This window comes from Rhodococcus sp. SORGH_AS_0303 (assembly GCF_030819335.1).
Taxonomy (GTDB): Bacteria; Actinomycetota; Actinomycetes; order Mycobacteriales; family Mycobacteriaceae; genus Rhodococcoides.
Window position 1 is genome coordinate 972,672 of sequence record NZ_JAUTBO010000001.1, and the last position, 57,671, is coordinate 1,030,342.

Genomic DNA, 57,671 nt, shown 5'->3' on the forward strand with positions numbered 1-57,671 from the left:
GAGGTCGAGTGCAGGCACCGAGGAGGAGAGTGTCACCACGGTGGCTGCGCCGACACGGCACACGGTGGCGGTGACGGAACGCGCGTCCTCCGCGATGTGCGGTCCGAAGGACAGAAGGTCGGGCGTGTCGACCCCGGACGGCGGGACCGGCATGTCCGCGACGAGCAGAGCGGTGACGGGTGATGTCCCGGCCGGAACCGCGCGCCGCACGGCGGTGGAGACGACCGTCGACACCACGTCCGCGATCGTGGTCTGACCGAGTCCCGCGGAGATCTGCTCGAGTCGGACGGTGGGGAACTGCGCGACGAGTGAACGGGCGTCACCCCGTGGTGCCGGGTACGCCGGCGCGTCGGCACCGTCGAACGGTCGGTACGCGTGGCGTGCCACGGGCCCACCCGGACGAGCGGGACGGCCGGGAGCGAGGACGGTCTCGACGATGCGGGTGATCGTGCGCGACTCGACGGGCCCGACTGCGGAGCGGAACACGGCGACTGCCGATCCGCTCGGCACCGCATCGAAGCCCGAGACCTCGGTGAAGACGTCGAGGCACCACGGTGCGTCGGTCGACGGGTGCGCGGCGTCGAGAAGCGCGACGACGGGGCCGGCCGCGACGCCCGGCGCGTGGACGGTCACCCGCGCGTGCTCGTCGGTTCCGAGCAGACCTGCCTCTGCGGCGAGGTCGGTCAAGTGCCTCGACATGCGATCCGGCGTGGAGCTCTCGGATCCCGGACGCACGACGAACACGTGACGGCGGAGAGACGTGGGTGCATGCGTCCAGACGCCGACGGATGCGCGAGGGGTGTCCGTCGTGGTGACGGGAGTGCGGCTGTGTCGGGGCGCCATGGCGTGTCCTTCGGTGTGCGGGTTTGGGCTGCGGAACGAGTGAGAGGACGTCACGGCGAGACCGTGATCGTCGTGGGGGTGACGGCGGCCTGCGCCGCCGGAGGATCGGCGTCGCGCGGAGCGACCGCCGCCTCCAGACGGTCGAATGCGGTGCGGATGTGGCGTATGTATCGAGCGGTGTCCGGCATCGCGTCGTCCACGGACGTGACCGACACGAACATCGACGCGCCGAAGGTGGCGACGGCGTGCGCCAGAGCCACTCCGGTGACGGTGGGGAGGGGCCCGAAGACGCCCACCATGGGTGATCCGGCGATCGTGACTCCGCCCACGCCGTACGGCACGTTGGTGATCATCGTGTTGGTGGCGACCCGTGCCGGTGCGGCCGGTGACCTCATGGTCTTGCCCAGCAACGCCATCAGCGGCGCCGGCATCACGGTGAGCGGATGCGTCGGCAGCCGGGTGGCGACAGCGGTGGCGTGGTCCTTGGCCCGCGACGCCGACGCGTGCACGGCCCGCAGGCGCACCACCGGGTCGATCACATCGGTGTGCAGCGACAACGTCGCGACCGCGATCCGGTTGGCGTTGGTGCTCTCCCCCATGGCGCGCGTGCTCACCGGGATGGTGGTGCCCAACGAGTCGGTGGGCAGCTCACCGTCCTCCGCGAGATACGCGGACAGCGCGAGCGAGACGACCGTGACCATGACGTCGTTGAGAGTGACGCCTCCGGCCCTGTTCTTCAGTGCGCGGACACGGCTCATCTCGAAGAACGTCATGTCGAAGACCATCGACGGGCGTACTCGACGGTTGAAGCGCGTGGCGGGGAAGGATTCGTGCGCTGCGGTGCCGGAGTCGGACGAGGCCTTCAGTGCGCGGGCCGCCGTTCGCCGCCGCAGCGCCGCTCCCGTGAGGGTCACGATGTCGCGCGGAAGTGCGCGTGCCGCTCGGACGGGACCCGGGACGTCCACCGCAGTGTCCGGGTCCACGCGCGGTGTCGGGTTCGGGCCGAAGACGCGGTTCACCAGTTCGACGGACCCCATGCCGTCGATCGCGCTGTGGTGGCTCCGGAAGATCACCACGGTGGCGCCCTCGGCCACCCCGTCGATGCCGGTGACGTCGAGGACGAAGTGGAACTGCCACGGCGGGCGTTCACGCGGCAGCCGTGTGGTCGTGAAGTCGGTGATCATCGACACGAGCAGGTCGCGGCTCTGTCCCGCCGGCGGCGTGTGCACGTAGACGTGCTCGGTGACGTCGACCTCGGTCGGTACCCAGTGAGGGAACGCCAGGTTCGCGGGGACCGACACCAGCCGCCGGGTGAAGAGCGGGTCGAGCGCGAGGATGCCGCGCCCGAACTCGGCGGCATCGGCGACGGAGCGCACGGACGCGCCGTCGGCCAGGACGTAGCAGTGCACCACGGCGGCGGACGTCAGCGGCGACTCGAAGAAGAAATTGAGGGCGTCGCGTGCGTGCATGGCGGTACCACGTTCGGCCGTGCCCCGACGTGCCATGGTCATGTTCCGGCCCTTCAGCGATGTGATGAAGGGGAAAGCTACTCCGACCGAACGTTCTGTACAAGCTTTATGCCCGTTTTTACGCTGTAACAAAACTGTAGGCATGCTAAGCAACGGTGGCGACGGACGCGCGCTCGCTGGTGTCGGTCGCGACCGCGAGCGTGTCCACCGCCGAGGCGAGCAGTGCCGTGTAGTGGTCGACGTCCGGCATCAGGGCGCGGTGGGACACCGCGGTCAGGCACATCCGACCGCCGGCCGACACGACGACGTGCGCGAGTTGGACCCCCTCCACCACGGGGAGGGGTGCGAACACGCCCGTCACGGGCGCGCCCGCCAACTCCATCCGGTCGTTGCCGTAGGCGATGTTGGAGATCAACGTGTTCGTGCCGGTCGTCGTGGGGGCAGCGGGGCGGCGGGGCATCAGTCGAGCGATCGCCGCAAGCAGTGGGGCCGGTGCCGAGTTCATGGGATGGGAGGGGAGGCTGCGGAGCCGCGTCGCGAGGTCGGACTTGCGGTCGCGTGCTGCCGCGGAGACCGCGCGCAGACGGTCGACCGGATCTGCGACGTCCGTGAACAGATCGACCACGGCGATCGCGAGCTGGTTCGCGGTCTCGCCCGTCGTGTCGACGGTGCGCACGTTGACGGGGAACGACGCCCCGAGGCTCGTGGCCGGGAGCTCGCCGCCCAGGTAGTCCGACAGCGCGATCGACACCACTGTCATGACGACGTCGTTCACGGTCGCGCCAGGCACGGCGGACTTGATCGCGCGAACACGATCGAGGTCGAACCACGCCATTCCGAACGTCATGTCCGGAGCGAGATTTCGATTGAAACGCGTGGCCGGGTAGTGATGGGCGGTGGGTCGCTGTATAGGGTCGAGCTGCCGGACCGTACGCCATCGGCGGACACCGCGGCCGGCGAAACCGGCGAACTCGCGGGGAAGCGAACGAAGAGCAGCGAACGGGGTCGGCACGGCGATGCTCTCGCGGTCGAAGACGTCGTTGCGGTGCGCCGAGACATCGGCGGACGGCGGGGCCAGCATCCGGTGGACGAGCGACGTGGTGCCCATCCCGTCGATGGCGCTGTGGTGCACCTTGAGGAGGAGCACGCTGCCGCCCTCGGGAACGCCCGGTACTCCGCGCAGACCTCTCACGAGGTGGATCTGCCACGCGGGGACGTCGAAGTCGAACGGCGTGCTCGAGGCGTCCATCACTCGTCGACGCAGGAAGTGGTCCGGATGTTCGTCGGCCGCGGAAGCATCGTGGACGAACACGTGCGCGCGGACGTCGACGTCGCACTCGACCCACACGGGAAAGGCAAGGTCGGCGATCGTCGTCCGCAGGCGACGCCGGAACAGAGGGTGGAGGTCGAGCACGCTTCGCGCGAAGCGCTCGACGTCCGCAAGCGTGCGGAGCGATCCGTCCGAGCGGGCGGCGTCCACGACGATGCCGTGCACGATGGTGCCCGGCGTGCGCTCGCTCTCGAAGTAGTAGTTCAGCGCGTCCCGCGGTGCCATCGGCTCACCCACCGCGGAGGTATGTCGTCGTGTCGCCATCGGAAGTACCGCCTTCGTCTCGGTCGGGGCCGGAACGCTGTCACCGGGCCGCAGCCTCGTTCGGCCGCCTGTACCCGATGATCGTCCTGTTTCAGGCCCGTGTTACCGGAATGACGAATCTTCTTGCTCGTGCATGGCCGCACGCCCGTCTGTGGCGTCGCCTAGAGTGCGAGGCGATGGGGCGCATGACACTGCTGTGACGGCAGTGCACTGTCGCCGGGAGTGCAGTGCGAGAGGGATACGACGATGACGTGGACACGACGGCCGATCACCGCTCTGGTCGCCGCTGCGGTGGTCGGTGCGCTCATGACTGCCACCCCCACCGTCGCCCGAGCGGACGATGCACCGATCGCCGCGGTCGAGACCGGCTCGGGTGCGCGGGTGGAGAGCGTGGAGTTCGTCGGCGGTCAGCAGTACCTCGTCACCGTGTACTCGCCGTCGATGGATCGGTCGGTTCCGCTGCAGGTGTTCCGGCCGGCCGACACCTCGGCCCCGCGCCCCACGTACTACCTGCTCAACGGGGCGAGTGGCGGCGAGGATCCGTCGAGCAACTGGCCCGATCAGGCCGATGTGTCCACTTTCTTCGCGGACAAGAACGTCAACGTGGTCGTGCCCAAGGCCGGCGCCTTCAGCTACTACACCGACTGGGTCGCGGACGACCCGGAGCTCGGCCGCAACAAGTGGGAGACCTTCCTGCTGGACGAGCTGCCCCCTCTCATGAACCGCTCGCTCGGAACGACGGGTACCCAGGCCGTCGGCGGCATCTCGATGGCGGCGAGCGCGGTCCTGATGCTGGCCGCCGATCGACCCGGCTTCTACTCGGCGGTCGCGTCCTTCAGCGGCTGTGCCGGCACGTCGGACGACCTGGGCCGCGCCTTCGTCAAGCTCGTGGTCGAGGCGCGCGGCGGGGGCGACACGGAGAACATGTGGGGACCCGACGACGGTCCGGAGTGGGCGGCCAACGACGCGTTGCTCAACGCGGACAAGCTGCGCGGCACTCCTCTCTACGTCACCACGGGAAGTGGGCTGCCCGGCTTCGACGAGACTCTCCAGAGTGCCCGCATCGCAGGGGACGTCCCCGCACTGATCAACCGGGTCGTCGTGGGCGGCGGCATCGAGTCGATCACCAACACGTGCACGCGGACGTTCGCGGAGCGACTGGCGCAACTCGGCATTCCGGCCACGGTGAAGTTCCGAGACAACGGAACGCATTCCTGGGCCTACTGGCAGGAGGACCTGCACGAATCCTGGCCCATGGTGGCGGCGTCCCTCGGAGTCTGATTCTCCGGCTGTGCGCCACGGCCGCGAGCGTGTCGAACTTTGCGGCGCGTCCCCTTATTGTCGACGGTGGAAAGGGGGTCGCCGATCATGACATTGCAGGGAACGGTCACCAGTCTCGTCATTCCTGTCCTCGACGAGGAGGACTACATCGCAGCGTGTCTCGATCACGTGTTGCCGCAGATCGACGAGTTGTCCGAGGTCATCGTCGTGGACAACGGGTCGATGGACGACACGGTGCAGATCGTGAAGGAGTACGCGGCGCGCGAGCCGAAGATTCGTCTCGTGCACGAACCGCGAAAAGGATTGTTCTTCTCCCGTAATACAGGTTTCCGGGAAGCGACATCGGACATCATCGGGCGTATCGACGCGGACACCCGAATCGGCGCCGGATGGGTGTCCGCCGTGAAGCAGACATTCCGGGACGCGGATTCCGATCTCAATCTCGGTGGTATTACGGGATTGAGCGCGCCCTACGACTCACCGTTCACCAGGTCGAAGAAATGGCTCGTCGACGCGCTCGTCCGGGCGAAGGTCCTGGGCAACGGCATGAAGATCGACAACATGCACGGCGCCAACATGGCGGTGCGGCTGGAGGCCTGGGACGCGGTCCAGGACAAGCTGACGTCCCGTTCCGACGTGCACGAGGACATCGACTTCGCGCTGTGTCTCATCGAGGCCGGCTACTCCATCGTCCAGCCCACCGAGATGTGGGCCGACATCTCGCCGCGGCGCGCGTTGACACCGCCGCTGCAGTACACGTCGTTCGTCAAGGCCGGCATCACCAGTTTCGAGATCCACGGTCGCTCCAACTGGTCGTTGCGGTGGCTCGTCGCACCGGTCACCTGGCTCTCGCATGCGGTGTTCTGGTTCCCGTACCGCGCCTACGACCCTGTTCGCCGGTCCTTCTCGCCGAGACGTCTGCTCACCGAGCGCACCTTCCGGCCGGCAGCGCTGTCGGAAGCACCTCCCGGGAGCTGACCGACAGCAGAGCACCGGAAGTCACCGCGGGCAGGCCGGAGGCCGGTCGGACGTCACCGCGGGCAGGCCGGAGGCCGGTCGGATGTCACCGCGGGCAGGCCGGAGGCCGGTCGGAAGTCACCGTGGGCTGACCCACACGGTGATGTCGGCGTGGACGACCTCGGTGCCGCCGGCGTCGCGCAGGCTGACCGGGATGACGAGTTCCACGCCGCTGGTCACCGATTCCCAGTCCGGCCGATCGTCGACCAGCGCGGTGGCGGTGAGCCCGGATCTGCCGGGGGCCAGGTACTGGACGTTCATGCCCTTGGGGATCCACCGGTGGGTCGTGGGGATCGTCGCCTCGGCGAGCATCCCCATCGCCACCTCGGCCAGATTGCAGGCCGCGATGGCGTGGAAGGTGCCCAGGTGGTTGTGCACTCCGAACCACGTGGGCCCGGAGACCACGCACCGCCCGGGGGCGAGCTCCCGTACGCGGGGGAGGACCGTGGCGAAGAAGGGCACGCGGACACACATTCCCGCGGAGAACGCCAGGGAGCGGGTGATCCCGCCGGGGAGTCGCTGCCAGAGCGCGTACGTGCTGGTGACCGTTGCCATGGCTGCACCTTACTCGGCGGTAAGTTGGTCGGGCGCGGTAAATCCGCGCGCTGACCGGTCGTCCGCGCTGGTTGCAACACGTGCCGATGGGTACCACCTGCGCGGATCGCTGCGATCGACCGTGCGTTCCGGCCGCGGTACCGCCTCGATTTGAACTCGACCCCCGGCGTGGGTCATACTGTTCGGGTTGCCTTGACCGAGGTGATCTCTGTCGTGCGTGTTGCGACGTGATCTCGCGGTCGAGGTATGCGACGAGAACGACATGCAGTGATTGCGCCGGCACGATGGGCGCATCCGGTCCGCGTTCTCCCGCCGGTCGAGTTCGGGCCGAGGGAGAATCATGTGCGGGAATGCGACACGCCCGACCGCGTGGACCGGAGAACCATGACAGATGAACAGCGGCAACGGATTCCTCCTGGCCACGCGTGTGCGTGGATGCGAGAGTCCGCCACGTTCGTCCTCATGGATGCGCCTCGCGCTCGGCTTCATGCCGGCGTCGGGTCAGCACACTGCCGGGTTCTCCGGATCGACATCCGGAGACGAGAGACCTGACCAACGGTTAACCAGGGCAAGGAAGAGGACATAAGCGTGGCGGGACAAAAGATCCGCATCAGGCTCAAGGCCTACGACCACGAGGCGATCGACGCGTCCGCGCGCAAGATCGTCGAGACCGTGACCCGCACCGGGGCACGCGTGGTCGGACCTGTGCCGTTGCCCACCGAGAAGAACGTGTACTGCGTCATCCGTTCGCCGCACAAGTACAAGGACTCTCGCGAGCACTTCGAGATGCGCACGCACAAGCGACTCATCGACATTCTCGACCCGACGCCGAAGACGGTCGACGCGCTCATGCGCATCGACCTGCCGGCAAGCGTCGACGTCAACATTCAGTGAGCGCGGAGACAACCATGACTGACAACATCAAGCGTCCGGCCAAGGGCATTCTGGGCACCAAGCTCGGCATGACCCAGGTCTTCGACGAGAACAACCGCGTCGTCCCGGTCACCGTCGTGAAGGCTGACCCGAACGTCGTGACCGCGATCCGTACCGAGGAGCGCGACGGCTACAGCGCCGTCCAGGTCGCCTTCGGTGCCATCGATCCCCGCAAGGTGAACAAGCCGGTCACCGGCCAGTTCGCCAAGGCAGGCGTCACGCCTCGCCGCCATCTCGCGGAGCTGCGCGTCGCCGACGCCGCAGGCTACGAGATCGGCCAGGAGCTCACCGCAGCCGAGTTCGAGGACGGCGCTTTCGTCGACGTCACCGGAGTCAGCAAGGGCAAGGGCTTCGCGGGAACGATGAAGCGCCACGGCTTCAAGGGCCAGGGCGCGAGCCACGGTGCGCAGGCTGTCCACCGCCGCCCCGGTTCCATCGGTGGCTGCGCGACCCCCGGCCGTGTCTTCAAGGGCATGCGCATGTCGGGCCGCATGGGTAGCGACCGCATCACCACGCAGAACCTCTCGGTGCACAAGGTCGATGCCGAGAACGGTCTGCTGCTGATCAAGGGTGCGATCCCGGGCCGCAAGGGCGGCGTCGTGATCGTCAAGAGCGCAGTGAAGGGTGGTGCGCGAGCATGACCAGTCTCGAGAAGAAGACCGAAGCCAACCTGACGCTCGACGTCAAGGAGCTCGGTGGCAAGACCAACGGCACCGTCGATCTCCCCGCCGAGATCTTCGATCGCACCGCGAACATCGCGCTGATGCACCAGGTCGTCGTCGCGCAGCTCGCTGCCGCACGTCAGGGAACGCACTCGACGAAGACGCGTGGCGAGGTCCGCGGTGGCGGCAAGAAGCCGTACCGCCAGAAGGGCACCGGCCGTGCACGACAGGGCTCGACCCGCGCACCGCAGTTCGTCGGCGGTGGCACCGTCCACGGCCCGCAGCCGCGCGACTACAGCCAGCGCACCCCCAAGAAGATGATCGCTGCAGCTCTCCGCGGTGCTCTCTCCGACCGGGCGCGCAGCGAGCGCATCCACGTGATCACCGAGCTCGTCGCGGGACAGGTGCCCTCCACCAAGGGTGCTCGCACGTTCCTCGCGGAGCTCACCGATCGCAAGAAGGTCCTGCTGGTCATCGGCCGCGCAGACCTGGCCGCATGGAAGTCCGTCCAGAACCTCGACGGCGTTCACCCCATCGCGCCCGATCAGCTCAACACCTACGACGTCCTCGAGGCAGACGACGTGATCTTCAGTGTCGAGGCACTGAACACGTTCATCGCAGGACCGGCCAAGGCAGCAACGGATTCACAGGAGGAGGACAAGTGAGCACCATTGCCGATCCCCGCGACATCCTGCTGGCCCCGGTCATCTCGGAGAAGTCGTACGGGCTCATCGAGCAGGGGACCTACACGTTCATCGTGCACCCCGACTCGAACAAGACGCAGATCAAGATCGCTGTCGAGAAGGTCTTCGGCGTGACTGTGACCAGCGTGAACACCGCCAACCGGCAGGGCAAGCGCAAGCGGACCCGATTCGGCTACGGCACGCGTAAGAGCACCAAGCGCGCGCTCGTGACCCTCTCGGCCGACAGCAAGCCCATCGAGATCTTCGGAGGCCCGGTCGCGTAAGCGGCCGGAGCTCAGAGGGTCCTCGAGGATCAAGGGACGAGACAAACATGGCAATTCGTAAGTACAAGCCGACCACTCCCGGTCGTCGTGGCGCGAGTGTCTCCGATTTCGCGGAGATCACGCGCTCGACACCGGAGAAGTCGCTCATCCGCCCGCTGCACGGCCGCGGTGGCCGCAACGCACACGGCCGCATCACCACCCGTCACAAGGGTGGCGGTCACAAGCGCGCCTACCGGCTCATCGACTTCCGCCGCAACGACAAGGACGGCGTGCCGGCCAAGGTCGCTCACATCGAGTACGACCCCAACCGCACCGCCAACATCGCGCTGCTGCACTTCGCAGACGGTGAGAAGCGCTACATCATCGCGCCGAAGGGCATCTCGCAGGGTTCGCCCATCGAGTCGGGTGCCACGGCCGACATCAAGCCCGGCAACAACCTCCCGCTCCGCAACATCCCGACGGGTACCACCATCCACGCGGTGGAGCTTCGTCCGGGTGGCGGCGCCAAGATGGTTCGCTCCGCCGGTGCCGGTGCTCAGCTCCTCGGTAAGGAAGGCGCCTACGCCACGCTGCGTATGCCGTCCGGTGAGATCCGTCGAGTCGACGTGCGCTGCCGCGCCACCGTCGGCGAGGTGGGCAACGCCGAACAGTCCAACATCAACTGGGGCAAGGCCGGCCGTATGCGCTGGAAGGGTAAGCGCCCGACCGTCCGTGGTGTCGTCATGAACCCGGTCGACCACCCGCACGGTGGTGGCGAGGGCAAGACCTCCGGTGGTCGCCACCCGGTCAGCCCGTGGGGACAGCCGGAAGGCCGTACCCGCAAGAACAAGCCGAGCGATCAGCTCATCGTCCGCCGCCGCCGCACCGGCAAGAACAAGCGATAATCAGGAGGGAGTAGCAGATGCCACGCAGTCTGAAGAAAGGCCCGTTCGTCGACGACCACCTCCTGAAAAAGGTGGACGTTCAGAACGACAAGGGCACGAAGCAGGTCATCAAGACCTGGTCACGCCGCTCGACCATCACCCCCGACTTCATCGGTCACACCTTCGCCGTCCACGACGGTCGCAAGCACGTCCCGGTGTTCGTCTCGGATGCGATGGTCGGACACAAGCTCGGTGAATTCGCGCCGACGAGGACCTTCAAGGGTCACATCAAGGACGACCGGAAGGCGAAGCGGCGATGACCAACTTCACCCCCACCGACAACCCGATCGCCCGGGCCACGGCCAAGCACGTTCGCGTGACGCCGATGAAGGCCCGTCGCGTCGTGGACCTGGTCCGCGGAAAGAGCGTCGAGGATGCCCTGAACATCCTCAAGTTCGCACCGCAGGCTGCCAGCGAGCCCGTCGCCAAGGTCGTTGCCTCGGCAGCGGCCAACGCGGAGAACAACCTGGATCTCGATCCGAGCACGTTGATCGTCTCGGCTGCATTCGTCGACGAGGGCGCGACCCTCAAGCGTTTCCAGCCTCGTGCCCAGGGTCGTGCGTTCCGCATTCGTAAGCGCACATCTCACATCACGGTCATCGTGGAGAGCCTGCCCAAGACCGGCGGCTCGACACGTGGTCGCCGGAAGGGAGCTCAGTAGTGGGCCAGAAGATCAACCCGCACGGCTTCCGCCTCGGCATCACGACCGACTGGAAGTCCCGCTGGTACGCAGACAAGCAGTACGCGGAGTACGTCAAGGAAGACGTGCAGATCCGCAAGCTCCTCGCCACGGGCATGGAGCGCGCCGGCATCGCCAAGGTGGAGATCGAGCGCACCCGTGATCGGGTTCGCGTCGACATCCACACCGCGCGTCCGGGCATCGTCATCGGTCGCCGCGGCGCCGAGGCGGATCGCATCCGTTCCGAGCTCGAGAAGCTGACCGGCAAGCAGGTCCAGCTGAACATCCTCGAGGTCAAGAACGCCGAGTCCGAGGCACAGCTCGTCGCACAGGGTGTGGCCGAGCAGCTCTCGAACCGTGTCGCTTTCCGTCGTGCGATGCGCAAGGCCATTCAGTCGGCCATGCGTCAGCCGAACGTCAAGGGCATCCGCGTTCAGTGCTCCGGTCGCCTCGGCGGCGCGGAGATGAGCCGTTCCGAGTTCTACCGCGAAGGTCGCGTTCCGCTGCACACGCTGCGTGCGGACATCGACTACGGCCTCTACGAGGCGAAGACCACCTTCGGTCGCATCGGCGTGAAGGTCTGGATCTACAAGGGCGACATCGTCGGTGGCAAGCGTGAAGCTGTCGCCGCCGCTGCTCCGGCAGGCGATCGTCCCCGTCGTGAGCGTCCGTCTCGTCCGCGTCGCAGCGGTGCCTCGGGCACCACGGCGACCAGCACCGAGGCCGGCCGCGCAGCGACCGCAACCGCTGATGCACCCGCTACGACCGAGCAGAAGGAGGGCTGACGCATGTTGATCCCCCGTCGGGTCAAGCACCGCAAGCAGCACCACCCCAAGCGTTCGGGTGCCGCCAAGGGCGGAACTCAGGTGACCTTCGGTGAATACGGCATCCAGGCTCTCGAGCCCGCCTACATCACCAACCGTCAGATCGAGGCAGCCCGTATCGCCGTCACCCGCCACATCAAGCGTGGTGGCAAGGTCTGGATCAACATCTACCCGGACCGTCCGCTCACGAAGAAGCCTGCCGAGACTCGCATGGGTTCCGGTAAGGGTTCGCCGGAGTGGTGGGTCGCCAACGTCAAGCCCGGCCGCGTGCTCTTCGAGCTCAGCTACCCGGACGAGCAGATCGCTCGTGAAGCACTGACGCGCGCGATTCACAAGCTGCCGATCAAGGCACGCATCATCACGAGGGAGGTTCAGTTCTGATGGCTACCGGTACCCCGGCTGCCGAGCTCCGCGAGCTCGGCGACGAAGAACTGATCACCCGCCTTCGTGAGTCGAAGGAGGAGCTGTTCAACCTCCGCTTCCAGATGGCCACCGGCCAGCTGGACAACAACCGTCGGCTGCGCGTCGTCCGCCACGAGATCGCGCGCATCTACACCGTGATGCGCGAGCGTGAGCTCGGGCTCGCCGCAGGTCCTTCCGAGGACACGGCAGGTGACGCAGCATGAGCGAGGAAACAGTGACCACTGAAGAAGCACGCAACAGCCGGAAGACGCGTATCGGTTACGTCGTCTCCGACAAGATGCAGAAGACGATCGTCGTCGAGCTGGAGGACCGTGTGAAGCACGCCCTCTACGGCAAGATCATCCGACGCACCACCAAGGTCAAGGCCCATGACGAGAACGGAGTCGCCGGCGTCGGCGATCGCGTTCAGCTCATGGAGACCCGCCCCCTGTCCGCCACGAAGCACTGGCGACTGGTCGAGGTCCTCGAGAAGGCCAAGTAAGACCTGCAGCACCCATGGACGACCCCGCACTCCTCGTGAGTGCGGGGTCGTTCTGCGTTCTCAGGTCCTCGCTACGATGGCCGGACGAGAGGGGATCGGCATGGACAGTGTGATGCAGTTCGCCGGCCAGTACTGGTGGCTGTGGTTCGTCTTCGGCGGGTCCATCGCGGGTGCGGCCAAGGCGGTCAGCGCCGCCAACGAGCGACGTGCGGATCGTCGCCTCGAGCGGTACCGCATCAAGCAGCAGGCCAAGGTCGCAGCGCTCGAACTCTCGAAGTCCACGAAGCAGGACGCGGAGACACAACGTCGATCCGTCGAGAAGGCGCTCGCCGAGCACGACGACGTGAACGCTCGGTGGTTCGCCTACGAGACCGACGTCATCAACCTGCTTGAGTTCCCCATGATGACGAACATGCGCGACCCGATGACGGTGGCCTTCCACCGCGCCAAGCTCGAAGCCGACTCGCTCCGGCCGTCGGCGGCGGACGAACTGGTCGGCGATCCGGAGGCGCAGCGGCTCTACCGCTCGGCCGTGCACGACTACGCCGTGGCGTTCACCGCCGCCGAGTCCGAGGCGAAGCGTCGTCGCCGCGGAAACTTCAGCGAGGCGGAGCAGAACCGACTCACTCGCGCGCAGTCGCTGCTGCGCATGGCCTTGGACGGCGCCTCGACCCCCGCCGAGCGACAGGCGGCGTACCGCAAGGCGCGCACCGAGCTCGAGGGCCTGGTGACGCTGCCGACGACGGCGTACGCACAGATCGAACAGCGGATCGCGGGGGCATTGGAGGCGTAGGCGCGGTCAGCCCGTGACGTCCACGTCGTCGACCGCCACCGTCTCGCCCCGGCGATGCGCCATGTAGTCGCGCAGCTCCCGCCTCACGACGGGAAGCAGCAGGTAGAGGCCGATGATGTTGACGAAGGCCAGGGCGAACAGCGCCGCATCCGCGAAGTCCAGTACGGATCCGAGCGACAGCACCGTGCCGACGACGGTGAAGAGGCAGAAGATGACGTTGAAGCTGTGCTTGGCGAGGGCGCTGCGGCCGAAGAGGGACGTCCACGCCTGCGACCCGTAGTAGGCCCACGTGATGGCGGTGGACAGCGCGAAGAGAGCGACCGCCACGGTCAGGATGTACGGGAACCAGGGGAGCACCGTCTCGAACGCGTCCGAGGTCAGCGTGACGCCGCCGGCTGGGAGTGCACCGGTCTCCGCGACGATGGCGCGCTGGTCCTGCCAGGACTGCGTGTTGGCGATGACGATGGTCAGAGCGGTGGCCGTGCAGATCACGACCGTGTCGATGAACGGTTCGAGCATGGCGACGAACCCCTCGGTGACCGGATGGCGCGTCTTGACTGCCGAGTGCGCGATGGAGGCCGATCCCAGTCCCGCCTCGTTGGAGAACGCGGCGCGCTGGATGCCGATGATCATCACCCCGAGTACGCCACCCGCTACCCCGGTGGGAGAGAAGGCACCCGTCACGATCGCGTTCATGGCGCCGGGGACCTGCTCGATGTTGACGGCGATCACCACGGCGCATCCCAGCACGTAGACGATGGCCATGGCGGGAACCAGCTTGGCCGTAACGGCGGAGATGGACTTCATCCCGCCGATGATGACCAGCCCGATCACCACGGCGACGACGAGCCCGAAACCGAACTTCGCGCCGTCCGAGCCGAGGAAACCCTCGTCGCCACCGGTGACACTGCGCACCTGAGCGTAGGTCTGGTTCGCCTGGAACATGTTTCCGCCGGAGATGCCGAAGAAGATGATGATCACGGCGTAGACGGTGGCCATGATCTTCCCGACTCGGCTCATCCCGCGCTCCGCGAGCCCCTTGGTGAGGTACTTCATGGGACCACCGGAGACGGTGCCGTCCTCGTGGACGTCGCGGTACTTCACACCCAGCGTGCACTCGACAAACTTGGTGGCCATACCGAGGAAGCCGGCGAGGATCATCCACAGCGTGGCACCGGGTCCGCCCAGGGTGACCGCGACCGCGACACCGGCGATGTTGCCGGGCCCGACGGTGCCGGACACGACGGCGGTCAGGGCGCGGAAGTGGCTCACCTCGCCGGGTGCTGTGGGGTCGTCGTGTTTCCCGCGGACCAGTTCCACCGCGTGTGTGGCGCCGCGTACCTGCAGGAACTTGAAGGTGACCGTGAAGATGATCGCGGCGGCCAGGAGCCAGATCACGACCAGAGGGACCGACGCGCCGCCGATGTCGACGGAGAAGAAGACGACGGTGGTGACCGCCTCGGTGACGGGTTCGAAGGTGGAATTGATGGCATTCTCGATGGTGGTGAGGGTGCCACCGTCGGCCGCAAGGATCCGGGGTACGGAAGTCCTGTCTCATTCGACCCCGGCATCCCGGATCCTGCACGCCTTCAGACGTATCTGACCGATCCTTTACCTGATCTTGACCTCAGACCAGACGCTTCTCGGGACTCACCGTCTTCGACGGATCCTTCTCGACGATGTCGCCCAGCGCCTCGTCGATCTTGGCGAGCACGTCGGCGTCGAGGGTGACGTCCTGCGCCTTGACGTTGTCGGCGATCTGCTCGGGACGAGACGCGCCGACGAGAGCGGCCGCGATGTTGTCGTTGGCCAGCACCCAGGCGATGGCGAGCTGGGACATCGTGATGCCCAGGTCGTCGGCGATCGGCTTCAGCTTCTGCACGCGCGTCAGCGTCTCGTCGTTCATGTAGCGCGAGATCATGTCCGCGCCGCCCTTGTCGTCGGTCGCGCGCGAGCCCTCGGGAAGCGGCTGTCCGGGAACGTACTTGCCCGTGAGGACGCCCTGAGCCAGCGGTGACCAGACGACCTGCGAGATACCGAGTTCCTTGGACGCCGGGACCACGTCGGACTCGATGACGCGCCAGAGTGCGGAGTACTGAGGCTGATTGGAGACGATGGAGAAACCGCGCTGCCGGGCCAGTGTCTGCGCTTCGCGGAGCTGGTCCGCGGTCCACTCGGACACACCGATGTACAACGCCTTGCCCTGCTGGACGACGTCACCGAAGGCGGCGATGGTCTCCTCGAGCGGCGTCTCGTGGTCGTATCGGTGCGCCTGGTAGAGGTCGACGTAGTCGGTGCCCAGGCGTCGCAGCGAGTTCTCGATGCCCTCGAAGATGTGTTTGCGCGAGAGCCCCGTGTCGTTCGGGCCCTTCTCGCCGACCGGGAAATACACCTTGGTGAAGATCTCGAGACCTTCACGACGCTCGCCCGCCACCGCCTTGCCCAGCACGGTCTCGGCCGCGCCGTTGGCGTAGACGTCCGCGGTGTCGAACGTCGTGATGCCGGCGTCGAGAGCCGCCTTCACGCAGGCGGTCGCGACGTCGTTCTCCACCTGCGACCCGTGGGTGAGCCAGTTGCCGTAGGTGATCTCGGAAACCTTGAGTCCGCTGTTGCCCAGAAATCTGTAAGCCATGCGAACAACGCTACTCGCGCGCCGGCGCCAGGACTTCTCCTCTCACTCGCGCGCCAGCGCGAGGACCTCCTCTTCGGTGGGGGGACTCTTCGGGTGGAAGGTGAGGCACAGGGGAGTGGCCGTACGCCGGAACTCCGAACCCTCGACGGCCGCGTAGAACTGACCTGCGGGGAGACGTCCGACGTCGGGTACGGAACCGCCCTTGGCGCGCGCCATCTCCTGCGCCGCCTGGATCTGGGCGGGGCTGTTCAGCAGGCCGTAGAACTGGGTGGCCGCGTTCCCGGCGATGCGGTTGTGCAGCCCCTTGGGGGCCTGTGTCGCAAAGACGAGGCCCAGGCCGTACTTCCGGGCCTGCGACGCGAGTGCGAGCGTGCTGTGCGTGGCCGGTGTCGCTTTGTCCGAGGGCGCGTAGTTCTGCGCCTCGTCCATGACGAAGAGTCCGCCGAGCGGTCGATCACCCGCCGGGTTCTTCTTGATCCAGGCGAACAGACCCATCTGCAGCTGATTGACGAAGCTCTGCTTCTGCTCCTCGGTGGTGAGCCCCGAGAGGTTGATGACGGACACGCGCGCCTTTTTCCCCTCGGCCGGGGTGAGCAGCACGCCCGGATCGACGGGAGTGCCGGACCCGGCGAACATCGGGTCGTTCGTCATCGCGGCCTTGAGGTTCTCGGCGAGATCGGCCGCGATGCGCACGGCGTCGCGCAGATCGCTGGCGTCGGCGGGGAGATTCTCCAGCAGGTCGATGAAGTCCGACATGTCGCCGGCCGAGCGCCGCCCGAACCCGTCGAGTGCCGCGCGCAGCACCGCCTGGCGGTGCTTCGCCTTCTCCGTGGTGCCCGTCGCCAGTGCGGCGGGAGCCAGCGCCGCGAGACCCGACTCGACGGACGCGTCGAACTCGTCCTTGTCGTTGACGACGCTGGCGAAGTCGGGGAGCGGCTGGAAACTGAGCGGCCGCCCCGACGACTTGCGCGGAGTCCAGATGACGACGTCCGTGTCCCGCAGATACGCAGCAGCTTTCGCCTCGTCGCCCGGCGGCCACGTGCGTTCGTCCTCCGGCCACGGTGTCCCGAGGCGGGCGAGATCGTTGTTGATGTCGAGCACGATCGACGAGACACCGTGCAGGGCACACTCCTCGACCAGCCGACGGATGAGCACGGTCTTGCCGCTACCCGATCCGGCGAAGATCGCCGTGTGCTTGCGCAGCGCCTCGAGCGGAATGCGGACCTCGGCGTTGGTGCTGAGCTCCGTCCCCATCTCGATCTGCTCCCGGCGCGGAGTTGCCGCGGGAGCCTGCGACACCTCGGGTTCGATGAGTGCCTGATCGTCGTCGACGACGCTCGCGTCGGGCAGCACCTCGCGGAACAACGCGATCTCGTGCGCCGGCTTGCGAGCGAGCAGCCACGACGTGAGGGCCGGCGAGTTCTCCGACCGGAGAGCGCCCAGGGCGTGCAGCGAGCGGCGATCGTCCTCGCTCAGCGGCACCTCGACACCACCGGCGCGGTGCAGCGCCGCCACGGTCTGTTCCGTCTTCGCGCCCTTGGGCCACGGTGCGTTGCGGATGAGGATCAACCGACGGCGCGGCATGTCGATGTGGAGACCCGCCGCGGTGACGGCCCGCTCGATACGGGCCAGTGCCGCACGGGCATTGGTGGAGGAGACGGCGCGGAAGCACCAGTGTTCCTCGTCGTCGGTGTCGCTGTCGACGGTGTGGCGGAGCCGTGCGTGCAGTGCCGGGCGGCCGCTCGGCGGAGGATCCTGCGCGAGGCTGTCGTCGGACGACTGGTGTTCGTGGATCCACGCGTCGAGACCGGCGGAGAGCAGTGCCGGGACGAGGCTGTCCTCGGTGCCGGGCTCGAGCGGTGTCGACACGTCCGCGGCGCTGCGCAACTGCGCGTACCGCTCGTCGAGCGCCTCGAGTTCGGATCGCTTGGCCGTGGGGAGCGATGGTGTGTCGGATCCCCCTCCGCTGGAGGCGAAGTCGGTCAGTTCCGTCGCGACCCCCGTCTCGAGGCAGTGGCGGATGTGCTTGTCGACGGCGATGAGCAGCTGGCGGGGAGTGAAGTCCGGCGCCTTGTCGAACGCGTCGACGGCCACCGGCCATGTCGGGTGCGGGGTGGCGAAGCCGACCTCGCGGAAGCACGCCTCGAGGCGACGCTCGAGCAGCAGGCGGCCGACGTCCGACGACGGAATCGGCTTGAGCCGCTGCGTCACCCGGAACCGGTCACGCATCGGTGCGACCCCGCGAGCGGCGATCAGATCCCACGCGCTCGACAGCGCCGACAACACGGAGGCGGTGCGCGGCAACGTCTCACGGAGAGTCATCAGACCGTGGGCGAGCTGCTCGACCACCTTGTCCTCCTGCTCGTCCGCGTAGTCCTTGTCGGCGCCGGTGCGCGCCTGCGCGACGAGGGTGTCGATCTGATCGATGGCGAGGATGGTGGGACCCGTGATCGCGAGCAGTCGGGAGATGTTCTCCGCGATGCCCTGGTGACCGAGCTCCGCGCGGCGGATGCCCCACGACTCGAACTCGTCGGCGTCCACGTCGTCGATCGACTGCAGGTAGGCGTCGCCGATGTCCTGCACGGCCGCGTCGGGTGCGATCGAGAGGACCAGGGCACGCAGGGTGTGCTGGGAGGTCCGACGATGGCGGGGATGGGCCTTGTAGACGCCGGTGACGAACTCGTTCAGCGTGTCGGCGTCGATCATGTTCTCGCCCATGACCTGTCGCCGCTGGTCCTCGCTCACGCCGGCGATGTCGCAGAGCCGCCGCAGGACCAGGCGGAGCTGACTGTCGTCACCGCGACCCGATGGGCGGTTGAGATCGTCGAGCATGCCCATCAGCGTCGAGCGCCAGAAACCCGCGGCGTCGAGGAGTCGGATGAGGAAGAAGTAGCCGCCGCGCGACTGCACCTCCTCGCGGACCTGCCCGAGAAGGTGCGTCTTGCCGGAACCCGCGGGGCCCTGCACGACGACGCCGAGCGGACTGGCGTCGTCCGAGTTCTCGGCGTCGGTGTACGCACTCATGACCTCGGTGAACACCCGCTCGTGCATCCCGGGCACGTGGACGTCCGACTGGGACCGCCACACGTCGTCGGGTGTGGGGGCCCAGCTCAGCCGCACCGACTCGAGAGCGCGGATCTGTTCGGACTTCGTGGTCGTCATCGTGGAGCCGCCCATCACTGTTCGATCGCCAAGAGGTGGTTCTGCTGGTTGCCGACATCGACGGCCGCGGCGCGGTCCTCGTCGGTCAGCGTCTTCTGGTTCTCCTCGGGGATGAGGGAGACGTCGGGGGCGCGTCGCAGCCGGGCGAGCGCCTCGTCGAGATCCGTGCGCGAGATGTCGGAGAGGGCGGGCCGCAGCCGCGACAGCCGCACCCAGGCCCCGGGCTCACGAGCGAGGTCCGCGTACGTCGACCGGATCCGCTGTTCGACGTCCGCGGCGGACAGTTCACTGCGGACCGCGGGGGCGACGATGGCGTTGGGTGGCGTCGGCGGCGCCGTGATCGACGTCGGAGTGTCGCGCGGGAAGAAGACCTCGGCGGGACGTACGTCGTCGCGGTGGAACCACCGGCCGAGGCCTGCCATGACGGTGAACAGGGCCTTGCCGGGGCCGGCCGCACCCTTCGGCGCCTGCGTGCCCATCAGGTCGGAGCAGTGCTTCCAGCCCTTGTCGGTGAGCTCGACGGTCATCGTCCGACCCTGCTTGCCCACCTCGATCAGGCCGAGCGACGCGAGGTGGTCCCGGTGGGGCTTCTTCAACTCGGGCCCGAGCGTCGACAGTTCGGGGTTGCGCACCGCGCGTGCCTCGGCCATCAGCACCATCAGCACGGACACCTCGGTGCCGGTCAACTCGTTCGCGCTCACGTGGGAGTCCCCTTCGATCGTCGTCGGTGCAGTGCCTGTTCGATCATCGTCATCACGCTCTCGTGGTCCGCGAGCACGTCCTCGTTGGTGAAGCGCAGCACGATCCAGCCGTGCGTCTGCAGCAGGTTGTCACGGGATCGGTCGTCGGCGAACTGAGCACGCGCACGGTGCTCGTGGCCGTCGATCTCGATGGCGACCTTCTCATCGACCCACGACACGTCCAGCGTGAACGGTCTGCTCAACGTCGTCGGCCGGACGGACCGGTTGTGGCGTCGGCCCGCCGCCCACTCGCGGGTGGAGAGGACGCGATCCAGCAGGATCTCCGCCGCGCTGGCCGCGTGCGGACGCCCCTCGACGGGCGGGTAGCTCAGCGGCCGGAAGCGGTCGACGATGGTGTCGACGTCGTCCGGGGTCGACGGAGTGCGCACGGTCAGCACCGGGAACCTGTCCACGGCGGGTGCACCGGCCCCGGTCAACCACACTCCCGTCCCGGTGCTGCACCACCATTCCGCGGCGGTCGCCACCGCTGCCGGGTCGGCGTCGGCGGGGACGTCCACGACGAGGACGGCGCGCTCTCGCCCGTGGACGTCGGCGATCACGCGGGCGGCACCGGCGGCTCGGGTCTCGCGAGCGAAGGCGTCGACACGCAGGGGGCGTCCGGACGTCGACGCGCCCGCGAGATGGGCCAGGTACGGGCCGAAGTGTTCGCTCGAAGACGCGTGCTCGTGAGCTCGTGCCCGAGCGGCGTCGCGGGCCAGCGACGAGCGGTCGCCGACGTCGCCGGGCAGCAGGAAGGGGACGAGGTCGAGCGCGGCCTGCTCGATCGCGGCGACGACGGCGTCCACCATCTCCGACGCGGAGCCGTTCGTCAGGGTGAAGAAGAGTGCGGCCGGAGCATCGGACGGCAGCGGGTCCACCGACTCGGCGAGATCCCTCATCGCGGCGCCGGACAGTCGTACGACCCGGTCGAGCGGGGCGTCGTGCCACCAGGGCGTCGCGGTGTCGACGCGTGTCGTCACGTCATCACCCCCGCCCTGGTGTCGAGGCCGACCGGACCGGCCACCGCCCCGCGGCCGATTTCGGCCGACTTCAGGCCTGCCCTGTCGGTTACCATCCCCGAAACCGTACCCGGGGACGGGAACCCGTGTCGCGCGGGTCACCGTCCGAGCAGGCCACCCAGCGCGCCGCCGACACCGGCCTGCTGCCCGCCGCCCGTGCCGCCGACGAACCCGCCGGGCGGCTGCTCCGACGGCTGCACGACGACGAACCCCTGCCCGGAGAACTGCAGGGTGAAGCGCTCGCCGGTGCTGCGGCCGATGAGGGTGCCGAAGTTGAGTTGATCGTTGCTCTTCACCGAGGTCTGCAGGCTCGACGACCACGCGACCGCAGCCTGCGGATCCGCGAAGGTGGGCTGGTCGACGTTCAGCACGACGGGTTGCCCGTCGGTGGTGATGGCGATGCGCCCCTGCCCGGTGAAGATGCAGTTGAACAGGCCCGCGTTGCTGCTGGCGGCCGCACCCTGGACCCGGCCGATGCGGTACGACAGTGACGAGTCGAACGCGAGCACGTTGGCGCCGTTGATGGTGAGACCGTCGCTGCCGTCGAGGTCGATGATGTGCACGTCCTGGGCGGCGTTCGCGAGGAAGAGGTCGCCTCTACCGGACACCTTCATCAGCGGCACGCCCTCGCCCGTCACCGTGCGACGGATCATGTTGCCGATGCCGCCGGATCCCTGTGCCTCGAACTTCAGGTCGCCCTGGTAGGCCACCATCGATCCCGAGCGCGCCATGATCTCGCCGTTCATCGCGACGCGGGCCATCTTGCTGCCCTGCTTCTGGATGCCGACGCCCTGGACCTCGGCGTGGGTGGGGGCGAACAGTTCACTTCTCACGGCCAGTGCTCCCTGCGTCGGTACGGGTGGTGGTGCTGCTGTGGTGGGGACGACGGTCGGTGTCGGTGCCGGTGTCGTGGCCGGCGCGGGCTCGTCGTCGACGGTGATGCCGAAGTTCGTCGCGATGCCCGCGAGCCCGTCGTCGAAGCCCTGGCCCACGGCGCGGACCTTCCAGGCGTCGCCGCGTCGGTAGATCTCGACGCACACGACGGCGGTCTCGCTCGTGAGTCCGCTCATCCGGAACGACAGGTCCGGTCCGATGGAGATGGTCGGCTCCAGGCCGCCGAACGTGGTGGGGCCCGATCCGTCCAGGCTGGCGGTGACGGCCACGGTGTCGACGTCGCGGGGCACCGCACCGGTGTCCACGCGGATCCCGCCGCTGCCGTACGTCACGCCGGGGCCGACCGGGTTGTTGAAGAAGACCAGGTCCGCGTCCGATCGAACCCGGCCCGCGGAGTTCAGCAGGAGCGCCGAGACGTCCACGGCGGCGCCGGACACGGAGATGTCGAGGCTGTCCGAGGGTGCGGGGCGGTTCTCCCCCCGTGCGAGGCTGTCCACGGACCTCAGTGTGCCACCGGCGCCTGACAGAGTCCTGTGCCGTCGCCGCGGTGGAGGATTTGGATCCCGTCCGCGTGTTCCCTACACTAGAGCGGTTGCCCGTGGTAGACGCATGCGTCGGCCAGGGCCACAGACCGCGCGCGTCGGGTCGGTATCCGCCGCGTACGTACATCCAGGTCACTAGGAGACCCATGATTCAGCAGGAGTCGCGGCTTCGCGTCGCCGACAACACGGGTGCCAAGGAAATCTTGTGCATTCGCGTTCTCGGTGGCTCGTCACGCCGTTACGCCGGGATCGGCGACGTCATCGTCGCCACCGTCAAGGACGCGATCCCCGGTGGAAACATCAAGAAGGGCGAGGTCGTCAAGGCCGTCATCGTCCGCACCACGAAGGAGCGTCGCCGCGCCGACGGTTCGTACATCAAGTTCGACGAGAACGCTGCCGTTCTCATCAAGCCTGACAACGATCCCCGCGGTACCCGCATCTTCGGCCCGGTCGGCCGCGAGCTGCGTGAGAAGAAGTTCATGCGCATCGTGTCGCTGGCTCCGGAGGTGTTGTGAGATGAAGGTGCACAAGGGCGACACGGTTCTCGTCATCTCCGGTAAGGACAAGGGAGCGAAGGGCAAGGTCATCACGGCCTACCCCGAGACCTCCAAGGTCCTCGTCGAGGGCGTCAACCGCATCAAGAAGCACACCGCTGTCTCGGCCAACGAGCGCGGCGCCTCCTCGGGCGGCATCGTCACGCAGGAAGCCCCCATTCACGTTTCCAACGTCGCGGTCATCGACTCGGACGGCAACCCCACCCGCGTGGGCTACCGCACCGACGACAACGGCAAGCGCGTTCGGATTTCCCGTAAGAACGGGAAGGACATCTGATGACGACCACCGAGAACAAGATCGTTCCGCGCCTGAAGACTCGCTACCGCGAGGAGATCAAGGACGCGCTGAACACCGAGTTCGAGTACGCCAACGTCATGCAGATCCCCGGCATCGTCAAGGTCGTCGTCAACATGGGTGTCGGCGACGCCGCCCGTGACGCGAAGCTGATCAACGGTGCGGTCGCAGACCTCGCCGCGATCACCGGCCAGAAGCCCGAGATCCGCAAGGCCCGCAAGTCCATCGCGCAGTTCAAGCTCCGCGAGGGCATGCCCATCGGCGCGCGCGTCACGCTGCGCGGCGACCGTATGTGGGAGTTCCTGGACCGTCTCGTGTCCATCGCGCTTCCCCGCATCAGGGACTTCCGTGGCCTGTCGGGCACGCAGTTCGACGGCAACGGCAACTACACGTTCGGCCTGAACGAGCAGTCGATGTTCCACGAGATCGACGTCGACAAGATCGATCGCCCTCGCGGCATGGACATCACCGTCGTCACGACGGCCACCAACAACGACGAAGGCCGCGCGCTGCTCAAGCACCTCGGCTTCCCGTTCAAGGAGAACTGAGCGTATGGCTAAGAAGGCACTGGTCAACAAGGCCAACAAGAAGCCGAAGTTCGCGGTTCGCGCGTACACCCGCTGCCAGCGTTGCGGCCGTCCGCACTCCGTGTTCCGCAAGTTCGGCCTCTGCCGTATCTGCGTGCGCGAGATGGCGCACCGCGGCGAGCTCCCCGGAGTGCACAAGTCTTCCTGGTGAGACAAGCCTCCTGGTGATCTGATCACCTGACACACCCCGACAGGCCCGAGCCATCACGGCTCGGGCCTGTCGGCGTTCACGGATGCAGTGCGTCGAGGAATGTCGCGCGGTCCGAACGGTCTGTTCCTCTCTGCGTGTCTCCCGCCGTATGCCTCGCGCCGGCGCCTCACCGGGCCTAGTGTTGCGCGACGGGGGAGCGAGCGGAGGAATCATGACTCAGACCGCGGAGACCGAGACCTCGGCCACGCCGGAACTCAAGCGGGTCCTCGGACCCGGACTGCTGTTGCTCTTCATCGTCGGCGACATCCTGGGCGCCGGCGTCTACGCCGTGACAGGCGACATGATCGCCAATGTCGGCGGAATGGCGTGGCTGCCGTTCATCCTCGCCTTCGTCGTGGCGACGCTGACCGCGTTCTCGTACCTCGAGCTGGTGTGCAAGTACCCGCAGGCCGCCGGCGCCGCGCTGTACACGCACAAGGCCTTCGGCATCCATTTCGCGACGTTCCTCGTCGCGTTCGCCGTCATCTGCTCCGGCATCACCAGCGCCTCGACGTCCTCGAACGTGGTGGCGGGCAACCTGTTGGCCGGCCTGCACGAGACCTTCAGTACCGAGGACGGCATCGGGTGGTTCGACGTACCCACCGGCGACACAGCGCAATTGGTGGTCGCACTGGCCTTCATGCTGCTGCTGGCGGCGATCAATCTGCGCGGTGTCGGCGAGTCGGTCAAGTTCAACGTGATCCTGACGATCATCGAGATGGCAGCGCTCGCCATCGTCATCGCGATCGGCTTCGTCGCGGTGGGAAGTGGTAGCGCCGAGGGCGACATCGCCAATCTGGTCGTGTTCGACGACGCCAACGAGAAGGGCTGGTTCCTCGCCGTCACCGTCGCGACCACCATTGCTTTCTTTGCGATGGTCGGCTTCGAGGACTCGGTGAACATGGTCGAGGAGACCAAGGAGCCCGAGAAGATCTTCCCGAAGATGATGCTCTCCGGACTCGGCATCGCCTGCCTCATCTACGTTCTCGTCGTCGTGGCCGTGATCGCGGTCCTGCCGCTGGACTACGACTCCGGCAGCGAGGGCATCCTGCTCCACGTCGTGCGACTCGGCGCACCGGGACTGCCGATCGACGAAATCTTCCCGTACCTGACGGTGTTCGCCGTCGCCAACACCGCGCTGATCAACATGCTGATGGCGAGTCGGTTGATCTACGGCCTCGGGCGTCAGCGCATCCTGCCCAAGTCGCTGAGCGCTGTTCTGCCGACGCGTCGCTCGCCGTGGGCGGCCATCATGTTCTCCACCGTCATGGCACTGGTGCTGATCGTGGTGGTCAACCAGCTGCAGGGGAACTCGGTCGTCAGCGCTCTGTCCGGAACGACCGGGCTGCTGCTGCTCTGCGTGTTCGCGGTGGTCAACGTCGCCAACCTGGTGCTCAAGCGTAAGAAGGAGACGACGGGCTTCAGTGCACCGCTGTGGGTTCCGGTGACGGGCGGCACGCTGTGCCTGTTCCTCGTCGGACCGTGGGCGCGGACCGATGCGCAGATGATCCAGTACCGCATCGCCGGCGCGATGCTGCTCCTCGGTGTGGCGCTGTGGGTGGTGACGTTCTTCGTCAACCGTGCCACGCAGGGCAAGTCGCGCTTCATCGACGTGGATGCGCTCGACCGCGACGAGAAGGCGAATCTCGGTGACCGGGTGCGTGATCGGGGAGACGGCAAGGACTGAGCGGCGGGATCGACCCGCCCACGAGACGAGCCCCGGACCTCCCTGAGGACCGGGGCTCGCGCCGTCGAACGTCAGCTCTCGAAGATGTCCAACGGCAGAGAGCCACCGCCACCGACAGGTGGGACGACAGGCGGGAGGCTGCCCTCCGGAAGCACTGTGACGGGGAGGTCGACGAGCGTGTCGACCGATGTGCCGCCGTCGTCACAGCTCACCGCGACGCTGTAGAGCCCGGCCTCGAGTCCGTCGATGACGACGGTGCCGACGGCGGGAGCGATCGGCAGGAATGGCGTGACGGGGCCCGAGGCGCTCGCCGTGTTGGTCTCGTCACCCACTTCGGTCGCGGTGACGGTGCAGTCCACCGCGCCCGTGAAGGCGAGAGCGGGTGTCACGGTCACCAGCGTGCTGATCGATTCGACGCCGGGCGTGGGTACCGCGACGACGGCGAGCACCGCCGCCGACGCCGTTCCCGACCCTGCCAACAGCGCCGCAGCAGCTGCCGCTCCCACCATTCCGACCTTGCCGAATGTGCGTACACCGGTCTTCACATCGTCCTCCATCACTCGTCGTGCGCGATAAACGTTGTGAATGGACACTAAAAGACTGAACGAGAATGGCGGGGCGAAACGGACCAATCGGTCATCGAACTTGGTTCCCCGGCTGAACCCGACCGATGTCGCGGTGAACCGTTCGGGCCGGCGCAGGGCACCGTGCACACCTCCCGTGAGGCTCACACCTGTTCCGGCAGGCCGGAGGGGGTGTTCGCTCACCGCAACCTGTGTGCACACCCCCTGCAGCACCGGCGAGTGCCACACCGGCACCTCACGCCGCACCCGGCCGACACCACCGCCGCGCACTCGTTCCGTGATGCGCACACCCCTCGCCGCAGGCTGCAGAGGGTGTCCGCCCACCGGAACCGGTGCGCACACCCCTGCAGTACCGGCACCACCGGCCCTACCTGCACCGATTTGGTCCCCGCAGGTCACTCCCTTACACTTGACCGGTTGCCCGGGTACCGTCATGCCTGCATACGACCCGAGCTACTCAGGTTTCTTGCCATGATGCTCGAAACACCCGCCAGTGCTCACGTCTGCACTGGCAGGAGCGCAACCCCTGACCGGCAACAGTCGGTCAGGACAGAACACTTCGCTGTAGGCCCACGACGGGACGAGTCAGGCCCTGCTACCAGGGCACCAGCTCGCACGTGCTGCATGGGAACCGCTGCGAGAAAGGGCCATGAACTCTGTCATGACCATGACCGACCCGATCGCAGACTTCTTGACGCGTCTGCGCAACGCCAATTCGGCGTACCACGATCAGGTGAAGCTGCCTCACTCGAAGATCAAGGCGAACATCGCCGAGATCCTCAAGCGTGAGGGCTACATCTCCGAGTACCGCACCGAGGACGCCGAGGTGGGCAAGACCCTCATCGTCGACCTCAAGTACGGCCCCAGCCGCGAGCGCAGCCTCGCCGGTGTGCGTCGGGTGTCCAAGCCCGGACTGCGTGTGTACGCAAAATCCACCAATCTGCCCAAGGTGCTCGGCGGCCTCGGCGTGGCGATCATCTCCACGTCCACCGGCCTGCTGACCGATCGCCAGGCGGCCAATCAGGGCGTCGGCGGCGAAGTCCTCGCGTACGTCTGGTAAGGGAGGCCACCACTATGTCGCGTATCGGAAAGCTTCCTGTGACAGTTCCCGCCGGAGTCGATGTCACCATCGCCGGCCAGGATGTCACCGTCAAGGGACCCAAGGGCACCTTGAGTCTCACCATCGCCGAGCCGATCACCATCGCCAAGAACGATGACGGATCCCTCTCGGTCAACCGGCCGGACGACGAGCGTCGTAGCCGCTCGCTCCACGGCCTCTCGCGCACTCTCGTCGCGAACCTCATCACGGGTGTGACCACCGGTTACACCACGAAGATGGAGATTCACGGCGTCGGTTACCGCGTGGCACTGAAGGGCAGCGACCTCGAGTTCGCTCTCGGCTACAGCCACCCGGTGCCGATCACGGCGCCCGACGGCATCACCTTCGCGGTCGAGACGCCCACCCGATTCTCGGTCTCGGGTATCGACAAGCAGAAGGTCGGCCAGATCTCTGCCAACATCCGTCGTCTCCGTCGTCCCGACCCGTACAAGGGCAAGGGCGTTCGGTACGAGGGTGAGCAGATCCGCCGCAAGGTCGGAAAGACAGGTAAGTGATGAGCAACTCCGCAGCAACGAAGGGTTCCGACGCGAACCCGAAGCGCATCCCGCTGGGCAAGGACGCCTCCACGCGTCGTCGCCTGTCCAAGACGCGCCGCCACTTCCGTCTTCGCAAGAAGGTCTCCGGAACCGCCGAGCGTCCCCGTCTGGTCGTCAACCGTTCCTCGCGTCACCTGCACGCACAGCTGATCGACGATCTGACCGGCCGCACTCTCGCGTCCGCGTCCAGCATCGAGGCCGATGTGCGCGCGACCGAGGGCGACAAGAAGGCCCGTGGCGCGAAGGTCGGCGCTCTCATCGCCGAGCGTGCCAAGGCGGCCGGCATCGAGGCAGTGGTCTTCGACCGCGGTGGCCACGGTTACGCCGGACGCATCGCGGCACTCGCCGATGCAGCTCGCGAAGGCGGGCTGACGTTCTGATGACCAACGCAGCGAAGATTCAGCTCACCAACGGAAGGACAGCCTGATGCCGGGACGTCAACGGCGTGACGGCGGCAGCGGACCCGCCGGAGCCAACGCAGGACCCAATGCAGGCGGAGGTGACAACCGCGGCGGAGACAACCGTGGAGGTCGCGACCGTCGCGACTCGCGGGGCGGCAACGCTCCCGAGAAGAACAACCTCGAGCGCGTCGTCGCGATCAACCGCGTCTCCAAGGTCGTGAAGGGTGGTCGTCGCTTCAGCTTCACCGCCCTCGTGATCGTCGGAGACGGCAACGGTCTGGTCGGCGTCGGCTACGGCAAGGCCAAGGAAGTTCCGGCCGCCATTCAGAAGGGTGTCGAGGAGGCTCGCAAGAGCTTCTTCCGCGTCCCGCTGATCGGTAGCACGATCACGCACCCCGTCCAGGGTGAGGCTGCGGCCGGTGTGGTCATGCTGCGCCCGGCAAGCCACCGGTACCGGTGTCATCGCCGGTGGCGCGGTGCGTGCCGTGCTCGAGTGTGCAGGTGTTCACGACATCCTCGCGAAGTCGCTGGGTAGCGACAACGCGATCAACGTCGTGCACGCCACCGTTGCGGCTCTCAAGAGCCTGCAGCGTCCGGAAGAGGTCGCGGCTCGTCGTGGTCTGCCGATCGAGGACGTCGCTCCCGCCGGCATGCTGCGCGCTCGCGCCCAGGCAGCAGCAGGAGCAGCTCATGGCTGACCTCAGAGTGACCCAGATCAAGAGCACCATCGGTCAGAAGAAGAACCAGCGTGACAGCATTCGCACGCTGGGCCTCAAGAAGATCCGCCAGTCGGTGATTCGCGAGGACACCCCGCAGACCCGCGGGCTGATCAACGTGGTGCGTCACCTCGTCGTCGTTGAGGAGGTCACCAAGTGACCATCAAATTGCATCATCTTCGCCCCGCACCGGGTTCGAAGAGCGCGAAGATTCGCGTCGGTCGCGGTGAAGGCGGAAAGCGCGGCAAGACCGCAGGTCGTGGCACCAAGGGCACGGGCGCTCGTAAGAACGTCCCGGCCGGCTTCGAGGGTGGCCAGATGCCGATCCACATGCGGCTGCCGAAGCTCAAGGGCTTCACCAACCGCAACCGGGTCGAGTACCAGGTCGTGAACCTGGTCGACATCGAGCGACTGTTCCCCGAGGGTGGCGAGATCTCCAAGGACGATCTGGTCGCCAAGGGTGCGGTGCGCAAGAACCGTCTCGTCAAGATCCTCGGCGACGGCGACCTGTCGGTGAAGGTGTCCATCACCGCCGACAAGTTCACCGGCAGTGCCAAGGAAAAGATCAACGCAGCCGGCGGATCCGTCACCGAGTTGTGAGTTCGGCGGCCCGCCCACTCGACGAGTGAGCGGGCCTCCGGCAGTACGGACCGATGGCCGTGGTACGACTCTCGTGCTGCGGCCATCGGCCGTTCGGTGCCACGGTGAGTGGTTGTCCGGCTCGGCCCGGGCTGCGCACTCCGCGGCGCTGTTAGAGTTCGACGGGGTGCCAGTGCGCCCCGACCATCTCCCTCGTTAGTCACCCCGTCCAGGAGGATCGTTGCTTTCCGCCTTTGTGTCGGCCCTCAGGACACCTGACCTGAGACGGAAGATCCTCTTCACTCTCGGCCTCATCGCTCTGTACCGCTTCGGCGCGACGCTGCCGTCGCCCGGTGTCGACTACGGCAACGTCCGTCAGTGCATCGACCAGGTGTCGGGCGGCGACTCCGCCGGCATCTACTCGCTGATCAACCTGTTCTCGGGCGGCGCTCTGCTGCAGCTGTCCGTGTTCGCGATCGGCATCATGCCCTTCATCACCGCGAGCATCATCGTCCAGCTCCTCACCGTGGTCATCCCGCGGTTCGAGGAACTCCGCAAGGAGGGCCAGGCCGGCCAGGCGAAGATGACGCAGTACACGCGCTATCTCTCCATCGCGCTGGCGATCCTGCAGGCCACGGGTCTCGTCGCGCTCGCCTCGCGCGGGCAGCTGCTCCAGGGCTGCAACCTCGACATCATCGCGGACTCGTCCATCTTCGGACTGGTCACCATCGTGCTGGTCATGACCGCGGGTGCTGCCCTGGTCATGTGGTTCGGCGAGCTCATCACCGAGCGCGGCGTCGGCAACGGCATGTCGCTGCTCATCTTCGCGGGCATCGCCTCGCGCATCCCGTCCGAGGGCAAGTCGATTCTCGACAGCCGCGGCGGCATCGTCTTCGCGCTCGTCTGCCTCGCCGCTCTCGCCATCATCATCGGCGTCGTCTTCGTCGAGCAGGGCCAGCGCCGCATCCCGGTGCAGTACGCCAAGCGCATGGTCGGCCGCCGCATGTACGGCGGCTCGTCCACCTACCTGCCGCTGAAGGTCAACCAGGCCGGTGTCATCCCGGTGATCTTCGCGTCGTCGCTGCTGTACCTCCCCAATCTCATCGCCCAGCTGACCAATGCCAGCACGGCGGCGGATCCGAGTTGGTGGCAACGCGCCATCAACACGTATCTGGTGAACCCGGCGAACCCGGTGTACATCGCGATCTACTTCGGCCTCATCGTCTTCTTCACCTATTTTTACGTCGCCATCACGTTCAACCCCGAGGAACGTGCCGACGAGATGAAGAAGTACGGCGGATTCATCCCGGGCATCAGGCCGGGACGTCCGACGGCCGACTACCTCAATTTCGTTCTCAGTCGCATCACGCTGCCCGGTGCCATCTACCTCGGCACCATCGCTGTGCTTCCCAACCTGTTCCTCGACATCGGTAACTCCGGTGGCGCCCAGAACCTGCCCTTCGGCGGAACCGCGGTGCTCATCATGGTGAGCGTGGGACTCGACACGGTGAAGCAGATCGAAAGCCAGCTGATGCAGCGCAACTACGAAGGGTTCCTCAAGTGAGACTCGTCCTCCTCGGTCCTCCCGGAGCAGGCAAAGGTACGCAGGCGACGCTGCTGTCGGAGAAGCTGGGAATTCCCCACGTCTCGACGGGCGATCTCTTCCGCGCGAACATCGGCCAGAAGACGCCCCTGGGCATCGAGGCCAAGAAGTACCTCGACGCGGGCGACCTGGTTCCGAGTGCGCTGACCGTGGACATGGTGCGCGACCGTCTGGCCGAGCCCGACGCCACCAACGGCTTCATTCTCGACGGCTTCCCGCGATCGACCGATCAGGCAGACTCCCTCGCCTCCATCCTCGAGGACGCGGGCACGACGCTCGACGCCGTCGTCTCCTTCGTCATCGACGAGGACGTCGTGGTCGAGCGCATGCTCGCCCGTGGGCGGGAGGACGACAAGGAGAGCGTCATCCGGAATCGGATGAAGGTCTACCGCGACGAGACGGCTCCGCTGCTCGAGTACTACAAGGGCCACGGTCGCCTCGTGACCGTCGACGCCGTCGGCGAGGTCGAGGACGTCAACAAGAAGGTCATCGACGCGATCCAGGGCGACGACTGACCCATGGCTTTCGGACGTAAGCGCAAGGTGGTTCCGTTCCGCAGCGCCGGTGAGCTCGATGCCATGGCTGCGGCCGGGGCCGTCGTGGGCGCCGCTCTCGTCGCGGTGCGCGACGCGGCGAAGCCCGGCGTGTCCACTCTCGAGCTCGACGCGGTGGCCGAGGCGGTGATCCGGGACGCGGGCGCTGTCCCGTCGTTCCTCGGGTACCACGGCTTCACGGGCAGCATCTGCAGCTCGATCAACGATCGCGTCGTGCACGGCATCCCGAACTCGTCCGACGTGCTCGCCGAGGGCGACCTCATCTCGATCGACTGTGGCGCCATTCTCGACGGCTGGCACGGCGACTCCGCCTGGACGTTCGGTGTCGGTGCCGTCATCGAGGCAGACGAGCAGCTGAGCGAGGCCACTCGGTTGTCGATGGAGGCCGGTATCGCCGCGATGCTCCCGGGCAACCGCCTGACCGACGTCTCGCACGCCATCGAGCAGGGCACGCTGGCCGCCTCGGCGGCGCACGGACGTACCTACGGCATCGTCGACGGCTACGGCGGCCACGGCATCGGCCGCGAGATGCACATGGAGCCGTTCCTCGCCAACGAGGGTGCGCCGGGCAAGGGCCCCGAGCTGGTGGTGGGGTCGACGCTCGCCATCGAGCCGATGCTGACACTGGGCACCCACGAGACCCGCGTGTTGGACGACGACTGGACCGTGGTCACCACGGACGGATCGCGATCCGCGCACTGGGAGCACACGGTCGCCGTCACCGAGGACGGGCCGAGGATTCTCACTCTGCGTCCCTGACGCAGATCCTTCCGACCCGTCCGGGTCGTCAGGCCCAGTGCTCGGCCGGAACCTGCTCCGACTCCTTCGGCGGCGGCGGGGGAGTGCCGTCTCCGAACGGCCTGCCGCCCAACGCTTCCCGGCCGTGTGGGCTCAACCAGCTCGACAGGTCCGGCCCCTTGGGCACGATGCCGGTCGGGTTGATGTCGGTGTGCACCTCGTAGTAGTGCGACTTGATGTGCACGAAGTCCGTGGTGTCGCCGAATCCCGGTGTCTGGAACAGGTCTCGGGCGTAGGCCCACAGCACCGGCATCTCGGAGAGCTTGCTCCGGTTGCACTTGAAGTGGCCGTGGTAGACGGGATCGAACCGCGCCAGCGTCGTGAACAGACGGACGTCGGCTTCGGTGATGGTGTCGCCCACCAGGAATCGCTGGTTCTCGAGACGGTCGCTCAGCCAGTCCAGTCGCGCGAAGAGAGCGTCGTACGCCTTCTCGTACGCGCTCTGGGAGCCGGCGAAACCGCACTTGTAGACGCCGTTGTTGACGTCGTGGAAGATCAGTTCCGCCACCTCGTCGATCTCGCCGCGCAACGCTTCCGGGTACAGGTCGGGTGCGCCCTCACGGTGGTACCGCGTCCACTCCGTCGAGAAGTCGAGCGTCATCTGCGGGTAGTCGTTGGTGACCACCTCGCCCGTCGACACCTCCACCATGGCGGGCACGGTGATCCCGCGTGGGTAGTCGGGGAAGCGCGCGAGGAACGCGTCCTGCAGACGTGGGATCTTCAGCACCGGGTCGAGGCCGTCCGGATCGAGATCGAAGGTCCAGCTCCGCTTGTCGTGGGTCGGTCCGCACACTCCCATCGAGATGGCGTCCTCGAGACCCAGGAGCCGACGCACGATGATGGCGCGGTTGGCCCACGGGCAGGCGCGGGCCACGACGAGGCGGTAACGACCGGGCTCCACCGGGTAGCGCGACGACGGATCGTCGATGATGCGGTCCTCGATGTAGTTCGTGTCGCGGTCGAAGCCGCCCTTCTCCACATAGGACGGGGTACCGCTGTCGGTGCTCATGGTCGTAACTTACCCGGGGTCGGTCAATTCCATCCCGATGTGCACTCCCAGTTCGGTGAAGCCGAGCGAGAGGCCGAACAGCCGGGCGGTCGCGTTGTCCATCGGCACCGACCACTGCGGCACGAGTCCCGCGTCGATGGCCTCGTTCGTGGCCAGCCGTGCGGCGGTCGAGCCGTACCCCCGCCGGCGTCGTGACGGCACGGTGACCGCGACGGTGTCGGCGAGGAAGCCGCGCCACTCGACGTACCCGGCAGCGGCCGCGGGGAGAGCGTCGTCCTCACCGTCGGCGTCGTCGAACACCGTGAACCACGAGTCGACGCCGACCGCGCGGATCCCGGTGGCGTCGTCGGGAGGCACCAGTGCGAGGACGCGGTCCACATCGTGCCCGTCGTGGGAGATCAGAGGGTGTTCGACGCGCACGTCGTCGCGACTGTCGTCGAGGAAGGCGAGGACCCGTGGTCCACCGCAACGACCCCGGCGCAGTCCCGCGAGCTCGGCGAGACCGTCCCGCGTCGCGAGCACGTCGTTGCCCAGTGCCTCGGCGCGGTCGAGGATGTCGCCGGGTCCGACCAGGACCGCGTGGCCGTCCAGGACGACGAACGTGAGGCGGGTCGCGTCGTCGTCGACCACGTGCAACCGCTCCGCGTCGTCGAGCGAGGCGTCGTCGGGAAGACCCAGTTCTCGCGCCCAGGCGAGACGGACGATGTCGATCTGGTGGGAGTTCATCGCCGTCCACGCTAGCGCCGCTTGTGGCGACAGTGCTCGGCGCCGTATATTCCAAGCGGAATATGGGCGAGGGGGATCGACATGGAACGCGTGACACCGCTGGCCATCGCCGTACTCGCGTGCCTGTTCGAGCGGCCGATGCACCCGTACGAGATGTATCAGCTCCTGCTCGAGCGCAAGGACGACCGACTGCTCAAGGTACGTCCGGGGTCGCTCTACCACGCGGTCGACCGCCTGGCGGAGCGTGAGCTGATCGTGGCGGTCGGCACCGAACGGGAAGGTAATCGGCCCGAGCGCACCACCTACTCGGTGACCGACTCGGGTCGGGCGGCTCTGTCGGACACCCTGCGTACTCTCCTGGCGGAACCCACGCCCGAGTACTCGCAGTTCACCCTGGCCCTGTCCGAGTCGCACAACCTCCCCGGGTCGGAGGTCGCGACACTCGTCCGTACCCGTATCGCTCTGCTGGAGAAGGATCTCGACGAGATGCGCGTCATCGATGCGATGGCCGTCGATCGCCACGTTCCCCGGCTCTTCTCCGTGGGCCTCGACTACACCCTCGCCCTGCGCGAGGCCGAACTCACCTGGCTCCGGGCCTTCGTCGACGACATCGACTCCGGACGTCTCCCCTGGCTGGACAGCATTCTCACCGAACGACAGGACCACCGATGACCAGCACCACCAGCCCGGCCGTGAAGGAGGCGTCCCCCTGGATCGCGCTCTGGACCCTGTGCCTCGGCTTCTTCATGATTCTCGTGGACACCACCATCGTCGCCGTCGCGCAGCCGGCGATCCTCGAGGGTCTGCAGACCGACATCTCGAACGTCATCTGGGTGACCAGTGCGTACCTGCTCGCGTACGCGGTACCGCTCCTCGTGACCGGCCGACTGGGCGACCGGTTCGGGCCGAAGAACCTCTACATCGGCGGGCTCGTCGTCTTCACTCTCGCCTCGCTGTGGTGTGGCGTGTCGGGGTCGATCGAGATGCTCATCGCCGCGCGCGCCGTGCAGGGCCTGGGCGCCGCGATGATCACGCCGCAGACCATGGCCGTCATCACCCGCATCTTCCCCAAGGACAAGCGCGGTGCCGCGATGGGCGCCTGGGGCGCGGTCGCCGGCGTCGCGACCCTGGTGGGTCCGCTGCTCGGTGGCGTGCTGGTCGACGCGTTCGGGTGGGAGTGGATCTTCTTCATCAACCTCCCCGTCGGTGTCGTCGCCATCGCACTGGCCGTCAAGTTCGTGCCGACGCTCCCCACCAACGACCACAAGTTCGACATCCCCGGCGTCGTGCTGTCCGCCGCCGGCCTGTTCTTCATCGTCTTCGGTCTGCAGGAGGGGCAGAAGTACGACTGGAACGGGTGGATCTGGACCTCCATCGCCGTCGGCGTGGTCGTCTTCGCCGCGTTCATCGTGTGGCAGTCGCGCAACCGCAACGAGCCTCTGGTGCCGCTTGGGTTGTTCCGCGACCGGAACTTCTCGCTCAGCAACATCGGCATCGCGGCCATGGGCTTCGCGATGACGGGCATGATGCTGCCGATCATGTTCTACGCGCAGAGCGTCACCGGACTGACGCCCACGCGTTCGGCCCTGCTGTTCGTGCCCATGGCGGTGCTCACCGGCGTGCTCGCGCCCAACGTCGGCCGTCTGGTGGACCGCGTGCACCCGCGCTACATCGCCGGCACCGGCCTGACTCTGCTCACCGTCGCCCTCGTCTGGTTCGCGATGGAGATGACACCGACCACGGCGATCGTCCGGCTCCTCATGCCCATCGCCCTGATGGGCGTGGCCAACGCGCTCATCTGGTCTCCGCTCGGTGCCACGGCCACCCGCAACCTGCCGATGTCGCAGGCCGGCGCGGGCAGCGGCGTCTACAACACCACCCGCATGATCGGGTCCGTGCTGGGCAGTGCGGGTATCGGCGTGCTGATGCAGTCCCGCATCTCTGCCGAGGTGCCGTTCGCCGGTGCGGCCGGCGCGTCGGGTGAGCTGTCCACGGGCCGGGTGCCGGCGCAGGTGGCGGAACCGTTCGCCACCGCGCTCGCCCAGTCGCTGTACCTCCCGGCCGCGGTCCTGCTGGTCGGAGCGATCGCGACGCTCTTCTACGCGCGCCCCAACTTCGGTGGGCACGGGGCTGCGGTTCCGGATCCGTCGGTCGATGCGAGTGTTCCGGCCGGGACGACGCCCGTCCGTTAGGCGGGCAGGCCGGAGGCCGGTCGGGGTAGGCGGGCAGGCCAGAGGCCGGTCGGGGTAGGCGGGCAGGCCGGAGGCCGGAGAACGAGGATGTGTGCTCACCTGGCATGCTCCGATCCATGAGTGAGAAGCCCACCCGTCTCGAGCGCACCACCACCGACGCGGGCGCCGAGGTCGCGATCCTCACGTTCGCCCACGGCGCCCTGAACCTGTTCGACCAGGCGATGTTCGATGCCGTGACGGCCGACGTGGCCGAGCTGGTGGCCGCTCCTCCGCGTGCGCTGCTGCTGCGCGCGGAGGGCAAGGTGGTCTCGGGTGGGGTCGACGTGCACGTCTTCGAGGGGCTGTCGGAGGCCGAGGGAACGGCGTTGTGGGAGGGGCTTTTCGCAGCCATCGCCCACCCGCTCGAGGCGCTGCCCTGCCCGGTGGTGTTCGCCGCGCACGGTCTGACGCTCACGGCCGCGTTGGAGATCGCCCTGGCGTGCGACATCATTCTCGCGTCGCCGAAGGCGAAGTTCGGTCTGGTGGAGACGGTGGTGGGTCTGACTCCGTCGATGGGTGGTCCGCAGAGGATGGCGGAGCGTGCGGGCAGCGGCCGGGCACGTGAGTTCGTCATGACGGGCGATCTGTACACGGCGGAGACGCTGCGCGAATGGGGAGTCGTCAACCAGATCCATGAGGACGTGGACTCCGCCGCCAGGGCTCTCGTCGCACGGCTCGCGGACGGGCCGACGCGCGCCCATGCGGCCACGAAGGAGATCATCGGTGCGTGGCGCTCCGGCGGTGTGCGCCATGCGGATTCGGTGACGTCCGCGGTGTCGGGTGCTCTGTTCGAGACCGAGGATCTGCAGGGCGCGGTGCGCAGCTTCCTCGATGTGGGGCCTGGTAAGGCGACGTACACCGGGCGCTAATACTGATCAGCGCTGGGTGTCCACCAGCGCATTCCTCAGTCGAGTGACCGCGTCGTGGTCGAGGCCGAGCCAGTCCAGGTAGCCGTCGAACGAGCCGTGCGCCGTGGTCATCGCCTCGAGCCCGGCGCGGTAGTACTCCTCCCGCACGCCCAGCAGGTCGTCGTCGAGGTCGGCGGGGGCCACCTCGTCGTGATCGAGAATGTGGCGCCGGAGTGGAGCGACGGCGGCGTTGCTGCGCAGGTAGTCCGCGACGATGTCCTCCTCGACGACGCCGGCGGCGCGCAGCACGGTGGCGACGGTCCACCCCGCGCGGTCCTTGCCGGCGGCGCAGTGCACCAGCGACGAGGTGCCGGACGACAGGGCCTCGACCACCGCCCTGATCGCCACCCGCGCGCCGGGCAGCGTCGGAAAGGCGCGGTAGGCGCCGTCGAGGTAGCCCCGGGCGGTGGTGGCGGGCACGGCGCGCTCGTGCGGCGCGTCGCGTTCCGCGGCGATGTAGGGGACGCGATGCACGGTGACCGTGTCCGGGGCCCGGTCCGAGCCCCACCGCGTCACCTCGGCGTCGCCGCGCAGGTCGAACACGTCGCTGACCCCGAGTCCGGCCAGCGTGGCCCGGCCCTCGTCGGAGAGGTGCGTGAGTGCCGACGCGCGGAAGAGAAGTCCGCTGCGGGTGCGTCCGCCGTCGGACGTGCGCAGGCCGCCGGTGTCGCGGAAGTTCCACGCGCCGCGCAGGTGGAACTGGCCGGGTTCGGAACCATCCGTGCTGCGTTCACTCACCCGTCGACAGTAACGACGCGGTCTCCACGCGTCCGAGCCACCGTCCCACCAGGGGACCGATGTCCGCCACGGCGTCGCTCGACAGCAGTTCGCCGTGTCGCCACGGCACCGACTCCACGTCGGCGGGTCCGGTGCAGTACTGCGACCAGAAGTCCGACATGCGGCCGAGTTCGACGGCGGTGACGTCGGAGTCGATCATCAGGACGGCGCCGCTGTAGGTCGGCGGCACGTGCTCGTCGACGAGGGCGAACAGGGTGAGCATCGCCTTGGTGATCAACCGCGCCTGGATGTCCGAGACCGGTAGCTGGTCGCCACCCATCGCCGACCACACCGACCACAGCGCGTCCGGCGTCATGTCCGCCAGGTCGTCGGTCAGGTGCCGGTACGCGCCGAACATGGCGTCCGCCTGCGCCTTCTTGACCGCACTGCCCGGCACGATGCTGTGCACCGGGTCGAGCAGCGACAGCGACGCGACGGTGTGGCCCTGCGATTCCATCCGGGCCGCGACGGCATGGGCCAGCACACCGCCGACCGACCATCCGACGAGGTGGTACGGGCCGACGGGATCCACGTGCCGGATCTCCTCGACGTAGCGCTCGACGACATCGTCCATCGACCGTGGTGCGAAGTCGGGGTCCGCCACCGCCGGCGTCTGCACGCCGTACAGGGGGCGGCCGGTCTCGAGGTGGCGGCCGAGCTCGAAGTACGGCCAGGCCAGGCCCATCATCGGGTGGATGCAGAACACCGGGGCGAGCTCGACTCCGCCGCCCAGTCGGAGAACGGGACCGACTGCGTCGGACGAGGCGATCGACTCGTCGTCGTCCTCGCGGTCGAGATGCTCGGCGACGGCGCCGACGGTGCCGTGCGAGAACAGGAGTCGGAGCACGCGGTCGACCCCGGCGGCACGACCGAGGTGTGCGGCCACCCTGGTCGCGGTCAGTGAGGTCCCGCCGAGGGCGAAGAAGTCGTCGTCGAGTCCGATGTCGCCGACGCCCAGCACGAGGGCGAAGGCGTCGGCGACCATGTGTTCCGTCGAGGTCGTCGGCGCGCGGTACACCGTCGGTGCGAACGTCGGTGCGGGAAGGGCCGCCCGATCCACCTTGCCCGCGGTGGTGCGCGGAACCGCGTCCAGAGCGATGACGCGCGACGGCACCATGTACTGCGGAACCCGTTCCGCCACCGCCTCTCTGACAGAAGCGACGTCGATCCCGTCGCCGGCGACGTACGCGACGAGATGATCCGATCCGGTTCCGGCGTCGCGGTGGAGGAGGACCACCGCCTGCGTCACCGCGGGATGGGCGAGGGCGGCGTTCTCGATCTCGCCCGGCTCGATGCGCAGTCCGCGGAGCTTGATCTGGAAGTCGCTACGTCCCAGATACGCCAGCTCTCCGGCCGAGTTCCACCGCACCAGGTCGCCGGTGCGGTACAGGCGCGCGCCCGGCGGTCCGTACGGCGCGGCGACGAACCGGCTCGCCGTCAGCCCGGTCTGCCCGACGTACCCGCGGGCGAGATGTGGTCCGGACAGGTACAACTCACCGACGGCGCCGAGAGGAACCGGCCGCAGGCGGCCGTCGAGCACCACCGCGTCGACACCGCGGACCGGTGTGCCGATGCCGACGGGGCGGTCCGGCGTGATCGGTCCGTGCGCGGTGGCCCAGACGGTCGTCTCGGTGGGGCCGTAGTCGTCGTACATCTCGCGTCCGGCGGACCACGTCGCCGCGAGGTGATCCGGGAGGGCCTCGCCGCCCACGACGAGGACGCGCACGCAGTCGAGGCCGGCGGGGTCCAGGGAGTCGAGCACCCGGGGCGTGATGATCGTGTGCGTGACCCTCTCGTGGCGAATCAGCGCGCCGACCTCGTCGCCGCTGTGCACGTGCGCCGGCGCGAGAACGAGAGTGCCGCAGTGCGCCAGTGCCATCAGCATCTCGGCGATCGAGGCGTCGAAGGTCGGTGAGGCCACCGCGAGTACACGCACGTCCGGCACGTCGCCGCGCCGGGAACGTTGGTCAGCCAGCGCATCCGCCAGGCCCGCGTGGGTCACGGCGACGCCCTTGGGTCGGCCCGTGGAGCCGGAGGTGTAGATGACGTACGCGATCGAGCTCGGATGCAGCCCCGGACGACGCTCCGACGCGAGCACCGTGTGGGACGGGTGACGGTCGAGCGCCGACACGATGTCCGGATCGTCGAGCACGATGCGCGGAATCCACGGCGCGGCGGTCGAATTGGCCTGCTCGGACCGGGAGTCCGTGATCACGACGACGGCGCCGGAGTCCTGGAGGATGTGCGCAATTCGGTCGGCGGGTTGCGCGGGATCGACCGACAGGAACGCGGCCCCGGCCGCGGCGACGGCCCACACGGACAGGACATGGTCGATCGAGCGCGGCATCGCCAGCGCGACCACGACGTCGGGTCCTGCGCCGCAGGCGATGAGTTCCCGCGCGAGACGATTCGCGCGCGCGGACAGGTCCGCGTAGCTCAGGTCGATGCCGTTCGCCCGCAGGGCGATCGTGCCGGGACGGGCCGCTACCGCGTCGGCCACGAGGTGGTCGAGAGTCCGGGCCGCCAGCGCGGGGGCACCGCTGCGGGGACGCATCGCGGCACGCTCCGAGGGCTCCACCGTTTCGAGGTCCCCGATCCTGACCGAGGTGTCGCGTGTCATCGACCGCAGTGTCCACACCAGTCTGCGCGAGACCCGCTCGATGGTGCTCCGGTCGAACAGATCGGTCGCGTAGGACAGCTCGATCAGCAGGCGCCCCTGGTCCTCGCGCAGCGTCACGGCGAGATCGAACTGCACGGGAGCGCCGCCGAGATCGAGCACCTCGACGGCCGGTGTGGTGACGGGGAATCGCGGCGGCGCGGTGTTCTGCAGAGTCAGCATCACCTGCACCACAGGGTGACTCGCAGTGGAACGCACCGGGTCGAGGGCCGTCACCAGGGTCTCGAACGGCAGAGCGGCATGCGCGAAGGCGTCCAGGGTGGTCTCGCGCGCCGCGGCGAGGTGGTCCGCGACGGTGCCGTCCTCGTCGATCGTGGACCGCAGGACCACCGTGTCCACGAACATGCCGACCACGTCGTCGAGTGCCGGATCGGTGCGACCCGCGACGGCCGTCCCGACGAGGAGATCGCGGGTTCCCGCCCACTGGGCGAGCACGATCGACAGCGCGGTGTGCGCGACCATGAAGAGGGTGACGTCGTGGGCCTGCGCGACGGATCGGAGCGCGCCCAGCGCGTCCGCGTCGAGAACGGTCCGCACCCGATCGCCCTGCTGCGACGGGGTTCTCGGCCGGGCGCGATCGGTCGGCAGCGCGAGATCGAGGGGTACGCCGGCCAACCGCTCCCGCCAGTGCGCGAGGTGGCGCGACGAGGCCGAGCCGGGGTCGTCGAGCGATCCCAGCGCTGTGCGTTGCGCGAGGGCATGGTCGGCGTACTGCACGGGCAGCGGTGGTAGGTCGAGTGGCCGCCCCTCCGCGCGAGCGGCGTACGCCGTGACGACGTCGCGCGTGAGCGGCGCCATCGACCACCCGTCCGCGGCGATGTGGTGCACGAGGATCACCAGCACGTGATCGGTCGGCGACACGACGAGAAGAGTGGCGCGCAGCGGAGTCTCGGTGGTGACATCGATGCGCGCCGCAGCGGCCGTGCGTACCGCCGCGGGGACGTCTGCGGCAGAGGTGCGCACGATCTCGACGGGAACGTCGACCGTGGGCGACACCACCTGGTGCGGCACGCCGTCGAGGGCGGGATGGACGGTGCGCAGGATCTCGTGCCGGAGGGTCACGTCGTCGAGGGCGGACCGGAGCGCGTCGACGTCCAGCGGACCGGTCAGCCTCAGCGCGAGCGGGATCAGCTGTCCACCGCGGTCGGCGTCGACGCGGCCGAGGAACCACATCCGGTGCTGAGCGAAGGAGAGCGGCACCCTGTCCGGGCGCGGCGCCGCCGTCAGGGGAGTGCGCGCCGCGGTCGGCGCCGCGACCAGCACTGCGGCGAGCGCACCCACGGTGGGGTGGTCGAACACCGCGCGCACCGACACCTCGCGCTCCGTCGCTGCCGACACCCGCGCGGCCACCCGGGTCGCGGACAGCGAATGGCCACCGAGAGCGAAGAAGTCGTCGTCCGGCCCCGGCAGCTCCGGCAACTCGAGCACGGTGGCGAAGGCCTCGGCGACGGCGCGCTCGGCCGGGCCGACCGCCTCGCGACGCGGAACCGTCGCCACGGTCCCGGGAAGGCCGGAGGTCGGTCGGCGAGGGGCCGACGGGAGTGCGCGACGGTCGAGCTTGCCCGACGCCGTCAACGGGATCACGTCCACGGTGACGATGTGCGCGGGCACCATGTACCGCGGCAGGCGGCGCGCGGCGTCGTGTCGGAGGGCGGCGGGGTCGACGGCACTCGTGCCGGACGGCACCACGTACGCGACGAGGTGGTCGTCCTGCACCAGCACCGCGGCACGGTCGACCGACGGGTGCGAGGCGAGTGCCGCCTCGATCTCGCCGGGCTCGATGCGCAATCCGCGCAGTTTGACCTGGACGTCGGTGCGGCCCAGATACTCCAGATCTCCGCCGCTGGTCCAGCGCACGCGGTCGCCGGTGCGGTAGAGCCGCGCGCCCTGAGCCGCGGCGACGAACCGCTCGGCCGTCGCGGTGGGGCGGCCGACGTACCCGCGCGCGAGGTGGGTGCCGTCGAGGTAGAGCTCGCCGACCACCCCGATCGGCACCGGACGCAGGAACGTGTCGAGCACCCGCGCGCCGACCCCGCGGACGGGCCGCCCGATGGTCACGGCGTCGTCCGCCCGGAGCGGGCCGCTGCTCGTGGCCCAGACGGTGGTCTCGGTGGGACCGTAGTCGTTGAACAGGCGTCGACCGGGGGCCCATCGGGCGGCCAGTGCCGGTGGGCAGGCCTCACCGGCGGTGACCAGGACGTGGAGTGACGGAACGTCTTCGGGGATCAGCGAGTCGAGCACTCGCGGCGTGAGGAGAGCGTGGGTCACCGCCGACTCAGCCACGAGGCGACCCAGTGCCGGTCCGCCGAACACGTCTGGTGGAGCGACCACCAGGGGAGCGGACAGGGCCACGGCGATGAGCAGCTCGGCGATGGACGCGTCGAACGTGGGGGACGCAACCGCGAGCACACGTGCCTCCGCAGCCTCGCGCAGTCGCTGGTCCGGCCGCGCAGCGCCGCGCAGTCGCTGGTCCCACAACGCGTCCACGAGGCCGCGGTGTGTGACGCCCACGCCCTTGGGGGTTCCGGTGGAGCCGGAGGTGTGGATGACGTACGCGAGGGTGTCGGGACGGATGGCACCGAGCCGGTCGGCGGGCGTCACGTCGGCCTCGGACTCCGCGCCCGTGTCGAGGACCGTCGGTGACACCGTGGCGAGACGTACCAGTGCGGCGGGAACCGTCACGGCGGTGACGGCGACGTTGGCGCCCGTCTCGGTGAGCATGTGCCGCAGTCGGTCCGGTGGCCCGTCGGGGTCGATCGGCAGGAACGCCGCGCCGGTCTTCGCCACCGCCCACACCGCGGTGATCTGGTCCACCGAGCGCGGCAGCGCGACGGCGACGACGGTGTCGGGCGCGGCGCCGAGGGCGATCAGTGCCCGCGCCCAGCGGTTGGAGCGGCGGTCCAGCTCGGTGTAGGTGAGCGTGCGCTCCCCGATCAGGGCGGGCCCGTCCGGGTTGCCGGCCACCGCGTCGGCCAGCAGACGAGGCAGCACGCGCGGTGGTAGTCCGGCGCTGCCGTGCTGGGAGAGCAACAGTGCCCGCTCCGACGGGTGCAGGATCTCGAGGGCGCCGATCCGGTCGAAGGGCCTGCGCGCCACCGCGTCGAGGACGCGGAGCAGGACGTCGACGATTCCGGCCGCGGTCCGCCGGTCGAAGAGGTCGACGGCGTAGGTCAGTGCGCCGCTCAGTCCGTCCCCGGTCTCCGTGAGATCCAGGGTCAGGTCCACCGGCGCGGCCACGGGAACCGAGTCCAGGACGTCGATCTCCAGTCCGGCGGCCACGAGAGTGGGCGGAGTCTGGTTCTGGAACGCGAACATGACCTGCACGACGGGATGGTGTGCGGTGGAGCGCACCGGATCGAGAGCGTCGACGATCAGCTCGAACGGCACGTCGGCGTGGTCGAGGGCCGCCACGGTGTCCTCGCGCACCTGATCGACCAGAGCCGCGACGGTATCGGTACCGGTGACGAACGCGCGGTGCACGACCGTGTCGACGAACATGCCGACCAGCTCGTCGAGATCCTCGTGACCGCGGCCTGCCACCGGTGTTCCGACGGCGATGTCCTCGCTTCCCGTCACGCGGGCGAGAGTGACGGCCCAGGCCGCCTGCAGGACCATGACGAGCGTCGCGTGGTGGGCGGTGGCGAGCGCACGCAGCGCCGCGGTCGTGGCGTCCGGCACCGTCACGCGTACACGCGCCCCGCGGTGCGAGGCCACCGGCGGCCGCGGTCGATCGGTCGGCAACGGCAGCACGTCCGGGAGACCGGCCAGGCGGTCCGTCCAGAACGCGACTCGACCACGGATGTCGTCCGCGTGATCCTGTTGCCACACGGCGTGATCCGCGTACTGCACGGGCAGGGGGTCGACAGTCCACTCTCGACCGGACCGGCGGGCCGCGTAGGACGCCGTGAGATCGCGGGTGAGCGGCGCCAGGGACCAGCCGTCCGCGGCGATGTGGTGCAGCACGAGAAGCAGGACGTGATGCTTCTCGGTCACCGCCACGACGGAGGCGCGCAGCGGGAGATCCGCTGCCAGGTCGAACGGTGCCGACGCCATCCGGTCGAGGACGGCCTCCGGCGTCTCCGACTCCCGGTCGATCGCGATCCGCGCGTGATCGAGAACGTGTTGCTGCGGAACACCGTTCACGGCGGGGTAGACGGTGCGCAGTATCTCGTGGCGGTCGACCACGTCGGCGAGTGCGCCCTGTAGCGCGCCGTGGTCAAGGACACCGCGCAGCCCGAGTGCGAGCGGGATGACGTAGCCGCTGTCGCTGGAGACCGTGTTCAGGAACCACATGCGCTGTTGGGCGAACGACAGAGGCACCACGTCGGGGCGCGGCCGTGTCCGCCGCGGTGCGAGAGCGCTCCGGGGCACGGCGTCGATCTGCGCGGCGAGTGCGTGCACGGTCGGTGCCTCGAACACGCTACGGACCGGAACCTGCAGTCGAGCAGCGACTCTGGTGGCACTGAGGGAGTGGCCACCGAGCGCGAAGAAGTCGTCGTCGAGTCCGACGGGGTCCGCGAGTTCCAGGACCGTCGCGAAGACGGCCGCGACGGCGACCTGCCCGGCGGTGGACGGAGCGCGGAACTCGGCCGTGTCGAGGGCCGGGCGGGGCAGCCGCGCACGGTCGAGTTTGCCCGACGTCGTCATCGGCAGTGCGTCCATCACGACCACCGCGGCGGGAACCAGGTACCGCGGCAGTGCCGCGGCGGCGGCGGCCGTAACCTCTGCCGCGTCGATACTGTGCCCGTCGGCAGCGACCACGTAGCCGACGAGACGCTCGTCGATCACCCCGGCCGCGGCGGCGCCGACGCCCGCGGCGCCGACGAGCGCTGTCTCGACGTCCCCGAGCTCGATCCGCAGGCCGCGCACCGTGATCTGGTGATCAGACCGTCCGAGGTACAGCAGGTCGCCGACGGCGTTGCGGCGCATCAGGTCTCCGGTACGGTAAGTCCGCTGTCCGTCGGGAGCCGCGACGAAGCGGGACGCGGTGAGTCCCGGCCTACCGAGGTACCCGCGTGCGAGATGGTCGCCTGCGACGTACAGCTCACCGACCACGCCGTCCGGAACTGCGTGCAGGCGGACGTCGCGAAGCGAGACCTCGACGCCGAGAGTCGGGGACCCGACGGTCACGGGATGCCCGGCGGCCAGGAGTGCCGTCGTCGACCAGATGGTCGCCTCGGTGGGTCCGTAGACGTTGGTCATCGTCCGGCCGGGTGCCCACGTGTCGACGAGACTCGGCGGGCATGCCTCGCCGGCGCTCATGACGACGCGGAGGTCACCGCCGGGATCGGGTGTCGCGTCCAGCGCGCGGGGTGTCATCAGCGTGTGGGTGACGCGGTGCCGCCGCATCAGGTCGCGGAGTTCGACACCGGCGTAGACCTCGGGAGGGGCGACGACGAGTGCGGCGTCCAGTGCGAGTGCGATGACCAGTTCGCCGACGGACGCATCGAACGTCGTCGACGACACAGCGAGCACCCGGGCATCGGATGCCGGTGCGTGCCGGGCCCGTTGGTCCTGGACGGCGTTGTGGAGTCCGCGGTGCGTGACGGCGACGCCCTTGGGCCGTCCGGTGGATCCCGAGGTGTAGAGGACGTAGGCGAGGTGGTCGGGTCGCAGAGTCGAGCGACGGTCGCGATCGGTGATCGCTGCGTCCGACAGCGCCGCGACCGCGGCGAGTGTGGCGGGATCGTCGACCGTGATCCGGACGACGTCGGTCGGGAACGGTGCCGCCGTGTCCGTGAGCACCAGCGTGGGCGCCGCCTCGGTCAGGATGTCCGCGAGCCGAGCCCTCGGCTGCTCGGGATCGATCGGGAGGAACGCGGCTCCCGCACGGCTGATCGCCGCGACGAGAACGAGGTACCGCGCCGACCTGGCGACGGCGACCGCGACGACGGTCTCGGGACCGGCACCGAGCGCGATCAGACGGCGCGCCCACCGGTTCGACGCTCGTGCCCACTCGTCCCGCGTGAGAACGGTGTCGCCCTCGATCACCGCGACCGCGGAGCCGTCCGCGTGGGCGTCGAGCAGGGCGGGGAGCGTCGTCGGGGTCGTGCGGGCGTCGGGATGCGTCCACGTGTCGGGCTCGTCCGCTCCGCGGATCGCGATGTCGCCCACTGCGATCTCGGAACCCGGGGCCGCCGCGCGCAGCACGTGCTCGAGGACGGACGAGAGGCATTCCGCGGTCGTGTGATCGAACAGGTCGCACGCGTAGGTGAGGACGACCGCGAGGCCGGCGCCGGCGGGGCGGACGTCGACGGTGAGGTCGAAGGTCGCGGGTGCCGGCCCGACGTCGAGCACCTCGATGTCGGGACTGCCCTGGAGCGGATCCACGTCCTGGAAGGCCAGCACGACTTGGAAGACCGGGTGATGCGCCGACGTGCGAGCCGCACCGAGGGTGTCGACCACGTGGTCGAACGGGACGTGCGCGTGCGCGAAGGCGTCCACCGTCTCGTCTCGGGTGCGGGAGAGCAGCTCGGCGAACGACTCCGACGGATCCACGCGGGTGCGCAGCACGACGGTGTCGACGAACAGGCCGACGAGGTCGTCGAGCGCAGGATCCGGTCGACCCGAGATCGGTGATCCCACCGCGATGTCCGTCGACCCGGTCCAGCGCGCGAGGGCGACGGCGAGGGAGGTGTGCACGACCATGAACACCGTGGCCCGGTGAGCGACGGCGAGCTCGCTCAGTGCGGCCACGGTCGCGTCGTCGAGATCGAGGCGCACCGCGGCACTCGCCCGGCCGCGCCGCTCCGGGCGCGGTCGGTCGAGCGGCATGTCGAGGACGTCGGGCAGTCCGGAGAGACGGCACTTCCACCACGCCGCCGCGTCGGAGTCGACGCCCAGTTCCGTCTGCCGCACAGCGACGTCGGCGTACTGCACCGACAGTGGCGACTGTGCCGGTACTCGTCCGGAGCGATGGGACTGGTACGCCGACCGCAGGTCTCGCGTGAGAGGGGCGAGAGACAGACCGTCCGCGGCGATGTGGTGCACGGTCAGCAGCAGGACGTGCTCGTCGTCGGCGAGGCGCAGCACCTCGGCCCGCAGGGGTGGTTCGGTGGCCAGGTCGAACCGCGTGGTCCGGGCATCCGACAGTCGCTCCACCAGTGCGTCGGGTGTGACGGCGGTGACCGTGAGGGTGGTCGGCGCCGGGGGCGGCAGCACGACCTGGTGCACGACACCGTCCGCATCGGCGTAGACGGTACGGAGGATCTCGTGGCGAGTCATGACGTGACCGATCGCGGACGACAGCGCGCCGAGATCCAGGTCGCCGAGGACGCGCAACGCCAGCGGCATGACGTAGGACCCCGGTTCGTACCGGTCGAGGAACCACATCCGGTGTTGGGCGTGCGTGAGCGGGATGCGGTCGGGACGCGCAGCGTGGAACCCGTGGTCGGTGTACGCGTCTCCCGCATCGACGGCGGCAGCCAGCCCCGCGATGGTCGAGACGTCGAAGAGCGTGCGGAGCGTCAGGTCGCGTCCGGTCGCCGACCGGATGCGCGCGACGACCCGCGCCGCGCTGAGGGAGGTGGCGCCGAGCGCGAAGACGTCGTCGTCGGTACCCACCGGAGCGGACGTCTGCAGGACGGCCTCCACGATGTCCGCGACGACACGCTGGGTCGGTGTGAAGGGAGTGCGGTGGACCCGGCCGCGGCGCGCGGGTGCGGGCAGCGCACGCTTGTCGACCTTGCCCGACGCGGTGAGGGGAATGGTCTCGATCTCCACGATGTCGTCGGGAACCAGATGGCGCGGAAGCGACGAGCGCAGCGACTGCAGCAACGCCTCCGTGACGGCTGAACGGCCCCGTGTCGGAACGACGTACGCGATCAGTCGGTCTCCGACGACCGTTAACACCGCGCGGTCGATCAGGCCCGACCGCGTCAGCACGGCCTCGATCTCCGCCGGCTCGACGCGCACGCCGCGCACGGACAGCTGGTCGTCGCTCCGGCCGAGGAAGTGCAGGTCGCCGGCGGCGGACCAGCGGACGCGATCGCCGGTCCGGTAGAGACGAGATCCGTCCGGTCCGGCGACGAACCGCTCCGCGGTCAGCGCGCTGCGATGCGCGTAGCCGCGGGCGAGTTGCGCACCACCGAGATACAGCTCGCCGGGGACGTCGACGGGAACGGGGCGCAGGGCGTCGTCCAGCACGAGGGTCGTCGTGTTCCACACCGGCCGCCCGAGGGGGACGTTCGTCGTGTCGGCGTCGGTCACGACGTGGGCGGTGACGTCCACCGCCGCTTCGGTCGGCCCGTACAGGTTCACCACTTGTACGGGGAGCACGGCGCGGACGGCGGCGGCGACCCCCGCGGGCAGCGCCTCGCCCGACGAGAGGATCGTGCGCAGCGACGTGCAGGCGGCGAGGCCCGGTGCGTCCGCCATGAGCGCCAGCGTCGACGGGACGGCGTGCACCACGGTGACGCGGTGCCGTGCGATCAGTTCCACCAGCAGATCGGCGTCGCGGTGGTCGTCCGGATCCGCGACGACGACCCGGGCACCGATCTGCCACGGCAGGAACAGCTCCCACACCGAGACGTCGAAGGTGGCGGGTGTCTTGTGGAGCACGACGTCGTCCGCGGTGACACCGACGAACTCGGCGCGCCAGCGCAGTTGGTTCACGATCGCGGCGTGCGACACCCCGACACCCTTGGGCTGCCCGGTGGAGCCGGACGTGAAGAGCACGTAGGCGAGGTGGTCCGGGCGCAGGGGTGCGAGGCGATCGTCGTCGGTGAGGGGTGTGTCGGAGAAGGACCCGAGGGGCGCATCGCTGATCGTGATCCACTCGACGTCCTCGGGAAGCGTTGCCGCACTCCCGATACCGAGCCGCGCACCCGACATGGTCACTGCGTGTCGGAGCCTCTCCGCGGGATGGCCGGGATCGAGCGGGACGTAGTGTGCGCCGGTGGCCACGACGGCGTGCACGGCGACGAGCAGATCGATCGACCGCTCGAGCGCCACCGCGACGGCCGTCTCCGGTCCGGCGCCGCGGCTGATGAGGTACCGGGCGAGGCGGTGCACGCGAGCGGAGAACTCGGCTCGGGTGACGTGTCGATCGCCGTGAGTGAAGGCCACACGGGACGGAACCAGAGCCGGCACGGCGTCCAGGAGTGTGGTGGGGACGAGGGGGTGCCGGGTGGAGTTCCACGTCTCGGTGACGAGGGTGCGCTCCGTGACCCCGAGCAGGTCGATCTCGGCGAGCACACGCGAGGGGTCGAGTGCCTCGAGCACCCGCAGGAGTCGGTCCAGCAGTCGGTCCACGGCGTCGGTGTCGAGGACGTCGCGGCGGTGCGTCGCGCGCACGACGAAGCTCTCTCCCGGTTCGACCGCCAGGGACAGCGGGTAGTGCGTCGCGTCCCGTGCCTCGACGCCGAGAACGGAGAGGTCACGCGCCGCCGCGGTCAGAGCGGTGCGATCCAGTGGATACGACTCGAAGGCGAGCGACGTGTCGAATCCGGCGCCCGGCCCGACCTCCGCCTCGATGGCGGACGGAGCGAGGTGATGATGATCGAGCAGCGCGGCCTGCTCACGCTGCAGTCGCTGAGCCGACTCCCGCACCGTCGCTGTGCGATCGAGCCGCACGCGAACCGGAACGGTGGAGATGAGGAGCCCCACCATGGATGCGGAACCGTCCAGCTCGGCCGGTCGGCCCGAGACGGTGGCTCCGAAGACGACGTCGGTACGGCCCACCGCGGAGCCCAGTACGAGTGCCCACGCGAGTTGCACGAGGGTGTTGACCGTGACCCCCGCGGCGCCGGCGCGCGCCAGGAGTTCGGCGGTGCGCTCGGTGCTCAGCGTCGCGATGCGCTGTCCTGGTGCCTCGTCGGTTCCGGAACCGTGCGCGGGAGCGAGCAGCGTCGCCTCGGTCGATCCGGTCAGGGCCTCCGACCATGCCGCGAGCGAGGCCGTGGTGTCGCGTTCCCTCACCCACTGCAGGAAGCCGCGGAGTGGAGGCGGCGCGGGCCGGGGTTCCTCGCCGGCGTAGTCGGCCAGGAGGTCGGCGAGGACGATCGGCAGGGACCAGCCGTCGAGGAGCAGATGGTGATGGGTGAGCACCAGGGTGTGCCGCTCGTCCCCGGTGTGCAGCAGAGCGACGCGCAGCAGCGGTGCGGCGGCCACGTCGACGGCGACGCCGCGATCGTGCGCGAGGAAGGCGTCGAGCACGGCGGCAGGGTCGGGATCGGCCCGGACGTCCACCTCCGTCCACGGCACCGTGACGGATGCCGCGATCACCTGGACGTCCGTCCCGTCGACGGTGGTGTCGAAGGCGACCCGCAGCGCGTCGTGACGGTCCACCAGCGAGTACGCGGCCCGCCGCAGACGGTCGGCATCGAGCGCTCCACCGAGGTGCACGATCGTCTGCACCACATAGGGATCGACGCTCCCGGCGGCGAGGCGGGCATGCACCAGCAGGCCCGCCTGCAGTGGCGCGGTGGGCAGGACGTCGATCAGCGTGGGATGACGCCCGGTCCACCCGTCGACATCGAATGGTGTCGCATCGACCAGCGGGAAGTCCGACGGTGACCGCCCGCCGGCGCCGGGGGTGTCGACGTGCCGTGCGACGGCCGTCGCCGCCTCGACCCACAGCGAGACGAAGGCCTCGACGTCCGCGTCCGCCAGGACCGCGTCGAGCGTGCTCAGTCGTGCGATCAGGGTGTCCCCGAGGACGACGGTGTCGATCTCGAGCACGGCGGCCGCGCCCAGGTCCTCGGGCCGTGGTCCCGACAGCGGGGAGATGCCGGGAACCGGGAGCCAGTCACCGGTGTCCGTCGTCGTCATCCTGCCGAGGTGCGCGAACGAGATCTGCGGTGTCCAGCGCAGGGCGTCGCGCGCGTCGTCGTCTGCCCCGTGTCGCAGCAGCCCGTAGCTCGCGCCGTGGTCGGGAACTCGTGCGAGGTGCTCCTTGACCCGCAGAATCGCCTCGCCCGCAGCAGGTCCGCCGCGCAGCGCCGCGGCGATGTCGAGACCCGTGAGGTCCAGTCGTACGGGGAACACCGTGGTGAACCAGCCGACGGTGCGCCCGGTGTCGGCGCCGGGAACCAGGTCGTCCTCCCGTCCGTGTCCCTCGAGTTGGACGAGCCTGGTCGGTGCGTCGTCCTGTCGCCACGCGGCCAGCGCGAGGGCGAGCGCGGCGAGGAGGGCGTCGGTCGGTCCGGCGTGGAACAGGGTGGGCGCGCGGACCAGTAGTGCGTCGGCGATCTCTGCTGGAAAGGCGACGTCCCGGACCGTCGTGTCCCGTACCCGATCGACGACGGGGTCGAGGAGTCGTTGTCCGAGAACGGGATCGGGGCCGTCCAGAACGCCGGTCCAGTACGGCAGCCGCGCGCTCGCGTCGTGCGCTGCGAGACCGGACGACCAGCGCCGCATCGACGTGCGGACGGGGGCGAGAGTCGGTGCGACCCCGTCGCGCACCGCGGCCCACGCCGCGACGAGATCGGCGACGAGGACGCCCCACGACACCACGTCCACCACCAGGTGGTGCGCCGCGATCACGAGGCGTCCCGCCGTGTGCTCGCCGAGGTCGTTCCAGCCGAGCCCGAGCATCACGCCCTTCTCGGGATCGAGTGTCGCTACGATGTCCTCCACCGCGAGATCGGCGCCGCGGCGCAGCAGTCCGTCGACCCGGACGACATCCCGCGGGCGCACCTCGAGGTGTACGCCGTCCGCGTCGCGGACGAGCACGGAGCGCAGCATGTCGTGGTGCGCGACCACGGCCTCGATCGTGGACACCAGGGATGCGCGGTCGATGCCGACCGGGAGCGAGAGCGTGAGGGTCTGAGCGAACCGATCCGGTGTTCCGCCGCGCTCCAGCAGGTGGCGCACGATGGGTGTCGGGTCGACGCGGCCGATGCCGCTGCCGGGTGGCTCGTCGACGGTGCCGACCGTGTCCGCCACACGCGCGAGCCCGGCGGCACTGCGTTGTTCCACGACGTCACGAGCGCTGATCCGCACGCCCGACGCCGCCGCGACGGTGACCAGTCGGATCGAGAGGATGCTGTCACCGCCGAGCGCGAAGAAGTCGTCGTCGACACCGACATCGTTGCGGGACAGCACGTGTGACACCGCGTCGAGCAGCCGCCGCTCGACGTCGGAGGCGGGTTCACGGCGGGTCGTGGTCCGGCGCTCCGGCTCGGGGAGTGCGCGGACGTCCACCTTGCCGGAGGCGGTCAGTGGGAGCGCGTCCAGCGGCACCACGTGCACCGGGACGAGGTGGCTCGGCAGCGTCCGGACGACGGCGGCGAGAACGTCCGCGGGGTCGGCGTCACCGGTCACGTACGAGACCAGCTGCTCGCTGTCGCCGTCACGGCGGACCACTGTGACGGCCTGCGTCACACCGGGAACCGCGACGAGGGCCGTGTCGATCTCGCCGGGTTCGACGCGGCGTCCTCGTACCTTGACCTGACTGTCTGTGCGCCCCAGATACTCCAGGTCACCGGACGACGTCCACCGTGCGCGGTCACCCGTGCGGTACAGCCGCGTTCCGTCGACCCCGGCCACGAAGCGCGCCGCGGTCTCCGCCGACCGTCCGACGTACCCGCGGGCCAGGCCGGCTCCGGCGAGGTGCAGCTCACCCGGAACTCCGACCGGGACGGGGCGCAGGCGGGAGTCGAGCACCACGGCGCGCACTCCGGGCAGGGGACGCCCGATGGTGACGGTTCCGGACTCCGTCAGCGGCGCGGTCCCGGTGGCCCACACCGTGGTCTCGGTGGGTCCGTAGTCGTTGTGCAGCAGGAGGTCCGGTGACGTCGACCACCGGGACGCCAGCGCGGTCGAGCACACGTCGCCGACGCTGAGGACCTGGCGCAGCGACGGAGCTTCGGTCGGGGACAGTGTCTCGAGCACCCGCGGAGTCAGGATCGCGTGGGTGATCGATTCTCGTCGCAGCAGATCCTGCAGAGGTGCACCGGAGTACGCGTCGGAATCGGCGACGACGAGGCAGCCGGACAGTGCGAGGGCGAGAAGGTGTTCCGAGATCGACGCGTCGAAGGTCGGAGCCGCGACGGCGAGGACGCGAAAGCCCCCCATCTCCGGAACCCGTGTCTCCGGACCGCGTGCGCGGTGGCCGGCCACGACACCGTGCAGTCCGGCGTGGGTGATCGCGACGCCCTTCGGGCGGCCGGTGGAGCCGGAGGTGTACATGACGTAGGCGAGCTCGGTGATCGCCGGCCGCTCCCTCGTCAGCGGCTCCGGTGCGACGTCCGTGACGGCCACCCGGGTCGTTCCGCTCGGCAGATCGACGGGATGTCGATCCGTCGTGACGACGAGGGTCACCCCGGATTCGGCCAGCACGGCGGCGAGCCGCTCGACGGGGTCCGCGGGGTCGACCGGGAGGAACGCGGCACCGGTGCGCACGACGGCCCAGAGCGCGATCACCTGGTCGACGGACCGCGGAAGTGCCAGCGCCACCACGGTTCCCGGAGTCGCCCCCGCATCGCGGAGAGTGCGGGCGAGGCGCCCGGAGGCGTCGTCGAGTTCGCCGTACGTGAGCGTGGCCGTTCCGCCGCGCACGGCCGGCGCCGCCGGGTCGCTGCGCACGACCGCCGCCATGAGGTCGCCCAGCGTCGTCGCCGTCGGTGCCGGCCCGCCCGACCGGTCGAGCAGATCGGCCGCCTCGCCGTCGTCCAGGAACGCGAGATCGCCCACGGTGGTGTGGTCGTCCGCCGCGACGATGCCGCCGAGGAGTCGCGTCAGCCGCACGCCGTGCCGGTCGATGTCGAAGGCGTCGTAGCGCTCCGGGTTCCACTGGATGTCCAGCGTCAGTGTGTCGCCGGTGTAGATGTTGATCGCGGTGTCGTGGACGGGCCCCGACGACAGGATCCCGACGGGAGCCGAGATGTCGTCGAACTGCAACGGGGCGACGAACGGCATGATGTTCACGACGGGGCCGAAGGAGACGCCGAACGGCCGCACCTCCGGTGCCAGAAGCTGATCCCAGTCCCGGAAGCGTTGGTGCCGAAGCGCCCCGGTGATCTCCCGCCGTACCTGTACGAGCAGTTCTCGCACCGCCGTGGTCGAGTCGACCGTCAGCCGCAGCGGCACCAGATTGGCCATCATCCCGGCCGTCGCCCGCAGAGCGGCGGTGGTGCGTCCGGTGACGGGGAATCCGAGGACCACGTCGTCGGTGTCGAGCACCCGCGACTGATGCACGGCGAGAGCGGCGACGACGGCGAGTGGGTCGGCTCCGGTTCCCCTCGGCTGGGTCCACGGCAGGCGCGTCGCGACGGGTTGCCGGGGTGCGCTCGGTGGTGCCGCCGACAGGGCCGTGGGGCCGCCGACGTCGGCGAGGTGCTCGCGCCAGTGCTCGAGGTCGGCGTCGTGGCGACGTGACGCGGCGTAGGCGACCTCCGCATCGTGGATGCGGGCGGCGGTGTCGGGCGTCGGCGCCGGTCCCGGAGCCGACGTCCCCGAGTAGTGGCCGGCGATACGTCCGAGGAGGGTGAAGGCGCCCTGACCGTCGAGCACCACGTGGTGGGCCCGCAGATACAGGAACGTGCGGTGATCGTCGAGTCGGAGGAACACGCATCGAACCAGCACGGTTCCGTGGAGATCGACGGGCTCCCGGAACTCGGCGCGCATCCACGCCTGAGCGGACGCCTCGGGGTCGGCGTCGCCGCGCAGGTCGAGCACGTCGAGGTTCATGACGGCGTCCTCGAGGTGGATCAGACACGGCTCGTCGTCCTCTCCCTGCGCGAGGCGCGTCTGCCGCAGGCCGGACTCGGTGCCCGCGGCGTACATCGCCCGTTCCAACCGAACGAGGTCGACACCGGAGCCGACCGGAGCGGAGATGTCGACGTACAGGGCGACGGTGAGGGCCGCGTCGGGATCGAGGCGCTGGGCCAGCCAGAACGGCCGTTGCGCACCCGTCAGCGGAACCCGGGCGGGGCCGCCGTCCGGTTCGGGGGACACGACCGCCCCCTCGTTCCGGTCGTCTCCCACAGGACGAAACCTATCCGCGGGAATTGCCCGTTCGGTCGGGCTCGCCGTCTTCTGGAGGACTCACAGGAGGCGGCGACGACTGCTGGTCCGGGCCACGCCCCACGGCTCGGGAAGAGAGACACATTAATAGTTGTTTACCTCAGGTATCTATCTATATAGTTGCAGACAGCAAGTAAACGAGTTCGAGGAGAGATCGCCGTGGCCGTCCACACCGAGACAGCAGAGCTGCTGATGGAAGAAGTCTTCCGCTTCGGCCGCGCACTGCGCGTGGCCGTGTCGACGGGGGACGACCGCACCGAGTTGCCGGCCGCCCTGGTCGGCGTACTGGGAACGCTCGCCACCCACGGCGAGTGCCGACAGTCCGAACTGGCGAACGCCATGTGCACCAGCCAGTCCGTGCTCAGCCGTCAGCTCGCCGAGCTGGTGGACGCCGGCCACGTCGTGCGTACTCCCGATCCCGACGACGGACGTGCCACCCGGGTTCGGGTGTCCGACGCCGGACTCGCCTGCTTGGACCGCATCAAGGAGCACCGAGTCGCACGGTTGTCCCGCATGTTGGGGGACTGGGACGAGGACCAGGCGAATGCCGCCCTCGACTCCATCCGTCGACTCACGTCCACCTTCACCGACGAGGCGCAGGCCCGGCACTCCGGCCAGCGCATCCTCTCGCATAACTGAGAATAGGAAGAACCACAGACATGACCGTCACACACGACACTCCGCCCTCCCGGGTGAGTGACACCGATCAGCTCTCGGCTCCCGCCGAGGCCGCCGCGGACTCGACCCCGATGACGCACCGGCAGATCCTCGAGGCCCTGATCGGTCTGCTCGCCGGGCTCTTCACCGCCCTGCTCAGCACGACCATCGTCTCGACCGCCCTGCCCACCATCATCGGCGACCTGAAGGGCTCGCAGACCGCGTACGCATGGGTCATCACGACGGCACTGCTCGCCAACGCGGCCTCGACGCCGATCTGGGGCAAGCTCGCCGACCTCTTCAACAAGAAGCTGCTGGTCCAGAGCTCACTCGTCATCTTCGTCATCGGCTCCGTCATGGCCGGCCTCGCGCACAACGTGCCGATCCTGCTCGCCGCTCGCGTGGTGCAGGGCATCGGCATGGGTGGTCTGACCGCACTCGTCGTCGCCATCATCGGCAGCATCGTGTCTCCTCGTGAGCGCGGTCGCTACTCCGGCTACATGGGCGCCGTCATGGCCGTCTCGATGTCCGGCGGCCCGATCCTCGGCGGCGTCATCGTCGACAGCCCCCTCGGGTGGCGCTGGTGCTTCTTCGTCTGCATCCCGCTCGCCGTCATCGCTCTGCTGCTGCTGCAGCGCACGCTGCACATCACCACCGAGCGCAAGGACGACGTCTCCATCGACTGGCTCGGCGCGCTTCTCCTCACCGCCGGTGTGTCCGTGCTGCTCATCTGGGTCTCGTTCGCCGGCAAGGCCGGGTACTACGACTGGATCTCCCGTGAGACCGCGATGTACGTCGGCGGCGGTGTCGCTCTGCTGATCCTCACCGTCCTCGTCGAGGCGAAGGTCAAGAGCCCGATCATCCCGCTCAAGATCGTCACCGAGCGCACCACCGGACTCGCCATCATCGCCTCCGTCGCCGTGGGTGTCGGCCTGTTCGGCGCCACCACCTTCCTGGGTCAGTACTTCCAGACCGCTCGTGGCTACTCGCCCACCGCGGCAGGTCTGCTCTCCATCCCGCTCGTCGCCGGCATGCTCGTCTCGTCGGTCGGCTCGGGTCAGCTGATCTCCCGCTTCGGCAAG

General features: G+C 68.7%; 47 protein-coding genes and 1 pseudogene (2 of these 48 cut by a window edge). 33 read left to right on the forward strand and 15 right to left on the reverse strand.

Features of this window, described 5'->3' with window-relative positions; genetic code table 11:
- The 3 genes from QE449_RS04530 to QE449_RS04540 form a co-directional block, all read right to left on the reverse strand.
- A protein-coding gene (locus QE449_RS04530; RefSeq protein ID WP_307108298.1) for a hypothetical protein crosses the window boundary here: on the reverse strand, window positions 1–843 show its 5' portion. The gene continues 123 nt to the left of window position 1, outside the view; the window shows 843 of its 966 coding nt (coding positions 1–843); it begins with the start codon at window positions 841–843; the stop codon falls past the left edge of the window.
- Window positions 844–893: 50 nt separating this feature from the next.
- Complete coding sequence (locus QE449_RS04535) at window positions 894–2,354, reverse strand: wax ester/triacylglycerol synthase domain-containing protein (protein ID WP_307108299.1); 1,461 nt, start codon at window positions 2,352–2,354, stop codon at window positions 894–896.
- A 103-nt stretch (window positions 2,355–2,457) separates the two neighbouring features.
- Window positions 2,458–3,906, reverse strand: coding sequence for a wax ester/triacylglycerol synthase domain-containing protein (locus QE449_RS04540; RefSeq protein WP_307108300.1), 1,449 nt, complete (start codon window positions 3,904–3,906; stop codon window positions 2,458–2,460).
- A 246-nt stretch (window positions 3,907–4,152) separates the two neighbouring features.
- On the opposite strand from QE449_RS04540, the gene QE449_RS04545 reads away from it, so the two are divergent.
- Window positions 4,153–5,187 (forward strand): alpha/beta hydrolase family protein, encoded by a 1,035-nt coding sequence (locus tag QE449_RS04545; RefSeq protein WP_307108301.1) that lies wholly within the window; start codon window positions 4,153–4,155, stop codon window positions 5,185–5,187.
- Between the two features lie 87 nt (window positions 5,188–5,274).
- Window positions 5,275–6,165 (forward strand): glycosyltransferase, encoded by an 891-nt coding sequence (locus QE449_RS04550; RefSeq protein WP_051613102.1) that lies wholly within the window; start codon window positions 5,275–5,277, stop codon window positions 6,163–6,165.
- 117 nt (window positions 6,166–6,282) lie between these two features.
- On the opposite strand, the gene QE449_RS04555 is transcribed toward QE449_RS04550, so the two are convergent.
- Window positions 6,283–6,759, reverse strand: coding sequence for a hotdog fold domain-containing protein (locus QE449_RS04555; RefSeq protein ID WP_307108302.1), 477 nt, complete (start codon window positions 6,757–6,759; stop codon window positions 6,283–6,285).
- Between the two features lie 588 nt (window positions 6,760–7,347).
- Here QE449_RS04555 and rpsJ point away from each other — a divergent pair.
- From rpsJ to QE449_RS04615, 12 genes are all read left to right on the forward strand, one after another.
- Window positions 7,348–7,653, forward strand: a complete 306-nt coding sequence (gene rpsJ / locus QE449_RS04560; RefSeq protein WP_003938093.1) for a 30S ribosomal protein S10 — start codon at window positions 7,348–7,350, stop codon at window positions 7,651–7,653.
- A gap of 14 nt (window positions 7,654–7,667) precedes the next feature.
- On the forward strand, window positions 7,668–8,333 hold the full coding sequence (gene rplC / locus QE449_RS04565) for a 50S ribosomal protein L3 (protein WP_027504646.1): 666 nt from the start codon (window positions 7,668–7,670) through the stop codon (window positions 8,331–8,333).
- A complete protein-coding gene (gene rplD, locus QE449_RS04570; protein WP_027504647.1) occupies window positions 8,330–9,019 on the forward strand; it encodes a 50S ribosomal protein L4 in 690 nt (229 codons plus the stop codon). Before rplC ends, rplD begins: the two co-directional genes overlap by 4 nt.
- Window positions 9,016–9,321, forward strand: a complete 306-nt coding sequence (gene rplW / locus QE449_RS04575) for a 50S ribosomal protein L23 (RefSeq protein ID WP_027504648.1) — start codon at window positions 9,016–9,018, stop codon at window positions 9,319–9,321. The genes rplD and rplW overlap by 4 nt, the downstream gene beginning before the upstream one ends.
- Window positions 9,322–9,368: 47 nt before the next feature.
- Entirely contained in the window at window positions 9,369–10,205 is an 837-nt protein-coding gene (gene rplB, locus QE449_RS04580) for a 50S ribosomal protein L2 (protein WP_027504649.1), read from the forward strand.
- 17 nt (window positions 10,206–10,222) lie between these two features.
- Window positions 10,223–10,504: a 30S ribosomal protein S19 gene (gene rpsS, locus QE449_RS04585; RefSeq protein ID WP_027504650.1), complete on the forward strand. Its 282-nt coding sequence runs from the start codon at window positions 10,223–10,225 to the stop codon at window positions 10,502–10,504.
- On the forward strand, window positions 10,501–10,905 hold the full coding sequence (gene rplV / locus QE449_RS04590) for a 50S ribosomal protein L22 (RefSeq protein ID WP_027504651.1): 405 nt from the start codon (window positions 10,501–10,503) through the stop codon (window positions 10,903–10,905). The genes rpsS and rplV overlap by 4 nt, the downstream gene beginning before the upstream one ends.
- A complete protein-coding gene (gene rpsC / locus QE449_RS04595; protein ID WP_027504652.1) occupies window positions 10,905–11,708 on the forward strand; it encodes a 30S ribosomal protein S3 in 804 nt (267 codons plus the stop codon). The genes rplV and rpsC overlap by 1 nt, the downstream gene beginning before the upstream one ends.
- A gap of 3 nt (window positions 11,709–11,711) precedes the next feature.
- Entirely contained in the window at window positions 11,712–12,128 is a 417-nt protein-coding gene (gene rplP / locus QE449_RS04600) for a 50S ribosomal protein L16 (protein ID WP_027504653.1), read from the forward strand.
- Window positions 12,128–12,373, forward strand: coding sequence for a 50S ribosomal protein L29 (gene rpmC / locus QE449_RS04605; protein WP_027504654.1), 246 nt, complete (start codon window positions 12,128–12,130; stop codon window positions 12,371–12,373). The genes rplP and rpmC overlap by 1 nt, the downstream gene beginning before the upstream one ends.
- Window positions 12,370–12,651, forward strand: a complete 282-nt coding sequence (rpsQ, locus tag QE449_RS04610) for a 30S ribosomal protein S17 (protein WP_042575434.1) — start codon at window positions 12,370–12,372, stop codon at window positions 12,649–12,651. Before rpmC ends, rpsQ begins: the two co-directional genes overlap by 4 nt.
- Before the next feature lie 100 nt (window positions 12,652–12,751).
- Window positions 12,752–13,444, forward strand: coding sequence for a hypothetical protein (locus QE449_RS04615; protein ID WP_056442399.1), 693 nt, complete (start codon window positions 12,752–12,754; stop codon window positions 13,442–13,444).
- Window positions 13,445–13,450: 6 nt separating this feature from the next.
- On the opposite strand, the gene QE449_RS04620 is transcribed toward QE449_RS04615, so the two are convergent.
- The 6 genes from QE449_RS04620 to QE449_RS04645 form a co-directional block, all read right to left on the reverse strand.
- Window positions 13,451–14,842: a sodium:alanine symporter family protein gene (locus QE449_RS04620; RefSeq protein ID WP_307108303.1), complete on the reverse strand. Its 1,392-nt coding sequence runs from the start codon at window positions 14,840–14,842 to the stop codon at window positions 13,451–13,453.
- Between the two features lie 229 nt (window positions 14,843–15,071).
- On the reverse strand, window positions 15,072–16,076 hold the full coding sequence (locus QE449_RS04625) for an aldo/keto reductase family protein (protein WP_222631698.1): 1,005 nt from the start codon (window positions 16,074–16,076) through the stop codon (window positions 15,072–15,074).
- Window positions 16,077–16,118: 42 nt separating this feature from the next.
- Window positions 16,119–19,238, reverse strand: coding sequence for a helicase HerA domain-containing protein (locus QE449_RS04630; RefSeq protein WP_307108304.1), 3,120 nt, complete (start codon window positions 19,236–19,238; stop codon window positions 16,119–16,121).
- A 14-nt stretch (window positions 19,239–19,252) separates the two neighbouring features.
- On the reverse strand, window positions 19,253–19,939 hold the full coding sequence (locus QE449_RS04635) for a hypothetical protein (protein WP_222630467.1): 687 nt from the start codon (window positions 19,937–19,939) through the stop codon (window positions 19,253–19,255).
- On the reverse strand, window positions 19,936–20,958 hold the full coding sequence (locus tag QE449_RS04640; RefSeq protein WP_056441848.1) for an endonuclease domain-containing protein: 1,023 nt from the start codon (window positions 20,956–20,958) through the stop codon (window positions 19,936–19,938). Before QE449_RS04640 ends, QE449_RS04635 begins: the two co-directional genes overlap by 4 nt.
- Before the next feature lie 137 nt (window positions 20,959–21,095).
- Window positions 21,096–22,397: an AIM24 family protein gene (locus QE449_RS04645; RefSeq protein ID WP_307109677.1), complete on the reverse strand. Its 1,302-nt coding sequence runs from the start codon at window positions 22,395–22,397 to the stop codon at window positions 21,096–21,098.
- Window positions 22,398–22,579: 182 nt separating this feature from the next.
- On the opposite strand from QE449_RS04645, the gene rplN reads away from it, so the two are divergent.
- From rplN to QE449_RS04670, 5 genes are all read left to right on the forward strand, one after another.
- The gene (rplN, locus tag QE449_RS04650; protein WP_027504662.1) at window positions 22,580–22,948 is read left to right on the forward strand and encodes a 50S ribosomal protein L14; all 369 of its coding nucleotides are present in this window, start codon (window positions 22,580–22,582) and stop codon (window positions 22,946–22,948) included.
- 1 nt (window position 22,949) lies between these two features.
- Window positions 22,950–23,264, forward strand: a complete 315-nt coding sequence (rplX, locus tag QE449_RS04655) for a 50S ribosomal protein L24 (RefSeq protein WP_027504663.1) — start codon at window positions 22,950–22,952, stop codon at window positions 23,262–23,264.
- The gene (rplE, locus tag QE449_RS04660; protein WP_027504664.1) at window positions 23,264–23,830 is read left to right on the forward strand and encodes a 50S ribosomal protein L5; all 567 of its coding nucleotides are present in this window, start codon (window positions 23,264–23,266) and stop codon (window positions 23,828–23,830) included. Before rplX ends, rplE begins: the two co-directional genes overlap by 1 nt.
- Before the next feature lie 4 nt (window positions 23,831–23,834).
- Window positions 23,835–24,020: a type Z 30S ribosomal protein S14 gene (locus QE449_RS04665; protein ID WP_027504665.1), complete on the forward strand. Its 186-nt coding sequence runs from the start codon at window positions 23,835–23,837 to the stop codon at window positions 24,018–24,020.
- Between the two features lie 211 nt (window positions 24,021–24,231).
- Window positions 24,232–25,746, forward strand: a complete 1,515-nt coding sequence (locus QE449_RS04670; RefSeq protein WP_051613170.1) for an APC family permease — start codon at window positions 24,232–24,234, stop codon at window positions 25,744–25,746.
- 71 nt (window positions 25,747–25,817) lie between these two features.
- On the opposite strand, the gene QE449_RS04675 is transcribed toward QE449_RS04670, so the two are convergent.
- The gene (locus QE449_RS04675) at window positions 25,818–26,303 is read right to left on the reverse strand and encodes a hypothetical protein (RefSeq protein ID WP_056441854.1); all 486 of its coding nucleotides are present in this window, start codon (window positions 26,301–26,303) and stop codon (window positions 25,818–25,820) included.
- Between the two features lie 688 nt (window positions 26,304–26,991).
- Here QE449_RS04675 and rpsH point away from each other — a divergent pair.
- From rpsH to map, 9 genes and pseudogenes are all read left to right on the forward strand, one after another.
- Entirely contained in the window at window positions 26,992–27,390 is a 399-nt protein-coding gene (rpsH, locus tag QE449_RS04680) for a 30S ribosomal protein S8 (RefSeq protein ID WP_027504667.1), read from the forward strand.
- Between the two features lie 14 nt (window positions 27,391–27,404).
- A complete protein-coding gene (rplF, locus tag QE449_RS04685) occupies window positions 27,405–27,944 on the forward strand; it encodes a 50S ribosomal protein L6 (RefSeq protein WP_027504668.1) in 540 nt (179 codons plus the stop codon).
- Window positions 27,944–28,366, forward strand: a complete 423-nt coding sequence (gene rplR / locus QE449_RS04690) for a 50S ribosomal protein L18 (protein ID WP_037184745.1) — start codon at window positions 27,944–27,946, stop codon at window positions 28,364–28,366. Before rplF ends, rplR begins: the two co-directional genes overlap by 1 nt.
- A gap of 46 nt (window positions 28,367–28,412) precedes the next feature.
- A pseudogene (gene rpsE, locus QE449_RS04695) lies at window positions 28,413–29,085 on the forward strand (30S ribosomal protein S5).
- Window positions 29,078–29,263, forward strand: coding sequence for a 50S ribosomal protein L30 (rpmD, locus tag QE449_RS04700; protein WP_027504671.1), 186 nt, complete (start codon window positions 29,078–29,080; stop codon window positions 29,261–29,263). Before rpsE ends, rpmD begins: the two are co-directional and overlap by 8 nt.
- Window positions 29,260–29,703, forward strand: a complete 444-nt coding sequence (gene rplO, locus QE449_RS04705) for a 50S ribosomal protein L15 (protein ID WP_027504672.1) — start codon at window positions 29,260–29,262, stop codon at window positions 29,701–29,703. Before rpmD ends, rplO begins: the two co-directional genes overlap by 4 nt.
- Before the next feature lie 220 nt (window positions 29,704–29,923).
- Window positions 29,924–31,246 carry a preprotein translocase subunit SecY gene (secY, locus tag QE449_RS04710; RefSeq protein WP_027504673.1) on the forward strand — a complete coding sequence of 441 codons (1,323 nt, stop codon included), beginning with the start codon at window positions 29,924–29,926 and terminating at the stop codon, window positions 31,244–31,246.
- Window positions 31,243–31,800: an adenylate kinase gene (locus QE449_RS04715; RefSeq protein WP_204868926.1), complete on the forward strand. Its 558-nt coding sequence runs from the start codon at window positions 31,243–31,245 to the stop codon at window positions 31,798–31,800. Before secY ends, QE449_RS04715 begins: the two co-directional genes overlap by 4 nt.
- A gap of 3 nt (window positions 31,801–31,803) precedes the next feature.
- Window positions 31,804–32,598, forward strand: coding sequence for a type I methionyl aminopeptidase (map, locus tag QE449_RS04720; protein ID WP_027504675.1), 795 nt, complete (start codon window positions 31,804–31,806; stop codon window positions 32,596–32,598).
- Between the two features lie 28 nt (window positions 32,599–32,626).
- Here the strand turns inward: map and QE449_RS04725 are convergent, their stop codons facing one another.
- Together QE449_RS04725 and QE449_RS04730 are read right to left on the reverse strand one after the other, a co-directional pair.
- Window positions 32,627–33,646, reverse strand: coding sequence for a glutathione S-transferase family protein (locus QE449_RS04725; RefSeq protein WP_222639397.1), 1,020 nt, complete (start codon window positions 33,644–33,646; stop codon window positions 32,627–32,629).
- 9 nt (window positions 33,647–33,655) lie between these two features.
- Complete coding sequence (locus QE449_RS04730; RefSeq protein WP_307108305.1) at window positions 33,656–34,372, reverse strand: GNAT family N-acetyltransferase; 717 nt, start codon at window positions 34,370–34,372, stop codon at window positions 33,656–33,658.
- An 81-nt stretch (window positions 34,373–34,453) separates the two neighbouring features.
- Here QE449_RS04730 and QE449_RS04735 point away from each other — a divergent pair, with 81 nt between their 5' ends.
- From QE449_RS04735 to QE449_RS04745, 3 genes are all read left to right on the forward strand, one after another.
- A complete protein-coding gene (locus QE449_RS04735; protein WP_285184409.1) occupies window positions 34,454–35,044 on the forward strand; it encodes a PadR family transcriptional regulator in 591 nt (196 codons plus the stop codon).
- Entirely contained in the window at window positions 35,041–36,564 is a 1,524-nt protein-coding gene (locus QE449_RS04740) for a DHA2 family efflux MFS transporter permease subunit (protein ID WP_307108306.1), read from the forward strand. The genes QE449_RS04735 and QE449_RS04740 overlap by 4 nt, the downstream gene beginning before the upstream one ends.
- Before the next feature lie 116 nt (window positions 36,565–36,680).
- On the forward strand, window positions 36,681–37,472 hold the full coding sequence (locus QE449_RS04745) for an enoyl-CoA hydratase/isomerase family protein (protein WP_222645526.1): 792 nt from the start codon (window positions 36,681–36,683) through the stop codon (window positions 37,470–37,472).
- 6 nt (window positions 37,473–37,478) lie between these two features.
- Here QE449_RS04745 and QE449_RS04750 read toward each other — a convergent pair whose 3' ends face one another.
- Entirely contained in the window at window positions 37,479–38,249 is a 771-nt protein-coding gene (locus tag QE449_RS04750) for a tyrosine-protein phosphatase (RefSeq protein WP_307108307.1), read from the reverse strand.
- Window positions 38,242–55,863, reverse strand: coding sequence for an amino acid adenylation domain-containing protein (locus tag QE449_RS04755; RefSeq protein ID WP_307108308.1), 17,622 nt, complete (start codon window positions 55,861–55,863; stop codon window positions 38,242–38,244). The genes QE449_RS04750 and QE449_RS04755 overlap by 8 nt, the downstream gene beginning before the upstream one ends.
- 228 nt (window positions 55,864–56,091) lie before the next feature.
- Here QE449_RS04755 and QE449_RS04760 point away from each other — a divergent pair, with 228 nt between their 5' ends.
- The gene (locus QE449_RS04760; RefSeq protein WP_027504681.1) at window positions 56,092–56,571 is read left to right on the forward strand and encodes a MarR family winged helix-turn-helix transcriptional regulator; all 480 of its coding nucleotides are present in this window, start codon (window positions 56,092–56,094) and stop codon (window positions 56,569–56,571) included.
- A gap of 110 nt (window positions 56,572–56,681) precedes the next feature.
- Window positions 56,682–57,671, forward strand: the 5' portion of a protein-coding gene (locus tag QE449_RS04765) for an MDR family MFS transporter (RefSeq protein WP_307109678.1). The gene runs 894 nt beyond the window's last position; the window shows 990 of its 1,884 coding nt (coding positions 1–990); its start codon is at window positions 56,682–56,684; the stop codon falls past the right edge of the window.

Excerpts from the sequence above, each read along its gene's own strand:
- QE449_RS04670 (WP_051613170.1), top strand. The coding sequence starts at position 24,232 with ATGACTCAGACCGCGGAGACCGAGACCTCGGCCACGCCGGAACTCAAG.
- rpsS (WP_027504650.1), top strand. The coding sequence starts at position 10,223 with ATGCCACGCAGTCTGAAGAAAGGCCCGTTCGTCGACGACCACCTCCTG.
- rplB (WP_027504649.1), top strand. The coding sequence starts at position 9,369 with ATGGCAATTCGTAAGTACAAGCCGACCACTCCCGGTCGTCGTGGCGCG.
- QE449_RS04745 (WP_222645526.1), top strand. The coding sequence starts at position 36,681 with ATGAGTGAGAAGCCCACCCGTCTCGAGCGCACCACCACCGACGCGGGC.
- QE449_RS04730 (WP_307108305.1), bottom strand. The coding sequence starts at position 34,372 with ATGAACTCCCACCAGATCGACATCGTCCGTCTCGCCTGGGCGCGAGAA.
- rpmD (WP_027504671.1), top strand. The coding sequence starts at position 29,078 with ATGGCTGACCTCAGAGTGACCCAGATCAAGAGCACCATCGGTCAGAAG.
- QE449_RS04540 (WP_307108300.1), bottom strand. The coding sequence starts at position 3,906 with ATGGCGACACGACGACATACCTCCGCGGTGGGTGAGCCGATGGCACCG.
- QE449_RS04555 (WP_307108302.1), bottom strand. The coding sequence starts at position 6,759 with ATGGCAACGGTCACCAGCACGTACGCGCTCTGGCAGCGACTCCCCGGC.
- QE449_RS04545 (WP_307108301.1), top strand. The coding sequence starts at position 4,153 with ATGACGTGGACACGACGGCCGATCACCGCTCTGGTCGCCGCTGCGGTG.
- rpsQ (WP_042575434.1), top strand. The coding sequence starts at position 12,370 with ATGAGCGAGGAAACAGTGACCACTGAAGAAGCACGCAACAGCCGGAAG.
- rplC (WP_027504646.1), top strand. The coding sequence starts at position 7,668 with ATGACTGACAACATCAAGCGTCCGGCCAAGGGCATTCTGGGCACCAAG.
- rplF (WP_027504668.1), top strand. The coding sequence starts at position 27,405 with ATGTCGCGTATCGGAAAGCTTCCTGTGACAGTTCCCGCCGGAGTCGAT.
- QE449_RS04740 (WP_307108306.1), top strand. The coding sequence starts at position 35,041 with ATGACCAGCACCACCAGCCCGGCCGTGAAGGAGGCGTCCCCCTGGATC.
- QE449_RS04625 (WP_222631698.1), bottom strand. The coding sequence starts at position 16,076 with ATGGCTTACAGATTTCTGGGCAACAGCGGACTCAAGGTTTCCGAGATC.
- rplV (WP_027504651.1), top strand. The coding sequence starts at position 10,501 with ATGACCAACTTCACCCCCACCGACAACCCGATCGCCCGGGCCACGGCC.
- rplP (WP_027504653.1), top strand. The coding sequence starts at position 11,712 with ATGTTGATCCCCCGTCGGGTCAAGCACCGCAAGCAGCACCACCCCAAG.
- map (WP_027504675.1), top strand. The coding sequence starts at position 31,804 with ATGGCTTTCGGACGTAAGCGCAAGGTGGTTCCGTTCCGCAGCGCCGGT.
- rplN (WP_027504662.1), top strand. The coding sequence starts at position 22,580 with ATGATTCAGCAGGAGTCGCGGCTTCGCGTCGCCGACAACACGGGTGCC.
- QE449_RS04535 (WP_307108299.1), bottom strand. The coding sequence starts at position 2,354 with ATGACCATGGCACGTCGGGGCACGGCCGAACGTGGTACCGCCATGCAC.
- rplD (WP_027504647.1), top strand. The coding sequence starts at position 8,330 with ATGACCAGTCTCGAGAAGAAGACCGAAGCCAACCTGACGCTCGACGTC.
- QE449_RS04630 (WP_307108304.1), bottom strand. The coding sequence starts at position 19,238 with ATGACGACCACGAAGTCCGAACAGATCCGCGCTCTCGAGTCGGTGCGG.
- QE449_RS04615 (WP_056442399.1), top strand. The coding sequence starts at position 12,752 with ATGGACAGTGTGATGCAGTTCGCCGGCCAGTACTGGTGGCTGTGGTTC.
- rplX (WP_027504663.1), top strand. The coding sequence starts at position 22,950 with ATGAAGGTGCACAAGGGCGACACGGTTCTCGTCATCTCCGGTAAGGAC.
- QE449_RS04665 (WP_027504665.1), top strand. The coding sequence starts at position 23,835 with ATGGCTAAGAAGGCACTGGTCAACAAGGCCAACAAGAAGCCGAAGTTC.
- QE449_RS04675 (WP_056441854.1), bottom strand. The coding sequence starts at position 26,303 with ATGGAGGACGATGTGAAGACCGGTGTACGCACATTCGGCAAGGTCGGA.
- rpmC (WP_027504654.1), top strand. The coding sequence starts at position 12,128 with ATGGCTACCGGTACCCCGGCTGCCGAGCTCCGCGAGCTCGGCGACGAA.
- rpsH (WP_027504667.1), top strand. The coding sequence starts at position 26,992 with ATGACCATGACCGACCCGATCGCAGACTTCTTGACGCGTCTGCGCAAC.
- QE449_RS04550 (WP_051613102.1), top strand. The coding sequence starts at position 5,275 with ATGACATTGCAGGGAACGGTCACCAGTCTCGTCATTCCTGTCCTCGAC.
- QE449_RS04725 (WP_222639397.1), bottom strand. The coding sequence starts at position 33,646 with ATGAGCACCGACAGCGGTACCCCGTCCTATGTGGAGAAGGGCGGCTTC.
- rplR (WP_037184745.1), top strand. The coding sequence starts at position 27,944 with ATGAGCAACTCCGCAGCAACGAAGGGTTCCGACGCGAACCCGAAGCGC.
- QE449_RS04735 (WP_285184409.1), top strand. The coding sequence starts at position 34,454 with ATGGAACGCGTGACACCGCTGGCCATCGCCGTACTCGCGTGCCTGTTC.
- rplE (WP_027504664.1), top strand. The coding sequence starts at position 23,264 with ATGACGACCACCGAGAACAAGATCGTTCCGCGCCTGAAGACTCGCTAC.